General features: G+C 53.7%; 46 protein-coding genes and 1 other RNA gene (1 of these 47 cut by a window edge). 28 read left to right on the forward strand and 19 right to left on the reverse strand.

The window, feature by feature from the left end:
* Positions 1-1,037, reverse strand: partial view of an HRDC domain-containing protein gene (locus CLV58_RS19315; RefSeq protein WP_106139470.1) — the start only. It extends 1,078 nt beyond the left edge of the window; 1,037 of the gene's 2,115 nt are visible here — the first part of the coding sequence; its start codon is at positions 1,035-1,037; its stop codon lies beyond the left edge, outside the window.
* A 167-nt stretch (positions 1,038-1,204) separates the two neighbouring features.
* Positions 1,205-1,627, reverse strand: a complete 423-nt coding sequence (locus CLV58_RS19320; RefSeq protein ID WP_106139471.1) for an EamA family transporter — start codon at positions 1,625-1,627, stop codon at positions 1,205-1,207.
* Between the two features lie 230 nt (positions 1,628-1,857).
* Between CLV58_RS19320 and CLV58_RS19325 the strand changes: the two genes are divergently transcribed.
* Positions 1,858-2,880, forward strand: coding sequence for a Smr/MutS family protein (locus CLV58_RS19325; protein WP_106139472.1), 1,023 nt, complete (start codon positions 1,858-1,860; stop codon positions 2,878-2,880).
* Positions 2,852-4,282 carry a DUF4403 family protein gene (locus tag CLV58_RS19330; RefSeq protein ID WP_245882388.1) on the forward strand — a complete coding sequence of 477 codons (1,431 nt, stop codon included), beginning with the start codon at positions 2,852-2,854 and terminating at the stop codon, positions 4,280-4,282. The genes CLV58_RS19325 and CLV58_RS19330 overlap by 29 nt, the downstream gene beginning before the upstream one ends.
* A gap of 216 nt (positions 4,283-4,498) precedes the next feature.
* Here the strand turns inward: CLV58_RS19330 and CLV58_RS19335 are convergent, their stop codons facing one another.
* Entirely contained in the window at positions 4,499-5,539 is a 1,041-nt protein-coding gene (locus CLV58_RS19335) for a DUF2278 family protein (RefSeq protein ID WP_106139474.1), read from the reverse strand.
* 164 nt (positions 5,540-5,703) lie between these two features.
* On the opposite strand from CLV58_RS19335, the gene rnpB reads away from it, so the two are divergent.
* From rnpB to CLV58_RS19380, 9 genes are all read left to right on the forward strand, one after another.
* An RNA gene (gene rnpB / locus CLV58_RS19340) (RNase P RNA component class A) lies at positions 5,704-6,212 on the forward strand.
* A gap of 177 nt (positions 6,213-6,389) precedes the next feature.
* Positions 6,390-6,992 carry a TetR/AcrR family transcriptional regulator gene (locus CLV58_RS19345; RefSeq protein WP_106139475.1) on the forward strand — a complete coding sequence of 201 codons (603 nt, stop codon included), beginning with the start codon at positions 6,390-6,392 and terminating at the stop codon, positions 6,990-6,992.
* A 77-nt stretch (positions 6,993-7,069) separates the two neighbouring features.
* Positions 7,070-7,777 (forward strand): DsbA family oxidoreductase, encoded by a 708-nt coding sequence (locus tag CLV58_RS19350; RefSeq protein ID WP_106139518.1) that lies wholly within the window; start codon positions 7,070-7,072, stop codon positions 7,775-7,777.
* A 42-nt stretch (positions 7,778-7,819) separates the two neighbouring features.
* The gene (locus CLV58_RS19355; protein WP_106139476.1) at positions 7,820-8,452 is read left to right on the forward strand and encodes an NAD(P)H-dependent oxidoreductase; all 633 of its coding nucleotides are present in this window, start codon (positions 7,820-7,822) and stop codon (positions 8,450-8,452) included.
* 161 nt (positions 8,453-8,613) lie between these two features.
* On the forward strand, positions 8,614-8,919 hold the full coding sequence (locus CLV58_RS19360; RefSeq protein ID WP_106139477.1) for a DUF3817 domain-containing protein: 306 nt from the start codon (positions 8,614-8,616) through the stop codon (positions 8,917-8,919).
* 164 nt (positions 8,920-9,083) lie between these two features.
* On the forward strand, positions 9,084-9,647 hold the full coding sequence (locus tag CLV58_RS19365; protein WP_106139478.1) for a 30S ribosomal protein S16: 564 nt from the start codon (positions 9,084-9,086) through the stop codon (positions 9,645-9,647).
* A gap of 71 nt (positions 9,648-9,718) precedes the next feature.
* A complete protein-coding gene (gene rimM, locus CLV58_RS19370) occupies positions 9,719-10,315 on the forward strand; it encodes a ribosome maturation factor RimM (RefSeq protein WP_106139479.1) in 597 nt (198 codons plus the stop codon).
* Positions 10,305-10,982 (forward strand): tRNA (guanosine(37)-N1)-methyltransferase TrmD, encoded by a 678-nt coding sequence (gene trmD / locus CLV58_RS19375; protein ID WP_106139480.1) that lies wholly within the window; start codon positions 10,305-10,307, stop codon positions 10,980-10,982. The genes rimM and trmD overlap by 11 nt, the downstream gene beginning before the upstream one ends.
* A gap of 202 nt (positions 10,983-11,184) precedes the next feature.
* Positions 11,185-13,101, forward strand: coding sequence for an ATP-binding protein (locus tag CLV58_RS19380; protein WP_106139481.1), 1,917 nt, complete (start codon positions 11,185-11,187; stop codon positions 13,099-13,101).
* Positions 13,102-13,200: 99 nt separating this feature from the next.
* Here the strand turns inward: CLV58_RS19380 and CLV58_RS19385 are convergent, their stop codons facing one another.
* The 5 genes from CLV58_RS19385 to CLV58_RS19405 all read right to left on the reverse strand — a co-directional run bounded on the left by CLV58_RS19385 (position 13,201) and on the right by CLV58_RS19405 (position 18,283).
* Complete coding sequence (locus CLV58_RS19385) at positions 13,201-15,462, reverse strand: transglycosylase domain-containing protein (protein WP_106139482.1); 2,262 nt, start codon at positions 15,460-15,462, stop codon at positions 13,201-13,203.
* 59 nt (positions 15,463-15,521) lie between these two features.
* On the reverse strand, positions 15,522-16,007 hold the full coding sequence (locus CLV58_RS19390) for an RES family NAD+ phosphorylase (protein WP_106139483.1): 486 nt from the start codon (positions 16,005-16,007) through the stop codon (positions 15,522-15,524).
* Positions 16,007-16,420, reverse strand: a complete 414-nt coding sequence (gene parS / locus CLV58_RS19395; RefSeq protein ID WP_106139484.1) for a type II RES/Xre toxin-antitoxin system antitoxin — start codon at positions 16,418-16,420, stop codon at positions 16,007-16,009. The genes CLV58_RS19390 and parS overlap by 1 nt, the downstream gene beginning before the upstream one ends.
* A gap of 164 nt (positions 16,421-16,584) precedes the next feature.
* Positions 16,585-17,037, reverse strand: coding sequence for a GNAT family N-acetyltransferase (locus tag CLV58_RS19400; protein ID WP_106139485.1), 453 nt, complete (start codon positions 17,035-17,037; stop codon positions 16,585-16,587).
* Positions 17,038-17,248: 211 nt separating this feature from the next.
* Positions 17,249-18,283 (reverse strand): RluA family pseudouridine synthase, encoded by a 1,035-nt coding sequence (locus CLV58_RS19405; protein ID WP_106139486.1) that lies wholly within the window; start codon positions 18,281-18,283, stop codon positions 17,249-17,251.
* Positions 18,284-18,314: 31 nt separating this feature from the next.
* Here CLV58_RS19405 and CLV58_RS19410 point away from each other — a divergent pair, with 31 nt between their 5' ends.
* On the forward strand, positions 18,315-19,235 hold the full coding sequence (locus CLV58_RS19410; RefSeq protein ID WP_106139487.1) for a 1-aminocyclopropane-1-carboxylate deaminase/D-cysteine desulfhydrase: 921 nt from the start codon (positions 18,315-18,317) through the stop codon (positions 19,233-19,235).
* A gap of 55 nt (positions 19,236-19,290) precedes the next feature.
* Here the strand turns inward: CLV58_RS19410 and CLV58_RS19415 are convergent, their stop codons facing one another.
* Positions 19,291-21,366, reverse strand: coding sequence for a PAS domain-containing sensor histidine kinase (locus CLV58_RS19415; RefSeq protein ID WP_106139488.1), 2,076 nt, complete (start codon positions 21,364-21,366; stop codon positions 19,291-19,293).
* A gap of 88 nt (positions 21,367-21,454) precedes the next feature.
* Positions 21,455-22,408: an L-threonylcarbamoyladenylate synthase gene (locus CLV58_RS19420; RefSeq protein WP_106139489.1), complete on the reverse strand. Its 954-nt coding sequence runs from the start codon at positions 22,406-22,408 to the stop codon at positions 21,455-21,457.
* 82 nt (positions 22,409-22,490) lie between these two features.
* Between CLV58_RS19420 and CLV58_RS29025 the strand changes: the two genes are divergently transcribed.
* Positions 22,491-22,616: a hypothetical protein gene (locus CLV58_RS29025; RefSeq protein WP_281257938.1), complete on the forward strand. Its 126-nt coding sequence runs from the start codon at positions 22,491-22,493 to the stop codon at positions 22,614-22,616.
* Between the two features lie 181 nt (positions 22,617-22,797).
* Here the strand turns inward: CLV58_RS29025 and CLV58_RS19425 are convergent, their stop codons facing one another.
* The 3 genes from CLV58_RS19425 to CLV58_RS19435 all read right to left on the reverse strand — a co-directional run bounded on the left by CLV58_RS19425 (position 22,798) and on the right by CLV58_RS19435 (position 24,879).
* Positions 22,798-23,265, reverse strand: a complete 468-nt coding sequence (locus tag CLV58_RS19425) for an FKBP-type peptidyl-prolyl cis-trans isomerase (protein ID WP_106139490.1) — start codon at positions 23,263-23,265, stop codon at positions 22,798-22,800.
* A gap of 116 nt (positions 23,266-23,381) precedes the next feature.
* Positions 23,382-24,074: an adenosylcobinamide-GDP ribazoletransferase gene (locus CLV58_RS19430; protein WP_106139491.1), complete on the reverse strand. Its 693-nt coding sequence runs from the start codon at positions 24,072-24,074 to the stop codon at positions 23,382-23,384.
* Between the two features lie 52 nt (positions 24,075-24,126).
* Positions 24,127-24,879 carry a hypothetical protein gene (locus CLV58_RS19435; RefSeq protein WP_106139492.1) on the reverse strand — a complete coding sequence of 251 codons (753 nt, stop codon included), beginning with the start codon at positions 24,877-24,879 and terminating at the stop codon, positions 24,127-24,129.
* 244 nt (positions 24,880-25,123) lie between these two features.
* On the opposite strand from CLV58_RS19435, the gene CLV58_RS19440 reads away from it, so the two are divergent.
* From CLV58_RS19440 to CLV58_RS19455, 4 genes are all read left to right on the forward strand, one after another.
* Positions 25,124-25,426: an autorepressor SdpR family transcription factor gene (locus tag CLV58_RS19440; protein ID WP_106139493.1), complete on the forward strand. Its 303-nt coding sequence runs from the start codon at positions 25,124-25,126 to the stop codon at positions 25,424-25,426.
* Positions 25,427-25,438: 12 nt separating this feature from the next.
* On the forward strand, positions 25,439-26,104 hold the full coding sequence (locus CLV58_RS19445) for an SdpI family protein (protein WP_106139494.1): 666 nt from the start codon (positions 25,439-25,441) through the stop codon (positions 26,102-26,104).
* Between the two features lie 57 nt (positions 26,105-26,161).
* Positions 26,162-27,142, forward strand: a complete 981-nt coding sequence (locus CLV58_RS19450) for an alpha/beta hydrolase family protein (RefSeq protein WP_106139495.1) — start codon at positions 26,162-26,164, stop codon at positions 27,140-27,142.
* Between the two features lie 88 nt (positions 27,143-27,230).
* Complete coding sequence (locus tag CLV58_RS19455) at positions 27,231-27,959, forward strand: hypothetical protein (RefSeq protein ID WP_106139496.1); 729 nt, start codon at positions 27,231-27,233, stop codon at positions 27,957-27,959.
* Between the two features lie 170 nt (positions 27,960-28,129).
* Here the strand turns inward: CLV58_RS19455 and CLV58_RS19460 are convergent, their stop codons facing one another.
* Entirely contained in the window at positions 28,130-28,987 is an 858-nt protein-coding gene (locus CLV58_RS19460; RefSeq protein ID WP_106139497.1) for an Rpn family recombination-promoting nuclease/putative transposase, read from the reverse strand.
* A gap of 219 nt (positions 28,988-29,206) precedes the next feature.
* On the opposite strand from CLV58_RS19460, the gene CLV58_RS19465 reads away from it, so the two are divergent.
* The 5 genes from CLV58_RS19465 to CLV58_RS19485 all read left to right on the forward strand — a co-directional run bounded on the left by CLV58_RS19465 (position 29,207) and on the right by CLV58_RS19485 (position 34,883).
* Positions 29,207-29,449 carry a hypothetical protein gene (locus CLV58_RS19465; protein WP_106139498.1) on the forward strand — a complete coding sequence of 81 codons (243 nt, stop codon included), beginning with the start codon at positions 29,207-29,209 and terminating at the stop codon, positions 29,447-29,449.
* A gap of 83 nt (positions 29,450-29,532) precedes the next feature.
* On the forward strand, positions 29,533-31,488 hold the full coding sequence (locus CLV58_RS19470; protein ID WP_146141482.1) for a hypothetical protein: 1,956 nt from the start codon (positions 29,533-29,535) through the stop codon (positions 31,486-31,488).
* A gap of 165 nt (positions 31,489-31,653) precedes the next feature.
* Positions 31,654-32,691, forward strand: a complete 1,038-nt coding sequence (locus tag CLV58_RS19475; RefSeq protein WP_106139500.1) for an aldo/keto reductase — start codon at positions 31,654-31,656, stop codon at positions 32,689-32,691.
* A gap of 123 nt (positions 32,692-32,814) precedes the next feature.
* Complete coding sequence (locus CLV58_RS19480; RefSeq protein WP_106139501.1) at positions 32,815-34,305, forward strand: glycosyltransferase family protein; 1,491 nt, start codon at positions 32,815-32,817, stop codon at positions 34,303-34,305.
* 137 nt (positions 34,306-34,442) lie between these two features.
* Positions 34,443-34,883 (forward strand): response regulator, encoded by a 441-nt coding sequence (locus CLV58_RS19485; RefSeq protein ID WP_106139502.1) that lies wholly within the window; start codon positions 34,443-34,445, stop codon positions 34,881-34,883.
* 19 nt (positions 34,884-34,902) lie between these two features.
* Here the strand turns inward: CLV58_RS19485 and CLV58_RS19490 are convergent, their stop codons facing one another.
* A complete protein-coding gene (locus CLV58_RS19490) occupies positions 34,903-35,328 on the reverse strand; it encodes a response regulator (protein ID WP_106139503.1) in 426 nt (141 codons plus the stop codon).
* A gap of 238 nt (positions 35,329-35,566) precedes the next feature.
* On the opposite strand from CLV58_RS19490, the gene CLV58_RS19495 reads away from it, so the two are divergent.
* The 4 genes from CLV58_RS19495 to CLV58_RS19510 all read left to right on the forward strand — a co-directional run bounded on the left by CLV58_RS19495 (position 35,567) and on the right by CLV58_RS19510 (position 38,410).
* Entirely contained in the window at positions 35,567-35,968 is a 402-nt protein-coding gene (locus tag CLV58_RS19495; RefSeq protein WP_342748931.1) for a hypothetical protein, read from the forward strand.
* Positions 35,969-36,124: 156 nt separating this feature from the next.
* Complete coding sequence (locus CLV58_RS19500) at positions 36,125-36,607, forward strand: hypothetical protein (protein WP_106139505.1); 483 nt, start codon at positions 36,125-36,127, stop codon at positions 36,605-36,607.
* Positions 36,608-36,662: 55 nt separating this feature from the next.
* Entirely contained in the window at positions 36,663-37,820 is a 1,158-nt protein-coding gene (locus CLV58_RS19505) for a PepSY-associated TM helix domain-containing protein (protein WP_106139506.1), read from the forward strand.
* Between the two features lie 281 nt (positions 37,821-38,101).
* Positions 38,102-38,410, forward strand: coding sequence for a hypothetical protein (locus tag CLV58_RS19510; protein WP_106139507.1), 309 nt, complete (start codon positions 38,102-38,104; stop codon positions 38,408-38,410).
* Between the two features lie 180 nt (positions 38,411-38,590).
* Here CLV58_RS19510 and CLV58_RS19515 read toward each other — a convergent pair whose 3' ends face one another.
* Together CLV58_RS19515 and CLV58_RS19520 are read right to left on the reverse strand one after the other, a co-directional pair.
* Entirely contained in the window at positions 38,591-38,929 is a 339-nt protein-coding gene (locus tag CLV58_RS19515) for a hypothetical protein (protein ID WP_106139508.1), read from the reverse strand.
* A gap of 455 nt (positions 38,930-39,384) precedes the next feature.
* The gene (locus tag CLV58_RS19520) at positions 39,385-39,570 is read right to left on the reverse strand and encodes a hypothetical protein (RefSeq protein WP_106139509.1); all 186 of its coding nucleotides are present in this window, start codon (positions 39,568-39,570) and stop codon (positions 39,385-39,387) included.
* Positions 39,571-39,871: 301 nt separating this feature from the next.
* On the opposite strand from CLV58_RS19520, the gene CLV58_RS19525 reads away from it, so the two are divergent.
* Positions 39,872-40,198, forward strand: a complete 327-nt coding sequence (locus tag CLV58_RS19525) for a hypothetical protein (RefSeq protein WP_106139510.1) — start codon at positions 39,872-39,874, stop codon at positions 40,196-40,198.
* Positions 40,199-40,428: 230 nt separating this feature from the next.
* Here CLV58_RS19525 and CLV58_RS19530 read toward each other — a convergent pair whose 3' ends face one another.
* Positions 40,429-40,740, reverse strand: coding sequence for a hypothetical protein (locus CLV58_RS19530; RefSeq protein WP_106139511.1), 312 nt, complete (start codon positions 40,738-40,740; stop codon positions 40,429-40,431).
* A 174-nt stretch (positions 40,741-40,914) separates the two neighbouring features.
* On the opposite strand from CLV58_RS19530, the gene CLV58_RS29200 reads away from it, so the two are divergent.
* Positions 40,915-41,127 (forward strand): ATP-grasp domain-containing protein, encoded by a 213-nt coding sequence (locus CLV58_RS29200; RefSeq protein WP_106139512.1) that lies wholly within the window; start codon positions 40,915-40,917, stop codon positions 41,125-41,127.
* Between the two features lie 328 nt (positions 41,128-41,455).
* Here the strand turns inward: CLV58_RS29200 and CLV58_RS19540 are convergent.
* Positions 41,456-43,392: tetratricopeptide repeat protein (locus CLV58_RS19540; RefSeq protein ID WP_211300881.1), on the reverse strand; the 1,937-nt coding region annotated here is incomplete at its 5' end.

Here is a 43,392-nt window from a genome sequence, read left to right on the forward strand (position 1 = left end):
ATCTCTTTTGTCGTCGGGTCGAGGGCGTAGCGGACGTTCTCCCACGAAACCCGCTCGACGGTCAGCGGCTCACGATCGCCTTGGCATTCGACATAAATCTGGTCGTCATCAATGGCGGTAACACGCCCGATCTTGCCGTTATAATAGAGCTTGTCGCGCGAAATATCGTTTTTGATAAACATGACCTGCGCCCCGATTTTCAGGTCCAGGTCGGCGTCGGTGGGGAAGGCGTGGGCGGGAAACTCCTTGTCGATTTCGGCTTCGAACGAACGTAGCTTACCCTTCAGCGCCTTCAGCTTTTCACTGTTGATCTGCTGCGCCCGCTGATTGTGCGTCGACAGCGTGATGTAGCCGTCGCGTTCGTCGGGCGCAAAGTCGGGAATGTACCGCTGATTCAGATCCGCCAGCTGATCGCGCGTGATCGTCTTTTCGCGGATGCCATTCAGCATATCGATAAACCGCTGGTCGGCCTGTCGGTAAATGTGCGTCAGCTCGATTGAGACGTAGGGCGTCTGTTGCAGCGCGCGGCTACCGAAAAAATAGCCTGTCTCGTAATACGGGCTCAATAGCTGCCAGTCTTCGTCGCGGATCACGGGCGGCAGCTGCTGCATGTCGCCGATAAGCAGTAGTTGTACGCCACCAAAGGGCTCCGGTCGATGACGGTACCGGCGCAACACTTCATCGATACCATCGAGCACGTCGGCCCGTACCATACTGATCTCGTCGATGACCAGCAGGTCGAGCGTGCGGAAGATCTTGATTTTCTCGCGGTTGATGTTGTTTTCGCGAACGGCGCTGCCCGGCACGAGCGGTCCGAACGGTAACTGAAACAGCGAGTGAATCGTGACACCCCCGGCATTGATGGCCGCGACGCCCGTTGGGGCCACCACAACCATACGTTTGCCGATCGACTGCCGAATCTGCCGCAGAAACGTCGTTTTTCCGGTACCGGCCTTCCCCGTCAGAAAGACGTTTCGGCTGGTGTGCATGACGAAGTTGTAGGCGAGATCGAGTTTTTCGTTTACGGCAGCAGGCATTCGGGAAGTCGTCTGGAGTAGACAAGGATAACGGTTTCTACTGCCCCGCCGGTTCCGAGTTTACTAGACAGGATTTTTTTATTGGACAGGATTACAGGATGGACAGGATGTATTATCAATTTGTCTAAAATCAAATCCTGTCCATCCTGTAATCCTGTCCATGAAAACTACTCGCGGGAGGTGGCGATGATGATGGCGCCGACGACCATGATGGCTGCGCCGGTGAGCACCTGCCAGCTGAGTTTCTCCTTCAGGAATACCCCCGCCAGAATGACCGAGAAAACCAGCGTCAGGTTTGTCAGGGGCGATACCTGCGAGGCATTGCCCAGTTTGAGCGCGCGAAACGACAGCAGCGACGACAGACAAGTAACGACGCCCGCAACGATCAGAAAAATCCAGCTGCGCCGGTCGATCGTACGCAAGTCCGGGAGTTTGCCCTGCCCGAGGATGACACTCCACGAGACCAGTAAAATCATAACGGCCTGTACGGCAAAGGCCAGATTCGAATCGACGTTTTTGACCCCGGCTTTGGTCAGCGTCACAACGATGGCTGAGGCCAAAGCCGCCAGCAGGGCAAAAACAATCCACATGATGCGAAGGGAGAAGGAGCGGAGTAAAGTAGCCGCATAGTCATAACGAAAACTCGGAACGTTCGGTGCATTTTTGGGTTTTGTGTAGAGACGCGATCCTTCGCGTCTCAGCGCGCGTCAGCTGATAGCATCTAGGTATAACCATGTGGTGGCACAACCATCGGTGCGATACCGTCCGGGCGATGAGACGCGAAGGGTCGCGTCTCTACCAGTAAAAACACTGAAAACAAATGAATATTGGTGATAAAGTCCGGCTGTTACGGGCGAAAGGAGAGGGCATCGTGTCGCGGTTTTTGCCGGGCAACATGGTCGAAATTGAGATTGAAGATGGCTTCCGGATTCCGGTGATGCGTTCGGAACTGGTTCCCGTGTCGCCACTGGAAGCGGAAAAACTGCTCCGTAAGTCGACATTCGAGCCGCAGAAACCAACAGCGCCGTCGGCCCCGTCGATTCTGGCCAACCAGGGTATTTACCTGGCGTTTGTCGCGGTCAATGATCGAGAGTATTCGTTGTATCTGGTCAACAATACCGACTGGGATTTTCCGTATGCACTGGGCGAAGAGTCGGCCGCACCCACGGGCGGTGTGCAGTTCCGGGGCTTGTTTGCCGGCATGCTCAAAGCGCGGGCGCATCAGAAAATGAACGACCTCTACACGCACGCGACCTTTGAAAACTGGCCGACGTTCGTGGTGCAGGGGTTGTGGTTCCGCGCGGGCAAGTCGACGTTGCGGGCTCCGCTGGTGAAACGATTCAAAGCACGGGCCGCGACGTTTTTTAAGAATAAAACCACCGTGCCCGTCCTGAATCAGCCCGGTTTTGTCAGTCAGCTCGATGCCGAAGGAACTGAGCCGGCACAACCCGCAGCCCCGTCGAGTAACCGGCCCCGCCCGCATACGATTCGACCCGACGAGTTGAAAGCCGAAATGCTGAAGCCAAAGAATGATCCCGACGCTATCGCGGTCGACCGGCCGTCGTCGGTGGTTGATCTGCATACGGAAGCGCTGCTGCCGAAAGGGACGGGCAACCGTGGTCCCGCCGACCTACTGAAGCTGCAACTGGATACCTTTGAGAAAGCACTCGAAAACGCCGTTGCCAGTGGTATGAGCGAAATCACGTTTATTCACGGCGTCGGCAGTGGTGCGTTGCGGACTGAACTGCACAAGCGGCTGGGGCAACACGCCCACGTCCGGTTTTTCGAAGATGCCCAGAAACAGAAATTTGGCTATGGTGCCACGAAGGTCAGCCTTAAGTAACTACCGGGCTGGGGTATTCAGTCTGTGGCTGCTGCTCGGGCTGGCGAGTTGTCAGTCTGCGAGTCAGCTGGACCCCAAAGCGCCGAAAGAAGCGTATAAATTCACCGAAATGGACATCCGCAGCGAGCGTCATCTATCCACCGTTCACGTACCCGTATCGATTTCGATCAACGATGTGCAGCGTCAGATCAACGCGCAGGTCAACGGGTTGATCTACGAAGACAACGACCCGAACGACAACAACGGCGACAAGTTTCTGACGAAGGTGTGGAAACGCGGAACGATTCTCGTGTCGGCGCAGGATAGTCTGTTTCAGTTTGTCGTGCCGCTGCGCATCTGGGTGCGGGCGGGCGTGTCGGTGCTGGGCTTCACCCAATACAAGGAAACCGAATTTGAACTGGACCTGCGGTTCAAGAGTAAGTTCGACCTCGATCCCGACTGGTCGGTACACACCCAGACGCAACCCGACGGCTACGGCTGGGTGCGTCGCCCGACGATCAGCGTTATCGGCCTGAACATCCCGATCACCAATCTGGTCAGCCGGATGATTGACAAGAACCTGGGGACGATTACGCAGGCGATCGATCAGCAGATTCGGAAAAACGTCGATCTTAAGACACCAGTGCTGCGGGCGTGGAATCTGCTGCGTGAACCGTACCTGATTTCGGAAGCGTACCGCACCTATTTGCAGGTCGTGCCGAAGCGCGTGCTGATAACGCCCCTGCGGTTCGACGGTAGCGTGATTCGCTCGACCATTGGCATCGAAGGCTTTACCCTGACGACCACGGGCAACAAACCCGACGTACGCCCGGCCGTGTCACTGCCTGACCTAACGGTGGTAAATCAGGTAAAAGACGATTTTCGGATAGGTCTGCTCAGCGAAGTCAGTTATCCCGAAGCGGCCCGGCTGGCTGCGGAGAATTTCGTGGGCAAGACGTTTCCGCTGACGGGGGGCTACAGTATCACGCTCACCAGCATCGATCTATACGGCCAAAATGAAAACCTGATTATCAAAGCCGGCTTATCTGGTACGATCAAGGGCGACATCTACCTACGCGGTCGACCGTATTACGACCCGAAGACACAGACAATTTCACTGCAAAATCTGGCGTACGATCTCGATACGCGGAATATTCTACAGCGGTCGGCAAGCTGGCTGTTACAGGGCACCTTCGCCAAAACGCTCCAGGAACAACTGACTTTCCCCGTTGGCTCGCAGATTACGGATGTGCAGAAACAGTTGCAGGCTCGATTACACAACAATGCGATTGCCAAAGGCGTGGTAATCAACGGTCGCATCGACCATATTCAGCCCGATCAGGTGTACCTGACGTCGACCGGCATGTTAGCCGTCGTCAACGCCACCGGCCGAATCGACGTGAAGGTCGACGGGTTGCAGTAAGGTAGATGATCTACAGTTTACAGTATCCGGTTTACGGCAACTTCACAGGGCGAGGGTGTGGTAAATTCGCTGGGTTAAAACCCGGCGCAAGAACCGCTCTTTTACTGTTGCACCGGGTTAAAACCCGGTGCAACAGTAACCATTGAGTGTCGAGACCAGAACGCCAGCCCTAACGCTACCAAACCGTAAACCGAATACTGTAAACCGTAAACCGACTTAAAACCGAACCAGCCGTCCTTCCAGGCTAGCCTGTTGTTTGGTATAGCGGACGCCACTGGTTTTTAGCCCCGTGCTGTTCAGCAGCGTAATCGTTCCACCGTTGTTCGAGAGCTGAAACGAACTGTTGGCCGGAATGCGCAGCTCGACTGTGCCCGCAGCCGGAACCGTCAGGTTGCCGATAGTGAACGCCTGTTGCTGCCGATCGACCAGCTTCCAGCCGTTGAGCGACACCGGCGAATCAGTCGTGTTAAGCAGGATGACTTTCTCGTTGCCCGCTTCGTTGCCTCGGGGGTTGACCAGAGCCGCTGCGATAACAACTTCCCCGTCAACGGGGGTGTTGTCGATGGGATTGGTGCCGGCGATACGATTGCCGGTCTGATCGTCGGTGTGTAGCGTGGGTGGGTTGAGCGTGTTGAACTGCGTCTGGAAAGCCAGCAGAATCGCCGTCCAGCGACCCAGTGCCGGGTAGTAAATCAGCAAACCCCCATCCTGAAAAACACCATTGTCTTTCTCGAACTTACCCGGCGGGTTCCCCTGATTCATGTGAATGTCGTGGATACCCTGATCCTTGATTTCGGGGAAATACTTGTCTTTGCTGGTCGTGCCGGGCCACCGTTCGCCAAACACGAAAATGCGGGCGTTGGGATCGGCTTTCGACTTGTCGAGCGCCTGCGTCAGCTTTTCCTCCAGGTCGTTGTCGAGGCCGGGGGCGTTGTTGGGCAGCGGAATCATCCGACTGAAATCACCAATCATGTTGCGCCGGAGAAAGTCAAGCCCAAACTGACGGCGTTTGTCGGGGTCGTTGATACTGTATGTGCCGTTAGCCGGAAAAGCGGTTAGCAGCCGGTTACAGAGTTCGTGCTGGTAGTCGTCGTTGACGTACGTAAGCAGCATCGACCCGTCCTGCGACCGAACGTTGACGGCTACCCGGAAGAAATCGCCCCCCGTGTCGAGTTTGATTTCAAAGTGATTGGCGTCGGGTGCCATCAGACCGCGATCGTAGCGGCCTACAAACAAGTGATAATTGGTGAGTGCCATAGGGAAATGAAAGTTGGCGGAAGATTACGTGGATTTGCGCTACGGTCTGTCAAGGTATTGTTACTAATCGCCAATCCTGAGCAAACGGTTTGGCCACGAATCGATATTTAGGACATTTTCGGTCGTATCCGCATCGAAAGGCGTACCTTTGTACCCGCCAATGCAATACGAGTTGTCTTATCGCGCCAGCCTTCGGGCCGGTGAGGAAAGTCCGGGCAGCGCAGAGCGCCATACTTCCTAACGGGAAGGCAGCCGACTGGCGACGGTCGGCTGACAGACAGGGCAACAGAAAATATACCGCCGATTTTTAATGGCGAATGAATGAATGAGTGAATGAGTGAATAGCTCCGCGAGAACGTTACTGGACGCGCCAGCTATTCACTCATTCGCTCATTCGCTCATTCACTCATTGATTCTGGTAAGGGCGAACCGGTGGGGTAAGAGCCCACCGCCCGGCGGGTGACCGACGGGGCACGGTAACCCTTATGGGCTGAAAGACCAAATAAGCGTCGGACGCGCGGCTGCTCGTCGCCAGCAGCCTGGTTTCGGCCGGGTGAAAACCGACGCGGGTAGGTCGAACGAGGTGTCCGGGTGACTGGCATCCCAGATAAATGATAAGACGGCTGGCTTTACGGCTGGTCGACAGAACCCGGCTTATAGACTCGTACTGCATTGGTTTTTCAACTCCCCGGCTAACAGATCCGCGCTGTCAGCCGGGGAGTTGTTTGTTTGTGCTTTTTTGGCTGATCAATTGGTTGGTGTACAGGGTGGGAATTGCTAATTCTTACGCGCACGGAACTAGATCGTAGTTAGAAAAGTTAACACTGTTATAAAAGCGAACGAATAGACAATGGGATTGGTAGAACGTCGACAACGACAGAAAGAAGAAGTCAGAAACAGCATTCTGACAGCTGCCTGGGAACAGGTGCTGGCTGAAGGCTGGGCTTCCCTGTCGATTCGAAAAATTGCCGACGCCATCGAATACAGCGTTCCCGTGATTTACAGTCACTTCGCCAGTAAGGATGCGATTCTGCTGGAGTTTACCCGGCAGGGGTTCCAGCGACTGATCGGGCAAATCAAGGAAAGCGCGCTTTGTGAAAAAGAACCGGCCGAACGGCTGGAAGGCATTGCGCAAACGTACTGGCAGTTTGCCTTTGATAACCGGGAGTACTACCAGCTTATGTTTGGACTGGGTATTCCTACCTGCGAAACGGCAAATCACATCGTCGAGATGCGGCAGTTTAGCGAGGTCATTACCCACACAATCAACCAACTGATTGCCAGTGGCCCCAACGCCGATGCCGACGTATATCTTAAGTTCAAAACGTACTGGTCAATTCTGCATGGGCTGGTGTCGATTCAGATGATTGATCCAACAGCAGCCACCAACAAGCAAAACACAGCCGTCCTGCACGATGCTATATCCGGGTTTGTGAAATCACTGACCCACTAATTTTTTGTCTGATACCTAACACTGTTATTTTTCATACTACTGTAAATATGTCAACGATAGCCAGTAACAAACCCACGATGGACGTAGAAATCTGGAGCGACGTGATGTGTCCGTTCTGCTACATCGGCAAACGGAAGTTCGAACAGGCCCTGTCGGAATTTCCGCAGCGCGAGCAGGTGCGGGTTGTCTGGAAAAGCTTTCAGCTGAACCCCGATCAAAAAACTGACCCGACCAAGTCGATCAACACGTATCTGGCGGAAGTGAAAGGCTGGAGTGTCGAGCAGGCCAAAGCCATGAACGACCGGGTGACCGACATGGCCCGCGAGGTAGGCCTGACGTACGATTTCGACCGGGCCGTCGTGGCTAACTCATTCGATGCGCACCGCCTGATTCAACTGGCCAAAACGCAGGGGCTGGGCGACGCAATGGAAGAGCGAATCTTCCGGGCTTACTTCACCGAGGGCCGCAACACCGCCGACCATGCTACGCTGGTAGAACTAGGAACGGACGTAGGCTTGTCTGCCGAGACGGTTACGCAGGTGCTGGCTAGCAACCAGTTTGCCGATGCCGTAGGGCAGGACATCTACGAGTCGCGGCAGGTGGGCGTGCGGGGCGTTCCGTTCTTTGTGCTGAACCAACGCTACGCGGTGTCTGGTGCACAGCAACCCGAGACCTTCCTCGGGGCACTGAATACGGCCTGGTCGGAATGGTCGAAAAGCCAGCCCAGGCTGACCGATCTGTCGGCTGATGCCCCCGCCTGCGACGTCGACGGTACCTGTAACTAATTCGCAATTCATTTTCTATACAACCTGAATTTTTCAACACTCATGGAGCTCATCGATGCCCTGAACTGGCGTTATGCCGCCAAAAAAATGAACGGTCAGCCCGTTCCCGCCGACAAAGTAGACACGATTCTGGAAGCCATTCGGCTATCGGCGTCATCGGTTGGTATTCAACCGTACAATGTGATTGTCATCGAAAGCCATGAGCTACGGGGCAAAATTCACGAACAGGCCTGCCCGCAGCCGCAGATCGTGGAAGGTTCGCACGTGCTGGTATTCGCCAGCTGGACCGACGTTACGGCCGAGCACATCGATCAGTATATGCAACTGATTGCCGACACGCGGCACACGGCGGTCGACTCACTGACTCCGTTTGCTGATTCGATCAAAGGTAATTTGATGAGCCGTACGCCCGAACTACGGGCCGAATGGGCGGCCCGTCAGTCGTACATCGCACTGGGTACCGGTATGATTGCAGCCGCGACGGAAGGCGTCGATGCCACGCCGATGGAAGGGTTCAACGCCGATGCGCTCGACCAACTGCTCGATCTGCCGGCTAAAAATCTGCACAGCACGTCGATACTGGTGCTAGGCTACCGCGATGCCGAGAAAGATTATCTGGCCAACGCACCCAAAGTACGCCGGTCGACGGAAGAACTGTTTATCGAAATGGCGTAGTGTAGAGACGCGATCGCACCGGCGACCCGGCCTTCGCGTCTCAGTTACCGGATGGTAATTTGCTGGATGGTTTGTTTACCAGTAACGCTGTTTTACTGATGGGTACTGAGACGCAAAGGGTTGCGTCGTTACAAATGGGGTATCTTCGTTATGTTTACGCTATGCTTACCTCGCTTAAAACCAATCTGGGCCGCTTGCGGCTCCTCGCCCTGCTCGAAGGGCTATCGCTCATTGCCCTGGTGTTCATCGCGATGCCGATCAAATACGTGGGCAACGACCCCACGCTGGTCAAGGTGATCGGGCCGATTCATGGCGTGCTGTTCATTCTGTTCGTATTGTACACGATCAGCGTCAGCATCGACGAAAACTGGCGATTCGGACGGACGACGTGGAAAGTCCTGCTGGCATCCGTTATCCCCTTCGGTACCTTCTATGTCGATAAAACGATCCTGAGTAGGCAGAAGTAAGTTTACGGTTTTCAGCTCTTAGCTGAGCATGTATCATGATCAACTGTACTGAAAACCGTAAACTGAAAACGGTATACCGTATACCATTCTCGTTTTTTTTTCGTACCTTTGCGGCCACGTTTTACGCAGGGGGTTCGTCCCCCGATCAAAACTAGCAAGCACAAATGGCTGTTAAAATTCGTTTAGCGCGTCGTGGACGCAAAAAGATGGCGATGTACGACATCGTGGTAGCTGAATCAGTAGCACCCCGCGATGGTCGGTTTATCGAGAAAATCGGTTCGTACAACCCCAACACCGACCCATCGACGGTCGTACTGAAATCGGACCGGGCCGTACATTGGCTCATGGTTGGCGCGCAGCCAACCGATACGGCTCGTTCGGTATTGTCGCACGAGGGTATCCTGTACAAAAAACACCTGCAAGTAGGCGTAAACAAAGGCGCTATCACGCAGGAGCAGGCCGACGAGAAATTCTCGACCTGGAAAGACGAGAAAGAAAATCGTAAAGCCGGCGTTGCCGACGCAAAAACGCAAACCAAAGAGCAGGCTCGTGCCGCTCGTCTGGAAGCGGAGCGTAAGGTCAACGAAACCCGCGCTGAAGCGATTGCCAAGAAAAACAAGGTTGAAGAGCCCGTAGCTGAAGCACCTGTTGCCGACGCGGCTGAAGAAGCACCCGCTGCTGAAACCGACGCGGCTGCATCGACCGAAGAAATCACCAGCGCTGAATAATTTTCCGCGCCTGGCGTTACCAAAGAGCCTGTTCGCGACCGGACAGGCTCTTTCCATTCCCAGCCATAGCCATGACTAAAGACGATTGCTATCAGGTAGGCCACATCACCAAGACCCACGGCGTCAATGGTGAACTGGTTCTGTTTCTGGATGTCGACGACCCCACCGAATACGCTGATCTCGATTCAGTGCTGCTGGAAGTCAAAAACGAATTGATTCCGTATTTCATCGAGTCGCTTGCCATTGTAAAAGGCAGCCGGGCTATCGTCGCCTTCGAAGACGTCGATACAATCGAGCAGGCGGAGCGACTGATCAATTGCGGGGCGTATCTACCCCTCGATAACCTCGAACCGATCACCGACGAAACCCGGTTTTATTTCCACGAAATCGTGGGCTATCAGGTTGTCGACGCGAACGAAGGGCCGTTGGGCATCGTGCGGGGCGTCTACGCCATGAACGCGCAGGATCTGATCGCGATGGATTACCAGGGTAAAGAAGTCCTGATTCCCATCAACAGCGACATTGTGCCGACCATTAACCGGGCCGAGCAGAAGCTGAACGTGGTACTGCCCGACGGGCTGCTGGCAATTTATATGGAGGATGGCGCGCCCGACAAAGCGGAGTTCGACGGCGACGCTGACGATAGCGACGATACCAATGCGCATTGACATTATTACCTGCCTGCCCCGGCTGCTCGACAGCTTCTTTGCCCATTCGATTCTGCAACGGGCGCAGACGGGCGGCTACGTCGAAGTCGTTGTGCACGATTTGCGTGACTATACGCTCGACAAGCACCGGCGCGTCGACGATTACGCGTTTGGCGGGGGAGCCGGCATGGTCATGCAGATCGAGCCGATTGCCCGCTGCATCCGTTCCCTGCAGGCTGAACGGCCGTACGACGAGGTGATTTACATGACTCCGGATGGTGAGCGACTCAATCAGCATACAGCTAATACACTATCGTTGCGGCAGAACCTGATTATTCTCTGCGGCCACTACAAAGGCATCGACGAGCGCGCGCGGGAACTGTTCGTTACCAAAGAGATGAGCATTGGTGATTATGTACTGTCGGGGGGCGAACTAGCCGCCTGCGTTCTGTCCGATGCGATCATTCGGTTACTGCCCGGTGTACTGAACGATGAAACCTCGGCCCTGACCGATTCGTTTCAGGACAACCTGCTGGCTCCGCCGGTGTACACCCGCCCGGCTGAGTTCGAAGGGCACCGGGTTCCCGACATCTTACTGTCGGGCCACGAAGCAAAAATTGATGAGTGGCGGCATGAACAGGCGCTCGAACGAACGCGTATCCGTCGACCTGATTTACTCGACTCTTAAGCGGAAAGGCGGTGATTACCTGACAGGGGATCACCGCCTTTTCGCTTGACGACCTGTCGGTCATGATTACGGCCACCACCGATTTAATCGATTGCTGCCTGAATCATCTACCGTCCAGTTCGTTACCTAAAACAGCGTACTGAAATTTGTTTGGCGTTGCGTAGTTTTGAACAAACTGTTTAGCCTACTGTAACACTTGACTATGGAATTTCTAGCGACGCTATTCCACTACGCCCCCACGCCAATGGCTGTATTTCAGGGGGAGGATCGGCGCATTCAGCTGGCGAACCCCGCGTGGTGTCAATACTGGAATGTACGCGTCGCTCCGGTCGAAGGGTTATTGCTGACCGATGTACTGACAGCCGGGCAGGCTGCGCTCTATACGCAACTCCTGGATAGCGTAGGCGTTGCTGGACCGTCTGAAACGACGCGGACGATAACGGTTACCGTCGAGCGCGATGGCGAACTGGAAGAGCGGTACCTTCGGGTGGTGACCACGCTAACGCCCTCTCTGAGTCCGGTCTGCGTCGGAACCATCATCACGGACATTACGGAAACCGTGCAGGCGCAGCAACGAGCCGACAGACTGGCGCGTGAACAGGAAGTGCATCGGTGGATGATGCGCGAAGCACTCGATAACTCGCCCGTTGCCATTGTGGTTGCCGGCAGTGTGCGTGACGAACGAACCGCCGAACTGATTGATTTTGAGTATCGGCTGGCCAATAGGGAAACGAACCGACTCAGTAGCCTGCCCGAGGGTGAGGAACTGGTGGGCAGACGTATGCTCAGTACGTTTCCCGGCGATATCGACTCGGGCGTATTCGACCAATTCAAGGCCGTGGTTGAAACGGGTGAGCCATTAGCCATCGAAACCCATTATCAACACGGTTCGATCGATAAGTGGTTTTACATACGGGTGGTCAAACACAGCGACGGATTCGTACAAACGACGCTCGATATTACGCCAGTGAAAGAAGCGGAAGCGGCTATCGAACAGCAGGCCGATCTACTGCGGTCTATCCTGGATAATTCCCAGACCGCGATTTCGCTGCACAACGCCATCCGCGATCCGGTCACCCGGCAGGTAATCGACTTCAAAACGGTGCTGGCTAACAAACGGGCGCGTGAATCCTGGGGCGATAGAGTCGAGCAGTACATGAACCAGACGCTGCTGACACTGCGCCCCGAAGTCGCCGGAACACCAGAGTTCAATCGGTATGTGCAGGTCGTCGATAGCGGAGAACCGGCTCAGTTCGACCACGGGTTCGGCAGCAGGATGTACTCGATAAACGTAGCCCGGGCGGGCGATGGTATCGTGCTGTCGTCGGTAGATATTACCCGAGATCGACAGTATCAGCGGGAACTCGAACAGATCAACGCTGAATTGCGACGCTCGAACGAGGGTTTGCAGGCTTTTGCCTACATCGCCAGTCACGATTTGCAGGAACCGCTCCGCAAGATTACGGCCTTCAGCTCCATACTGACGAGTCAGTACGCCGATCAGCTGGATGCGAGCGGACAAATGATCATCACGCGGATGCAGTTGGCGGCCGAGCGTATGTCGGCCCTGATTCGTGACCTGTTGGCCTACGCGCGCATTGGTAATCAGCACACGTCGTTCAGCGCGGTTGATCTGACGCAATTAGTGAGAGACCTGCTCGATGATATGGAAATCACCATTCAGACGGCCGGGGCTACGGTCAAGGTTGAGCCGTTACCACAGCTGTGGGGTGATTCGGTTCAACTGCGGCAACTGATGCAGAATCTGCTCAGTAACGCCTTGAAATTCAAGCGGGACGATAGACCACCCGTCGTACAGATCAGCAGTGAACAGATACCCGTTAGTCAACTCCCGGCTACACTGCTTGCGTCGGTCAGGGCGACGCCGGCGTATTGGCTAATCCATGTTGCCGATAACGGAATTGGGGTTTCGCCGGAATACTACGAACGCATCTTTGAGGTCTTCCAACGACTGCACGGACGTAATCAGTACAGCGGTACCGGAATTGGCCTGGCCATTGTCCGGAAAGTGGCCGAACAGCATGGTGGGCTGGTAGTCGTAAAAAGCGAGCCCAACGTCGGCTCCACCTTTTCCATCTACCTACCCGTTATTGAATGATAGAGTGATTGAGTGACAGAATTATTGAGTGATAGAATGATTGAATAAGCTGACGCGAAACACTCAATCATTCAATCATTCCGTCATTCAACCATTCAATCATTCATTCAATTCATTGACCTGCTGGGCTTCGCGTTCGCGTCGTTTACGTTCGCGTCGTTCCTGCCGGAGCTGTTTGCGGGTTTTTACCGTGTCAGCCGGAACGGCTGCGTCGGTGGGCGGGGTTTCGGGCTGAACGGTGGGCTGCTGCGGTTCTTCAGTAGTCCGGTCCCGATTTCCTTTGAACAAGCGCCGGAAGAAGTTGCCGATACCCGTCCCGTCGCCATCTGCGTCGATATCGGGGTCAATCGGATCGACCATCAGACTATCCGACTGCATCAGCGTATCGACAGGTGGCAACTCCCGACGGAGTCCGGCACGGAGTCGAACATCGTAGAATCCGTACGCGCCCGAATCAGGAGCCGTCAGCCCGCGTTTCGCCATAATTCGACCGATGATGCGGAAGTAGCCGCGTACGTTACGCACCTGTAGTCCACCACCCGGTACGAACCAGCTGAGCGCAGCTTTGGGGCGTGGTACGACGAAAGCCAGGAAGATACTTTCGCCCAATGACAGCTCAGACGGGCGTTTGGCAAAGTAATAGCGGGCGGCCTCGCCGATACCGTATATGTTGCGGCCCCACTCGATTATGTTCAGGTACACTTCGTACATCCGTTCTTTAGGTACGATGTGCTCATTCTCGATCAGCCAGACAATCAGAATCTCTTCGACTTTCCGGGACAGGGTTTTGTTGCGGTTCAGAAATACGTTCTTGACCAGCTGCATCGAAACCGTACTGGCCCCGCGCTTGAATGATTTCTCCTTGAAATTGGTCGCGATCGATACCCGGAATGCTTTCTCGTTAAAGCCCTTGTGCGTGAAGAAGTTGTAATCTTCCGACGTCAGTAAGGCGTTGCGCAGATCGGGCGCTATCTCGTTGAGTGGTGTATAATCGGGGTTTTCGGGACCGACGCGGATCGTACGGACAGGTTTATCCTTCTCGTAGGGCGTGTAGTCGAACGGTTTGTTAATGACGCTGAAGTCCGTGCGGCCCATCTTGAGAATGCGGAAGCCGTCGGGAGTCAGGCCGGAGTCGAACTTTACCGAGTCGGGCAGGGCCGTGTCGAACTGAAACGACAGATCGTACTTAAGCTTGCCTTCTACCTGCATGCCTTCGAGCGATTCGAACAGCCCCTGCGGAAACGAGTTGAACAGGGCCTGTGCGTTCAGCGGGTCGGTGTGCAGTTGTACGTTGTACTGTTTGCCGGAACCGGGCTGGCCTTCTGCCGCTGTCCGGTCGGGGAGGGTATACTTGACGAACGGCCGCGCACTGACCTGACCCAGTCGCAGGGTCGACGTACTGTCGATACCAACGTAGTTTTCGCCGACGAACAGCTTGGCCTCCATCGACGCCTGTGGTACCAGAACGTCGGTCCGGGCGATAGCCGGGTGATTGACCCGCAGGTTCCGCACCGAGCCGGCTCCCTCCAGCCGGAACTCACCCCGCGACCGGTCGACGTCGCGCAGCTGACCCCGCAACGTATCGGCCTGAAGCAGCAGGTTGTATTTCTTTTGAATGTAGGCCAGTTCGAGCGGCTTGGGTCGACCGTCGGGCTGATTGGCGAACAGGGCCAGGTCGTACTCCCGGTCGGCGGGGTCGGCCGTCCCGTCGAGGTGCCAGATCGCTTCGTTGCCGTTCAGCAGAATGGTCGATTTAACCTGCTCATTATGAATGGTGGCCGTCTGCGTGAATAGCCGAAGTGTGTCGTCGTTATCGATACCGACTACGTCCAGGTTCTTGACGTCGAGATCGTCGGGGATTTTCGACAGAACATTGTCGATCAGGTTTTCGGCGACGTCAGCCAGGTCAGTTTTGTGCCGGGTCGTTGTTGTCGTAGCCGTGGCCGTTGAATCTTTCCGGGAGCGAAGCAGGAAGTCAACGTTGGTCAGTGAGTCGCGCTTAACAACCTGAATCCGGGCGTTTTCCAGCGACATGGTCGACAGGCCAATCTTGCCGATGAGCAGCGGCCACAACCGGACCGACACTTCAACCTGCTGAATGCGGGCCAGGCTGTCGCGATCCCGTGGAACGACGGAAATATTGCTGAAGGCGACGGAGGTAAGCCCCGTGAAATGAGCATCGCCAATTTTCAGGTCGAGGTTATAGTCCCGTTCAGCCTTGCGGGTAATCTTGGCGAGGGCCGTCTGAAGCAGACTTTCGCGTTTGGAAAAGGCGATGCCGACACCTACGCCCGCAATCAACAGTAGACTCAGAAGAATGCCCCCCGTAATGCGAAGGGCTGTACGTTGACGATCCGTCATGCTTACACTAGTGATACGCGAAGGTAATAAATAATGGTTGGCGACAACCAGTCTGTCGGTTAGCTGTTTGTTGGCAGACGCGGGTCGATAAAATAAGGGTCAATGGACAAAATAGAACACTGACTGCGGAGGGGATGTAGCGGATCGATCAGTACATTGCGCGAAGGCGACAAGGGTACTACCGTCGATGGTATAGCGATGCATAAGGAGTGGAAGTGCCGAAATTGCTGATCCATAAAATGGGCTAGTGCTGTTGGCGCTATGTAGGGACTGTTCCAACCAACCGGCAGCTGCGTTGCGTCCAGTGACTGAACGGCGTTGTCGGGAATACGGATTGTACATAGGATAAGGGGCGGTAAATCGGCCAGTGGTGTACCATCCAGATGAACCATGTATTCCAGAAAACAGAGTTCCGGCGTTGTGGCCGTGTAAACCAGCGGGCGACCCCGTACATTCCAGCGGCCACCCCGCAGTTGGGCACCAATACCATCAAGAATAGTATCCCGATGGCTGTCAGTCTGAATACGATAGACGATGCGTGCCACTAGCTGAAGACACCGTATTCAATGCGCCCCAAAATGTCGTCGACGAGTTGAATGCCAGTTGAACTATCCAGTAAATCCAACGGTGAGTGGTTTTCCAGTAACGGTAACGGACGTCGTAGCCACCGGGTGAATTTTCCCGCATCCTGAAATACCGATGCGCCATAAATCGCCAACTGATCGAGAATCAGAAGCCGTTCGGACGTTACGGGATCGAGCTTTCCCATTTTAGCCTGCCGATGAAAGGTAGCGACTGACTGATTGAGGAGACGAGCCATCTCCTTGTCAGAAACCGCTAATAGTCCAGCAACACGGCCTGCTTCTGTACCGGTTAGGCCCTGGCGGGACTGGTCGATTAATTGCAAGGGTGTGAGGGCGTTTCCCGCTACTGAATACAAACTGGCTGGAGCTGTCATACCTGGTAACACGTTGATCAAATGGTATCATTGAACTCATTTGATAGTACAATAACGCGCTTTTGATCGATGTAGTGCCTGCTTGCGTAAATTATCACTGGTAATCGCTCCGGATGCGGGTTTATTTCGGATTCTTACGGGCAAGAATCGTGCGCAGCGCATTGCTAAAAATCGAGGTGACAGTTGGTCCAGCCATTATCGAAGCGGGTGCCGAACTGCTGGTAGAAACCGATGGCGGGCTCGTTCCAGTCGAGAACCTGCCACATCATACCCGTGCAGTGTGTCTCGCGGGCCGTCTCGACGGTTGCGTCGAGCAGGAGTTTACCGATGCCGTAGCCCCGGTATTCCTCCGTTACGATGATGTCTTCCAGGTACAGTCGTTTGCCTTTCCAGGTCGAGTAGCGGAAGTAGTACAGGGCCATACCGACGATTTTTTTCGACTCCGATTCTTCGGCCACGAGCAGACCATAGAGTGGGTTAGGGCCGAAGCCATCGAGCGCCATCTGTTCGACGGTGTTGGAAACCTGATCGGCAGCGCGTTCGTAAACGGCTAATTCAGTAACAAGCGCAAAAGCATCGGGGACGTCGGTAAGTTCACCGGGGCGGATAGAAATCATGAGAAGGGGAGTTGAATGGTTGTAAAGTTATAGAGTTGTAGAGTTGGTTAGTTGTAAAGTTGTAGAGTTGGTTAGTTGTAGAGTTGGCTAGTTGTAAAGTTATAGAGTTACGGTTCCCCGCCGGGCGTCCATCCGGCCGGTAGCCGCGCTAGGCAGTAACTTTACAACCCTACAACTTTACAACTCTTCAACTCTATAACCATTCAACTTTTCAACTATTTACCAATCCCCGCCATTTATCGAGGGCCGCCTGAAAATCGTCGGGTAGGGGGGAGTCGAACTGAAGCCATTGCTGCGTGCGGGGATGAACGAAGCCGAGTGATTTGGCGTGCAGCGCCTGCCGGGGCATCAGCTTGAACGCATTGTCGACGAATGCTTTGAAGCTGCCAACCGGTTGCCCGCGTAGTACGCGGTCGCCCCCGTACATAGCGTCGTTGAACAGTGGGTGACCGATGTGCTTGAAATGCGCCCGGATCTGATGCGTCCGGCCGGTTTCGAGATTACACTGCATCAGCGCCACGTAACGGAGCGGTTCCAGCGTTTTGTAGTGCGTAACGGCCCATTTACCCTTGCTTTCGTCGTCGTAGATTGCCTGCACCTTGCGGTCTTTGGCGCTCCGGCCAATGTAACCCGTGATCGTCCCGTCGGCGGGGTCGGGGATGCCCCACACCAGCGCGTTGTACGTCCGTTCGATGCTGTGTTCGAAAAACTGTCGTGCCAGGTGCGTCATCGCGTACTCGGTCTTGGCGATCACCATCAGTCCCGACGTGTCTTTGTCGATGCGGTGTACCAGCCCCGGCCGGATGGCTCCGTTACGCGTGGTCGGCAGGTGCTGAAAGTGATACACCAGCGCGTTGACCAGCGTACCATCCCAGTTACCGTGGGCGGGGTGGACGACCATACCGGCAACTTTATTGAGCACCAGCAGTTCGTCGTCTTCGAAAACAATGTCGAGCGGAATGTTTTCCGGCAGAATGTCGGTCTCGCGGGGTGGGTGGGGCAGCGAAACCGTGATGACGTCCAGCGGTTTGATGCGGTAACTGGCTTTGGTGGGCCGGTCGTTGACCCGCACGGATTCGACGTCGATACCGGCCTGAATTTTCGTCCGCGATGCATGGGGCAACCGATCCATCAGGAACCGGTCGACGCGCAGCAGGCCCTGCCCTTTGTCGACCACAATGCGGTGGTGTTCGTATAAATCGTCGTCTTCGGGTAAATCGTCGTCCAGGTCGGCCACCGCAGTCATTTTGGTTGATATTTGCCAAAAATACGGCTTTATGAACGAACTGGAACGGCAACTGCGCGATTTGGTCGGTCAGTCGCCCCTGACGGAGTTGACCGACCCCTTCCCCGAGCCTGTTCCGATCCGGCTACTGCTCAAGCGCGACGATCGGCTGCATCCGTTGGTGTCGGGTAATAAATGGCGGAAGTTAAAATATAACCTGCTCGCTGCCCGGCAGCAGGGGTACACCACGTTGCTGACGTTCGGCGGAGCGTATTCCAACCACCTCTACGCCGTTGCTGCCGCAGGGCAAACGTTTGGTTTTCAGACGATCGGTGTCGTACGGGGGGATGAACTGGCGATGGCTCCGCGTAACCCTACACTGGCCCATTGTGAACAGATGGGTATGAACCTCCACTTCGTAAGCCGGGACGACTACCGCCGAAAAGACGATCCGACGTATCGCGCAGCCCTGCTGAACCAGTTCGGACCGGCTTATATACTACCGGAGGGCGGCACTAATGAATTGGCCATCCGGGGGACGGCTGAGGTCATTCCCGAACTGATCGCTCAGTTCGGCGCAGCTCCCGATTACGTCTGTTGCCCCGTCGGGACGGGGGGCACTGTGGCTGGGCTGGTGCAGGCTGTGAGAGCCGGTGCGCTCGAAACACAGGTGCTGGGCTTCTCGGCGGTCGGTGGCGCAACGGCTATACCGGGACTGCCGGATACTGACCGGTACTGGCAGCTACTGCCGGCGTACACCTTCGGCGGTTACGCCCGTACGACACCGGAACTGCTGACCTTTATTCGCACGGTCGAACGGCGGACAGGCATCCTGTTCGAGCAGGTGTATACCGGAAAAATGCTGTACGGCATCTATGCGCTGGCCCGGCAGGGTTTCTTCCCCGGCGGAGCGACCGTTGTTGCGGTTCACACAGGTGGGTTACAGGGCCGTAGCCCGCTACTGGATGAGTAAGGTGTAGCCTGGACCGGTCCGCGCCACGGTGGCGAGTCTGGGCTACAGACTACGCTCAGCCCGGCAGGTATATGGTAAAAGTCGTGCCCTGATTCGGCTGGCTGGTAACGGTGATTGCTCCGCCGTGATTTTCAACGACTTTCTGGACAATGGCCAAGCCGATACCCGTACCCCCGTACTGGCTACGCCCGTGGAGCCGCTGAAACACCTGAAAAATACGATCGGCGTATTTTTCGTCGAAACCGATGCCGTTGTCGCTTATCGTCAGTCGCTGGTAATAACGTGCCGGTTGAGTCGGCTTGACTGACTTGGGAAGCGTCGACGCCGGTACACGTTCCGATCGGATGGTGATACGCGGAGGTACATTGTCCTGGTGGAACTTGATCGCGTTGGAGATCAGGTTCATGAAAAGCTGATCCAGTTGCGCTTCATCGCCCAGTACGCTGGGTAGTGGCCCGACGTCGAGCGTAGCCGCCGATTCCTGAATGGCCAGTTCCAGGTCCGACTGAACATCCTGTACGACGCGCTGAAGCGGTACCGTCCTGAATGTATCCCGCTGGGTGCGGATGCGCGAAAACGTCAGCAGGTCTTTGATCAGGACCGACATGCGCCCGGCGGCACCCTGCATGCGTTCCAGATAAAGCAGGCCATCGCCCAGTTGGTCGCCATACGTACCTTTCAACATATCGCCGAACGACTGAATCTTGCGTAACGGTTCCTGTAGGTCATGACTGGCTACGTAGGCAAACCGTTCGAGATTCTCGTTGGACCGTTGCAGATCGAAATTCGCCAGCTTCAGCGCACTGGTCCGTTCCTCGACCTGCTGTTCCAGACTGGTAGACAGCGTCTTCTGGTCGTGGATGTCGGTGCAGGTACCGAACCAGCGGATGATTGACATGTCATTGGCTTCGTCGCGCAGCGGCAGCGCCCGAGCCAGCAGCCAGCGGTATTGTCCGTCGTGCCGTTTCATACGGTATTCGATCTCGTACGGCTCACCGGTTTGTAAACTATAGGTCCAGCGCTTCTCCGTTCGTTGTAAGTCGTCGGGGTGGAGGGGGCGTATCCAGCCGTCGTTCAGCGAACTGGCCGGTGTCAGGCCCGTAAAGTCGTACCAGCGCTGGTTGAAAAAATCGTGCCTGCCGTCGGGTAAGGCCGACCAGACCATCTGCGGCATGAAGTCGGTCACGAACGTAAACCGCCGGATCTGGTCGAGCAGGTCTTCGTTTAGTTTTTCCAGCTTCTGTTGCGTCGTTACTTCGGCCGTAATGTCCTGCAGGGTTCCGTTGAAGCGATACGCTACACCATCGTCCCAAAAGTGAGCCTGCCCCCGCGCCCGTACGATACGCCGTTCCTGCGTGACCGGGTTGACAATCGCATAAACGATATTGTATTGCCCACCCGTTGCCGGATTGAGTGCCTGCCAGATACGCTCGGAAACCCGTTGCCGGTCGGTATCAGCAATGGCGTTCAGCGCCGTCGGCAGCGGAATGTCAGCGTCCTTGGGTAAGCCAAGCCACGTTTTCAGACGCGCATTGCCGGTGAGTCGGTTCGCGATTGGGTCGAGGTCCCAGGTGCCCAGTTCGGCTGCATCGATCGCAAACCGAAGCTGCTCTTCCTGCTCTTTCAGTTTGCGCAGCATCCCGACCGATTCCGTCGTTTCGGTAAACGTCAGCATGACGCCCCCAACATCGCCCGATTCATCGCGTATGGGACTGTAGCTGTAGGTCCAGTAGGCGTCGACCCACTGCTGGTTACGAAAGACCGGAATAAGCTGATTGTCGCCGTGTACCGGGGTGCCGGCCAGTGCCCGGTGAAACATAGATGCTACCCTGGGCCACAGCTCGCGCCATGTATCGGCGGCTGGCTGTGCCAGCGCCATCGGGTGTTTGTCACTCAGGGCCAGGTTGGTAAGGGCCGCGTCGTTGTAGAGCTGAATGAACTGTGGTCCCCAGAAAAGTATGGTCGGGAACTGGGAAGGAAGCAGACTGCTCAGCGTGGTCTTCAAACTCTGCGACCACTGGTCGGGTGAGCCGAGTGGTGTCGTTGTCCAGTCGATGCTCTGAATGAGCTTACCCATTTCCCCGCCGTTGGTCAGAAAACTGTAGGGAGCAGGAATTGCGCGGTTTGTCATGATACTACAAGCGGTAGAGAACAACTGTACGACCCGGTCAGCGGAATACGTACAGGATTCGGGTCAGCCGGAAACAGACTGACCGGCGTTACCGAACGCTGGCCCGCCGAAGTCGATCGTTGATGGCCGCACCAAGTCCCTGCCCGGGCAGAGTTTCGGCGTAAATATGGTCAAGATCGAGGGCGTCCAGCTCGCGTAAATACGAAAACAGATTGTGGGCGGCTTCTGTTATGTCACCGGTTTCCGACAGAATGCGCTGCTGCGGCAGGGGAATACCAGCAAACGGTTGGCGGAAAGCCAGCGCGCCAATCCGTGGAGCCGGCTCCGGACTGCTACCGGCGGATAACAGCGTTAGCGGCACGCGTGGGGCGTAATGGCTGCTGAGCATACCCGGCGCTTTGGGGTTCGACGTCGAGTGGCTGCGTACGTCGACGGGGCCGGTGATGGCTTCGATCTGATCGAGCGCCATACCCCCCAGCCGGTAAACGACCGGTTTCCCTGCTTCAAAACCAACGATAGTCGATTCGAGCCCAACCTGGGCGGGACCACCATCCAGAATATAAGGCACCTGATCGCCCAGTTGGTCGGCGACGTGCTGGGCGGTCGTCGGGCTGATGTAGCCGAATGGGTTGGCACTCGGCGCGGCTAGCGGAAAATCGAGCGATGCGAGCAGCGACAGCGTCAGCGAATGATTGGGTACCCGCACGGCTACCATCGGCAAGCCCGACGTGACCAGATCCGGTACGCGTTCGTGTTTGGGAAGCAACAACGTCAGCGGTCCCGGCCAGTACCGTTCGGCTAGAAGGCGAGCGGGTTCCGGTAGTTCCGTAACGTACTCGCTGAGTCGGTCGAGGTTGTTTGTGTGCAGGATAAGCGGGTCGAAGGCCGGGCGATTTTTGACCCGGAAAATGGTCAGCACGGCATCGGGGTTGAGCGCGTTGCCGGCCAGTCCGTAAACGGTTTCGGTTGGTATGCCTACTACATTTCCTGCGGTTAGCCAGTCGGCGGCCTGCGCAATATTTTGCCCGATCTGCGTTTTCATTGTCGGACAAAGATAGGCAGAAACGGCTAGTAGTGGGGAAAGTCACGGTCCCGGCTATCTTTGTTCCAAACGCCAACCAACCATGAATGATCGTATCAAACAATGGCTCAAACGAGTCGGCTGGCTGGGTTTCCTTTTCTTCCTGATTAAAGGCTTACTCTGGCTTATCATCCCCTACCTGATTACGAAAGGGATATTGTCTAAGTGATTGAATTATCGAATGACTGAGTGGTAGAATGATTGAATTCTGTCAGCTGAATTAAGCAAGCCCCCGATCGTTCATCGAACCACAACAGAGATGATTGAATGGTTGAGCGATTGACTGTTTTGCGTAAGCCTATTCAATCACTCAACCATTCAATCACTCAACCATTCAATCACTCAATTCATTAATGCACCCCGCCTGGGCCGTGAACGTGGCCGTGGTCCAGTTCGTCGGGTGTAGCGTCGCGAACGTCCAGGACCTGAACGTCGAAGTGTAGATTCTGGTCGGCTAACGGGTGATTTGCGTCGACAGTGACCGTGTCGGTACCGACGTCGGTGATCGTAATCAGTTCACCTTCGTTGGTTTCGAACTGCATGCCCACAGCGATGCGCTGATTGCCAAAGGCCTGTTTGGGCACTTCTTCGACCAGGGCGGGATTGCGCCGACCGTAGCCCTTCTCGGGTGTTACGTCGATGGTAACCTTATCACCGGCTGAATGGCCTTCGAGTCCTTCTTCCATGCCGGGAATCAGGTTGCCTTCGCCGTGAAGGTAGTACAGCGGCTCGCTGCCAACACTGGAATCGAGCACGTTGCCTGAATCGTCGGTCAGGGTGTAGTGGATAGCAGCCACTTTGTGTTTTGAAATCTGCATAAAAAATCGGCCAGGCCGTTTGTGTATGAATATGGAACAAATGTAGACCGTAAAAGTCTGCTTGTTTGTCGATTTCTCCCCAATCGGTACCGAAACTTGTGGGCCAGGGGCTGTTTTTAGACCGAAACCCAGAGAAGCGACACGAAGGAAAGGTATACAATCAGTTCGCTCAATTGCTGAACCGCGCCCCGGTAACTGCTGCTGTTTCCACCTGCCTGACGGCGAATTTGCCTGAGCAACCACCAGCGGAGAAGTAGGATCGGTATCACGAACAGCGCGTAAATCCAGAGCGTCGTCAGACCAACCAAAGCCAGCATCGGCAGTACCCCAACCGCAATGGCCAGCGCACGCTTGGTTATCGATGGTGTGCTGGCAGTAGGGGATGCATCGCCCGACTGCGTCCAACTGACTGATGCGGCCATTAGCTGGCTAAGGCTATGCGCCATCACGTACTTGAGGGCTACCGACAGGCCGAATGCTTCATTGGCGAACAACGCCTGTACAGCAAAAAAACGGGCCAATAGCAGCAGGACGAGCCACACCGCTCCTGATGAGACCGCACTTGCGTCCGGGCGATCGCCACCCGTGCACGCAGCGAAACCGCTTTCCGGTCGGGCCAGTGTCAGGGTGGCTACGGCGGCCATACTCAGCAATACGGGCAGGTGCGGAGGAGGAAACAGGATTGTTCCCAGCCAGTAAGCGCCCAGCCCGATCAGGCCCGTAAACCAGCCCGCCAGCGGCAACAGAAACGACGATGACGTGTCAGCAGTGGTGGCGTAGGTACTTCGCAGGGTAGAAATGGGAAACATGACAGCTAGTGAAGTGTATCGTATGGCAGCACAAACGTAAGGGCTACTGGGGTTAGCGCAGCTTACTAACGACTACGCTCATCAGGATGTTAACCAGCAGCGCCAGTAAAAACGATAGGCCGATCGATAGCTCAGGCAGCAGGAACGCCTGTAAAAACAAAAAAGTCGTGTAACCCAGAAAGCCCAACAGGCTGCCCCGCAGCAGCAGAACAGTAGCCGAATGCCCCTGCGTATAGTGTGTAAACACCGCCAGAATCGACGTGATGACCGGGAAAGGTGTGAGAATGCCGCTCCAGGTTGGGCCAATTCGATGCGCCAGCTCGGTGATACCCAGTACGAACAAGGTAGCCGCCACCATCCGCAGCAGCAGGTCGTAGGGGAGACGCCGGACCGCGACAGTTGTCAGGGCGGGGGTAGGCCAGGCATACAGACCAAGCAGAATGCTACCCATTGCCATACCATAGCCCGTCCACAACCCGATCTGAATGGGCCGTAACGCTAACGCAACAAGGCAGTAAACAACATACGAGAGCAGTAAGGTAGGTAGCCAGGAGAAACGGCTGGCGAGTCGGGCGTAGCTGTAGCAGAAACCGACCAGCGACACGACACCGGTCAGAATTCCCGGCACCGATTGCAGTCCGAACGCTTTTCCCTGCTCCAGAATGAAAAACAGGAGAATGGGGCCGGCAATCCAGGGCAGACTGGCAATCAGGCCGCCCGTTTTGTGTCCCCATTTCCGACTCGCCAGGGTAACGACCGCCATGACGACCGGCATCAGGGTTACTTTAATCAGTACTATGTTCATGCAGAGAACCGGCGATCTCGAACCGGACGACAGCGGGTTGATCCACAAAAGTAGCCCGACTTGCATTCGTAAGCCGTACTACCGCTTACGAATGCCAATCAACTACCGCTTATCAAGCTGAATAGCCATTGATCAATAATTAGATGATTGTCTAATTGATTAATTAGATACTTGTCTAACTAATGCAGGGCAGGCGGCTGGGAGACCCCGGCAGCTATGTACGCCTACAACCAGACACGCTGTTATGAATCTGCTGTTTAAAGCACTCAACGATCCGACTCGTCGGCAAATCCTCGACCTGTTGCGGGCTGGTGACCTGAACGCAGGGGAGATTGCTGAGCAGTTTGCCATGTCGAAACCCAGCATTTCGCACCACCTCGACCTGTTGCGGCAGGCTGGGCTGGTCGAATCAACGAAACAAGGTCAGTTCATCAATTACTCGCTTAACACAACCGTACTCGATGAACTGCTGGGCTGGCTACTCAGCTTTCAAAAGCCGGATACAGCACCCGTCGACTCTCCATCTAATCACCTGATCAACCACTAATCTCCCTGTACTATGAACACCAAATCTACGTCTACCGAATGGCTTATTCTGACGCCCTATCTGCTGGTCTTCAGCTACATCGCACTAATCTGGCATCGACTACCGCCGGTTATCGTGTCGCATTACAACCTGACAGGGCAGCCTGACGGCTGGATGCCGAAAGAGAAAGCACTGTTGGTCATGGCCGGTCTAGGGCTTTTCATCTACCTGTTACTACGCTTTTTGCCGAAGCTGGATTTCAGCGCCATGGTACAGCCGGCCGTGTTTCAGCGTATGCGCTTTGTGATGAGTCTGCTGATGACCGTTGCGATCGGGAGTCTGTTTTACCTGGCAACGCAGTCAGGCGGATTGCAGTCGTCACAGGGAGCCATGCTGGCGCTGATTAGCCTGGGGATAGCAGCCGTTGGTAATTACATGAGCATTCTAAAGCCGAACTGGTTTATCGGTATCCGCACACCGTGGACACTACAGAACAACCGGGTCTGGACACGTACGCACCGGCTGGGTGGGCGGCTGATGGTAGCAGGTGGCTTGCTGGGCGCTTTGCTGGCGGTGCTGGTGCCAGCGCCCTACACCGTCGGTGCTGCCGTGGCTGTTCTCCTGATCGTTACGTTGGTTCCGGTCGTTTACTCCTACGTGTATTTTCAGCAGGAAACAACAAGCCAGTCAATGCGCTGATACCTTAACGTAGCCCAACAACCTCTTTCATTACAGCGAACTGACCACTTCCGACCTATGCCTTTCCTATTTCTTCTGCTCCTCGGCCTGTCTGGTGCCGCGCTGGCTCAAACCAGCGAACCCATTCGATACACAGCTACGGAACCCGCCGGGCTAAGCCTGACGCTCGACGGAACGCTGACTCTGCCCGCCATGACAAAAGGGGCCGTGCCAGTGGTGTTGCTTATTGCCGGTTCAGGCCCGACCGACCGCGATTGTAATAACCCGACTCCAGTTATGGGAAAAACCGTACAGGGGGCTTCGTTTCGCTTGCTGACTGACAGTCTGGTACAACAAGGCGTAGCCGTCGCACGATACGACAAGCGGTATTCGGGGAAAAATCTGCTGGCTGCTTCAGCCTTGTTAAAAATGATTGATATGCGCTTCGATTATTACGTCAGCGATGCGGTCGGCTTCATCCGGCAGTTGCAGGCCGACAAGCGGTTTTCGCGGGTTGTCGTGGCTGGGCACAGTGAAGGCTCGCTGGTCGGTATGCTGGCGGCTACGAAAACAAAGGCCGATGCGTTCGTTTCGCTGTCGGGGCCGGGCCAAAACATCGCCGATGCGATACGACCACAACTCGCCACCCTGCCCGACGCGCAGCGTGAACTGGCCTACCGTGACCTCGACTCATTACGGGCAGGACAACCGGTTCGGCAACCACCCATGGTGCTTATGTCGCTGATGGGTCCACTGATACAGCCATATGTAATGTCGTGGATGAAATATGATCCGTCGGTCGAGATCAGACAGTTTCGGGGGCCGGTACTGCTTGTAAACGGAGGGCGTGACATACAGGTGGCAGTTACGGAAGCCGAAGCGCTCAAAAAGGCCCGTCCCGACGCCAGGCTAGTGATCTACCCCGACATGACGCACATGCTGAAAAACAGCGTCAGTGCATCAATAGACGATAACCTGAAAACCTACCATGATCCCACCCTGCCGCTGACGCCCGGTCTGGCAAGCGAACTGGCTCGATTTGCCAGGCAGAAGCAGTAATTAATTGACAGTTAATGGATTGTTCGTAGACAGAATTAGCGGAAATGTAGTTATTGCGTTAGTTCTACTCGCAATAGTCCATACCGCCATGCGCCTGACAACTGGGCTTCTGTCAACGATAGTTTTGTTTCTGGCTACCTGTTCGTCGGGATGGGGGCAGGCGCAGTATGGGGGCCGATCGGCTACGATCACGGGGGCAATGAAATACCGGCTACAACAGGCACGCACCGTTGGGCAGGACAGCGCGGGGCGGGTATATACCGTATTCAACGGAACTGGACGCAACCCGTGGATACTGTTCGGAACACCATACTGGACATTTCCGACCTGGCAACCGGGGCGGGTACAGCTGACCGACGATTCACCCATGACGGCCTGCTCCATCGCCTACAACGTCATGACGAACGAGGTGCTATGCCGCTTCAATCAGGATACGACGACTTACACCCTCAAGCCGGTTGCGTTTGCCATCGAGGGCATGCCCTTCGTACGACTCTCGGAAAAGGGGTACCCGTTCTATTATCAGATTCTGTACAAAGGCGACGCGCAACTATTCGAGGGGTACAAGCGGAAGATGACGCTCGTCCGGCCGCAGCCCTACGATAACAGTCGCGCATCGCTGATCGGCTATTTCCTGGGTCTGGAACGCTACTACTACCTTAAACTGCCCAACGCCCCTATGCGGACGTTTCAGCTGAACCGCCGTTCGTTCATGCAGGCAATGGGTGATAACGTGGACACCCGGCTGCTGCCACCGGGCGATGTGCTGACGGTTGCCGACGTAGTGCGGGTGCTGGCCGACTACGACGCGCATTGACTTGTCAATAAGTTAACCGATTGTTTATTAGTATGTTGCGTCGATCGGACGCATGAAATGAAAAAACAATTTGAGAAATTACTCAGCACATGCATTCACTGATGGCATCATCGGAACCTTTACAGACATGAGTTGAGTAGTTGGGCTGTATATATTGACTTTGAGTCAAACTACCTGTCACTTGAGAGTTTACGAACCGATGCTTCACTTACTCCAACGGTTTGGGCGATCTGACTATTCGTTAAAATCCCCAAACTCAAAAGATTTTTAACCGTTTCGCTTTTCACTAAATTCTCTCTGCGTTCCTCTGCTTCTTCAATCCGCTTTTTCTCGGCGTTGACCGCTTCGGCATTAGCTGCTGTCACACGGGCAAAATACGCTCTTTCCTCTGGAGTCATTTTGCGCGTATCTAACTCGTCAATGGCTCGCTTTAGCCATTCCTCATTCCAGAAAGCCGGATACTGAGTAGGTTCAGTTGTATGAAGCGTCTTCATTGTATATACCAGTTTGTCTAAGTCAGTCTCTATCTCAGCGACCGGCTTATTAAATTTAGCCAGTTCTACCATAATAAACGACATTTGACTATCAATGATTTCACCCTGTTCGCTTCGTAGATTAGCTATCGTATGAAAATGAGTTGTTGGCAAGATACTTTTCTCCAGAAACGCAATAGCGTAAATTTTAGGTAAGTTCGCGTAATCAAACTCACCTCGTTCAACGACTGTATTGAACTTATGAAGCGCGTAAAACTTCATCCGCTGAACGAAGTAAGGAGCATAGCCTAATTGCATTTCCACAATGAATTGAGTACCGTTTTCGTCGGTACAGGACAAGTCGAAAATTCCACTGCGACTGTCGATGGTCAGTGCCTCAAACGCATTCTTGTCAAAGTGCACCTCCCGAATGGGTATCTCCGACTTAATCAATGCCTGTAAAGCTGTACGGAGGAATAAATTATCAGCTTCGTTACCAAAAGTGGCCTTGAAACCGTAATCGGAAATAATGGGAATGTAGATGCTGGTTTGCATGTGACAAAGTTATGGGGAACTGGACAGTGTTTAACCTATAAGCTAAAGCATAAAAATATCAAGACTAAACCCACTAAACTGGATCGGTTCTCGCATTAATCGAAGCTGATAAACGAACCTAAACCTTTCCAAACGAATTGTGTGTCCTGCCACCCGAACGCTTTCAGGTAAGAAATTTCTCTGATAATCAGTTGCTTACTCAAAGTCTATAAGCGAAAGATGACGCTCGTCCGGCCGCAGCCCTACGATAACAGTCGCGCATCGCTGATCGGCTATTTCCTGGGTCTGGAACGCTACTACTACCTTAAACTGCCCAACGCCCCTGTGCGGACGTTTCAGCTGAACCGCCGTTCGTTCATGCAGGCAATGGGTGATAACGTGGACACCCGGCTGCTGCCACCGGGCGATATGCTGACGGTTGCCGACGTAGTGCGGGTGCTGGCCGACTACGACGCGCATTGACTTGTCAAAAAATTAACACCCTTTTCGTTGACCAATTATACCTTTTGTTGTTATTGTGCTACAAAAGGCAAAAAAAGGGCTGTATGAAATCCGTGTTACTTTGGTTGGCAAGTATATCGGTCGCGCTGGCACAGACAACCGTACCGCGTACGCTGGTGCAACTATCAGTCGATCGGGAGGAGGTTTATCTCGCCGGTGAGCCGATTGCCGGGCAGGCACGGGTTATTAACGCAATAACCGGTGAAACCGACTCAACCGATGCCGCCCTGTATATCGACTGCATCAATGTCGATCAGGGGAAGCTGCTTCGTCGCGTCGTGGTTCGCCCGCATAATGGCCTGGCTCAGTTTACCGTGTCGCCACCCGATTCTCTGCCGACCTACCACTGTCGGTTACGGGCTTACACTAACTGGATGCGAAACTTCCCGGCCGATGCGTTTGGTCGGCAGACGTTGCTGGTTGTTTCGCCTGCCGATCAGCAGCGCCTACCAGCGCAGTCGTCGGGCGCGCCGGTCAGTACGATTATCATTCGTCCTGAAGGGGGTGAGCTGGTGGCTGGTCTGCGAAACCGACTGGTGATCAATACGCTCGATACGTTTGGCGTCGGTACACCCGCAACGGGGTTTATCCTGGCGGCTACCGGCGATACGTTGACCCGGCTGAAAACGGACGAAAACGGATTGGCCTCGGCAGAACTTGTACCGCAACCGCAGGCTTACTGGGCGGTAATGGATGGGAAGCGTATTGCATTGCCCCCTGTTCAGGCGACGGGTAGTGTGCTACGCTGTAACGATCTGACCTACCCCGACCGGATTCGCGTAACCATCGAAAATCGGGTAGCCCCCACGCTCGACACGCTGACCTTCATTGTGCAGAGTCGGGGACGTATTCTGTCGTATGCCAGCGTGCCTCGGCAAACACCCGTGTCGGTGTTCAACATTGTCCGGTCGAGTTTACCGGCGGGCATCATCAATCTGATACTGGTCGACAAAGCTAAAAGACGGCTGGGCGAACGGATGATCTACAAGCCGAATCCGGTAGGTGCTGCCAGTCAATCGGAACCCGTTGACCTTGAACTCGATCAGCCCTTACCGAGCCTGTCGCCCCAGCAACTGAGCGATGCGCTGGTGTTACGCCGGAATACGCTGTTTAGCTGGGACGAACTGAACGCTGACCGGAAATACACCTACTCGGCGGAGCGGGGAATTAGTCTGTCGGGGCAACTGGCGAAGTGGAACGATAAACCTGTCGGTGCACCCGTGATGGTATCGCTGGTGGCAACACCTACCGGCGACGATACGCTGAGTAAACGCGAACTATTTGTGGCGCAAAGCGACGCAAACGGGCGGTTTATGTTTGAGAACATGGACCTGTACGGAACATATAAAGGGCAGCTGACCGCCAAGATCGGCAACATTGACGCGCGTATCCGGCTCGACTCGACCAGTGTGCCGCCCATTGTCGCGCAACCAGTGCCCGTCGACTGGCGCAGGTTGCCGAACGCTCAGACACTCGTGGCTCGCTATGATACCATGCTGACGACCCGGCAACGTAACGCCATGCGGGCGGGTACAACGTTACAGTCGGTAACGGTGAAGGCCAACAAGTTGACAGGCGTTCAGCAGCGCGCTTTCAATGCGAAGCCGAGTGCGACGATCAGCCGAACGGGCGTGATGAGCAATGGGGTTGGCGGTATCCTGAGTGCTGTCATGCCGCGCTATCTGGAGTACCGGCTGGCGAAATATAAAAATCTGCAAAAGCCAGTTGTCCGCTATTTTATCGATGATGTCCGACAACTGTCCGACTCACTGGATATGAACGATGTTCCAGTAGGCGAGGTGGATCATATTGATATTCATGAGGCCAATGCCGATGCGCTACTGTACAATGCCAACATCGTCGTGGCCATCTACACAACGCGCAATAGTAACCTGAATGGTAAACGACCCGGTGCGTCAGCGTCAGGCAATCAGTTTGTACTGACTGGCTTCCAGCGAGCCGACACCCGGCGTCGGTATGCATTGGAAGGTCATCGGTAGCGGTTCGTCTCAAAAATCGGCTCGTCCCAAACAGCATCTGCTGGTTGCCTGGTTGTGAACCAAACAACAGGACGCTATCCGAGACAAGGCCGTACGGTTCCATTATCGAAACAGCCGGGCGAACGGGGAGTTAGTACAGTCGAGTAACCAAAAAATCACGATTGTATGACAACTGAATCAGCCCCCACGACGCAGGGCAACTGGGCGAAACAGCATTTGCCCGAGATCGGGCTGGGTGGCGTAGCCATCGGCAATGAATTTGAATACGTGTCGGACGAGGCTGCCGAGCAGACACTCGAAGCCGCCTGGAAGGCCGGTGTACGCTACTATGACGTGTCGCCCTGGTACGGACTGGGCCTGGCCGAACGACGGTATGGGTACTTCCTGCACAACCAGAAGCGCGACGAGTATTTTATCTCGTCCAAAGTCGGCAAGCTGCTGCGGGCCAGCAAACACAACAAAGGGGCCGAGTACTACCCACATGCCCACTCGCCCAACGACGTGATCTTCGACTACACTGCCGATGGCGTTCGCCGGTCGATCGAAGACAGTCTGCAACGGCTGGGTATCGATAGCCTCGACATTGTATTCGTCCATGATCTTTCGCCCGACAACAAGCTACTACCCACCGACTGGCAGGAGCAGTTTGCCATCGCCGAAAAAGGCGCGTTTCCCGAACTAAGCAAACTCCGCGACGAAGGCATCATCAAAGGCTGGGGACTGGGCGTCAACTGCCCGGAACCGATTCTGAAAAGCATCGACGTGGCCGATCCCGACGTATTTCTGCTGGCGTCGCAGTATTCACTCATCGACCACGAGTATGCGCTTAAAAACGTGTTTCCCAAGGTGCGGGAACGGAACATCGCCTTGGTGATGGGGTCGAACCTGAACGCCGGTTTCCTGTCGGGTAGCGACCGCTACAACTACGATCAGAAAAAGCCGATTAAGCCGGAGTACCTCGAAAAGCGCGACAAACTACAGGCCATCGCCCGGCAGTTCGACGTCGATCTGCGGACGGCGTCGCTCCAGTTTGCCCTCTTCCCCGACGTGGCCGTGTCGGTGATTCCCGGTGCCCGTACGCCCGAGCAGGTCACGGAAAACGTCGCGTCGTTGACCGTACAGATCCCCGATGGATTCTGGCAGGCGCTGAAAGAGCAGCAGTTGATCGACGCCGAGGCACCGACGACGCGAATGAAGCCATAAGCGAGAATTTGGCTGCAACAGGCTCATCTGAGCGGAAACAGCTATTCTGCTACTACCTTTGCGCGGGTCCGGCTCGGATGAGTCGGGCCCGTTTGTGTGTACCAATGGGTCAGCGCCCGCCTTATGGAGAACCTTTTATCCCTACGTACCGACGATGCCCGGACCAATCGGCTGCTGCTGGTTGCTTTTGTCGTTCAGTTTGTGTTTTGCCTGACGCAGGTCGGCTTCCTGCATCCCGATCAGCATTTTCAACTAATCGAATTTTCGTCCTGGCAACTGGGCGAACCGTCGGGGGCGGGTAACGTCTGGGAGTTGAAAAGCCATATCCGACCCACGGTGCAGGTGTACCTGTTTTCCGGTTTCGTCACGGTCTGTCGGTTCGTCGGCGTAACCGATGCCTACACACAGCTGACGATTCTGCGCGTGCTCTTCGGGCTGCTGGGGTGGGTCGTCTTCAACGCCATGGCGCTGCACTACTTCCGGTCTGACCGGAAGATCCGGTATCTGGTGCTAGTACTGCTCAACTTCTCCTGGTCCTTGCCGTACGTTCGTACCCTGTTCAGCTCGGAACTGGCTTCATCGATTGTGTTTTTCGGCGCCGTGCTGTTGTATGAGCGACGCAAGGACAACGTCGGGTCTGTGTTTCTTGTCGGCCTACTGTTCAGTCTGGCCTTTTACTCCCGCTTTCAGATGGCGTTCGGGCTGGTTGGCTTCGGGCTATGGCTGTTGCTGATCGACAAACGGTACGACCGGCTGCTACCGATGGCGGCTGGTTTTGTGCTGGGCGTACTGGCCAATACTGCGCTCGACTATTATTTCTATCACCAGCTGGTGTTTACGCCCTACGATTATTTCCGGGTGAATATTCTCGAAGGCAAAGCGGCTGAGTTCGGTACGGCCCCGTTCTACTGGTACATCGTGCTGCTGGCGCTGGTCATTGGAGCCCCGCCACTGAGTCTGTATCTGTTTTACTACAGCCTGAAAGGAAGCGTAAGTCAGCTGCGGCAACCGCTGGTCTGGGCGGTGCTGTTTTTCGTGCTGGGGCACTGCTTTGTCGGGCATAAGGAAGAGCGGTTTATGTTTCCGGTCGTCAACGTGCTGCCTATTCTGGCGGGTTGGGGACTACCGGCGTTTGTCGCTTATTTTCAGCGTGCTCGGTCCGTTGCGCGGCTGACGTTGCGTGGGGTGCTGTATTTCAGCGTTGGTCTGAATGTACTGGTGCTGGTACTGTTTCTGGTGCTGAACCCGTACTACCAGCTGGTTGAGTTCGGTCGTAAGCTAAACAGCCGTTTTTCGGGGGAAACCGCCACGATCTATTGCCTCAACCGAACCCCGTTTGAAACGGAGAACCACCTGCCGCTGACGTTCTACCACAAGAGCGTGCCCAACCTGAAACTGGTCACGGTGCAGAACATCGACTCGACCCGCTACCTCCGGCATGCGTGGCTGGCTACGACCTACAACGACGCGAAAGACCGCCTGCCCCTGCTCGACAGTCTGGGCTTCCGGCCACAGCTGTATTCGTCGATACCGCTCTGGCGGGTCAACGAATTGCTGCATGCGAAGCAGGCCAACACGATCAACGAAATCTGGGTATTGTACCGCCGGGAATAAGCCAGATAATGGGTCGATAAGCGTCATTTTTTGCCGAATAGCTCGGCGATCCGATAACTACTCCCGTAAATTCTTTTAGCCAAATCGGGCAAATTGTGGTTGTACCAATGCACCGCATCCATAATTGATAGCTACTCATGCAACAAGAATACCCCTTCGTTGTGCTGGTCATCGACGACGAGCCTCCCATCAGCGAAATACTGGCTCGGGTCGCCAAGACAGCGTTCCCGGAAGCCACGTTCGTCAATGCACGGTCGGCGCAGGAGACGATGGACTACATCAACAACGAGGCAGAGCTGCTTCCGAAACTGATTTTGCTGGACGTCGATCTGCACCAGTATCCCAACGGGCTGGATCTGTTGCCTAAGCTGCACGAGTGTCTGAAAGGAAAAGTGCCCATCATCATGCTTACCGTATCGAACGATACCGAGAATGTCCGGCGGGCAACGGCAGAGGGAGCCGTTGCGTTTACGCGCAAACCCAGCGATCTGGACGGCTGGAAGGCGTACGTGACCATGCTGCGCCAGTACTGGTATGAAACGGCCCGCGTACCGCTGCGGGAGGACGTAGACTGGTAACGCAACGTAGCTGGTAACCTTACTTCTTGCTGGGCAGCAGCGACACACGATACCAATAGTCGCGCAATATCGTCACGTAATCGACCCAGCCGTCGAGATCATACGGCTTGCGGGTATATACCGCTGCGCCCCGCGTGTAGGCGTCCGTAATGGCAGGCTGCGCATCGGAGGTCGAAAACATGATGATCGGGATTAGCTTGCGGGTCAGCGCCCGGATCTGCGGTAACAGTTCGATGCCGTTGATTACGCTATGGAGGTCGATGTCTAGCAGAATCAGATTGGGCTGTGGTTTGCTGGCATCATCCAGGTAGAGCAGCGTCTCCAGGGGAGAATTGGCGCTTATAAACGTAGCCTCCGGAAAGTGCTTCTTGCCCACGTGGCGCAAAATGTCGACCACCGGCGGCTCGTCGTCAACGATCAGAACAAGTAAGGAAGAAGCAGCCATATAGTTGGTTGTCGATGGGGCTAACGAACTACAGGCCCTGCTGTTTGTGGTGCTGTACCCGAATCGCCTGTGCAGCGGTCTGGTTCGGACACCGAGTAGCTAACCAGCGTTTGATCGCGAATGTTGCGATAAGGGCATTTCATCGATGATAAACGGGACAAGCCCCCGCAAACGCTGACCTGAAAAGAAAAACAGAACCCCTTCCGCAACTCCCGTCGTTCTGCCGTAATTTTGGGGCTTGCTTCGTTTCGCCATGCGCTCGCTGGTCAGTTATCTTCTTTTACTAGCCATCCTGCTGCCCACGCTCAGCCCGTGGGGGACGGTTGCTTACTACCACGCGAACAAAGACTACATCGCCCGCGTGCTTTGCGAAAACCGTGCGAAGCCCCAGCTCCACTGCGATGGGCAGTGTTACCTGGCCAAAAAACTCAAAGCCCAGCAGGACCGGCAGGACAAGGAAACGACCGAGCGGGTGCAACAGACCGCATCGATCCAGCTTTTCTGGCAGGATACACATCGGTTCGTTTTTGCCCCCCCCGTTGTCGTGCGTCAGCAGCCTTTGTTTGCCTACCAGCCGAGCCTGTACGCAACACCGGTTCGGGGCTTGCTGAAACCACCCTGCTGTTCGTCTGCCGTCTGAACGGCCGTCGGTGTGGGCCTGCTCGTCCGGTAATGGCTCCATCATAGCCGGCTGGCTTGTAACGCCGATGCCGGGTCGGCTTCTCGTTTGCCAGTTTCTCTGTATTCGCATGCCTGCGCCACCCGGCGACGGGCTATACCGCTATTCGTTATACCGATGACGATCAATCGTATCTATATGTTTCTGCTGGCAGGGTTGACCTTGCTGGCCTGTCAGTCGAAACCGTCGGCTGACCACACCGCCCATACGCACGCGGACGAGTCGGGTACGACCGATCCGCGACCCGCCGTCGGGGCACTGGAGCAGCAAATTCTGGCCCGCCACGACAGTGTGATGGGTGCCATGGACGAGTTGATGAAACTCAAAAAACAGGTGGCACAGCGCCAGACCGAACTCAGCCAGCAACCCGCTTCGGCCCGGCTCGACGGGCAAAAACAGGAAGCCCGGAGGGTTGCCGATGGACTGGAACAGGCCGATCGGGCGATGGCCGACTGGATGAACGGCTACAACGGCGATACGCTGTCGACCCTGACCGAAAAACAGGCGCTGCTGTACCTGACCGATCAGCAACGACGGGTAAACGCCATGACCGGGCAACTGCGCCAAGGCATCATACAAGCCCGCACTTATCTACGATGAACCGATTGAATTACCTCGACAATGGCTGTCGATTACCCGTTCAACACCTCGTTTTATGAACCTATCCCGACGTTTGTTTACCCTGCACAGCTGGTTTGGGCTGCTGACGGGTGTGTTTCTGCTGCTCCTTGGACTCAGCGGATCGGTGCTGGTATTTCGCCACGAACTGGATCATCTGGCCAACCAGCAACTGCTGACCGTCAGCCCGACCGGCCCGTCGGTTCCACCGGGGACGTTGGATCGCTGTTATCGGACCATCGTCCGGCGCTACCCCCGACTCGACGGTATTGCCTGGCTGAACCCCGACGCGGGGCCGACCGACGCCTACAATTTCCGGCTGTACCTGAACGATGAACGGTTGTTTACCTACGATCTGGGGCTGATCTCGTTGGACCCGTACACAGGGGCCATACTTCGGGAAGGAAAATCGGCCGACTTTACGCCCAGTTTCATCGAATGGCTGTTGCAGTTTCATTTCAGCTTTCAGCTTGGCGTGCCTGGTGCTGCCCTGACCGCGCTGTTTGGCCTGACGATGCTGGTATCGCTGCTGACGGGGGCAATTATTTACCGGAAGATGATTGGCAAGGTGTTGCTGTTCAGCGTTCGGATCAACCGGAAGAACTGGCGCACGATCAGCTCGGATCTGCACCGGATCGTGGGTGTCTGGTCGCTGTTGCTCAACGCCGTCATTTTCTTCACGGGCTTCTGGATGAACCTGTTTGCGTTCAAGGACAAAAGCTGGCAGACGGAGACCGTGCCGACCCGCCCCAACACGCTGATGGCGATCTCGGCGGATTCGCTGTACCACAAGGCGCTGCAACAGATGCCCGATCTCCAGCCGACCTACGTCTACCTGCCGACGCAACCCGAGCGGAAATTTCGGGTCAATGGGCCGCTGATCGATCAGTGGGTGTTGTGGGGAACGAGTAACCTGGTCAATCTCGATCAGCAGACGGGGCAGGTTACACTGGTGCGCCGGCTGTCGGAACTACCGATTGGTGAGCAACTGGAAGCCACATTCTTTCCCCTGCACGTCGGTAACTATGGCGGCTGGCCCGTCAAGCTGCTGTACGTGCTGATCGGCCTGACGCCCGGATTGCTCTCCATTACCGGCTTTCTGCTCTGGTGGCGACGCGCGCGTAAGCCAAAGCGCCCGGTGGCGACGGTACGGGTAACCGGCAAACCTGCTCGTCCGATAAGAACGCGAGCCTGACTAATCAGGCTGGTGCTACGGAGTTTTTTAAAAATGGTCTCCTGCGTCAACAGCGGGAGACCATTTTTTTTGTCGAGTTAGTAGACCGATTAAGCTCATATATTCCAAGAATAAGGACGATGCTAGTCATTGACAAGGAATTAATAAATAACAGATAGTCATTAGGTTACGTGAAAAAACTTATTTATTATTTTGTTTAATTTTAGTTGAACAAAATATATCTTTGTTGTGGTTAGTGTAATAAATAGATGTATCGGTAAACATAAACTTAACGACTCCATATGAATGGTTTTCAACTCTACAAAAAATACATCACATCAGGGCAAAATGCCGGACGCGATTCCGAGCAATGGGCGTATGCGCAAACACTAAATGAAGCGTTCAGCCTGGTCGGAACGACGCGGCTGTTTAATCTGCTGGAGCAGGCGGAAGCTACGAATCAGCGTATCGTGCTTCAGTATCCCTCATCGACGGAGGTGATTACCGGTGAAGCCTGTACACTCCAGTTGGCGAGCTGGGAGTCGACTCCCAAGCCGGCGGATCGGATGCCCGTCAGCAGCTGGTTCAGAGCGTACGAGTTCGACTATTGAGTAACGAATTACGGCAGTAGCAGCTCCGATCAAGTATCAGTAAGTGGCTGCTACCGCCGAGATGCAGGTACTGTTATTTTATCGTAACTGGCTGAATTGTAAAGATATAAATACAAAATCTGTTTTATTGTGTACAAAAAAGCGAGACCGCTCACACGGTCTCGCTTTTTTGTAGGTTGCTTAGGCTACCAGTCGTTCGGCGGGTACGGAGACAGCCTGCAGTTTTACGGTGGGCAATGACTTGATCACGCGGGGTTCGACGGACCAGCCCGTCAGAAACGTTTCAATCAGGTGCATCAGCAGGTCCTGATCAACCAGCCGGACCAGCACGACCGACGCAAACCAGCGGACAGGAATAAGCTGAGCCGCTTTGTGGTTTGGGTGCTTTGGGTAACTGACAAACGCCTGCTGACCGTCGGGAGTCAGGAAGTGAACGGTGATGTATTGTGGTCGATCAACGAAGCTGGGGTACGTGTACTGATAGCGGCCGGGCGTAAGACTGGTTGAGGAAGCTTGCATAGGTGATAGCTAAGTGTGTTCGTTAGTATCGCCGTATCAAAAAATGTGCCCTGTTTAAAGAACCATAAACAAAATAGCACTAAGAAGTAAATAAATAAACCCAACAAGCGATTTCTTGTTGCCTGATCGCCCGGCTAACTTGGTCCGTCGGTGGTAGATTTCGCGGTTGGACAACTGCCCGAAACGGACAGAATGCCCGGTACCAGCCGGTAGTATCGGTGGCGAAAACGCTGCACAGAAAAACGTATTGTACTGTCTACCAGCATGAGCCATCCGTCCGCAGTGAACCAGCCTGAAGGTAGGATTACCGGTCAGCGTAGGCGGGAAGAGGAAGCAGAAGGAAACCAGTGCTACGTATAGCACGCTACGTTGCAGCCGATGCGGACGCAGCCGATGTGGAGCAGCCGATGCAGAGCAGCGGGAAGGAAGCGAATGACGGATTAACGGCCCGTCGCCTACAGTAATTGCGCCAATACGCAGGCGCGGTCCTGTTCGACCAGAATACCCTCGGCAATTAGCGATAATACGGGCACGGGAATGCTCAGCGTACGAAAGCCACTGCCGATGTGTACAACGACCCGGTACGTACTGTCGGAACGGATTGCATGACCAACGTATCGGGCGGCTCGGGGACTGGCCATGTTCAGTAATAGTTGCAGTAAGCCCCGCTCATTGTCTGTTGCTAAAACGGGTTGGCTGTTCGCTAAAACGAATGGTGTAGTATTCAATTTAGTTGTATGGATAACGAGTTGTTGTCTAAATGTATAAATAAGATAATATAAAGCAAAAGGCGGTATATATGTATTTATTAAAAGGTAACTTATTAAATTACAGAGAGTTATTCGTAGGCAAAGAGTGTTTACTTACGAACAATAATTTGTATTTCGTGTCATTATAGTTGGTCGTTATTTATGATTTAGCTTTTTATACTACGTATCAATCATGGATGGTTATCAGCTTTATAAGAAGTATACGATGGCTGGTCAGCTGGCTAATTGGGATAGCGACGCGTGGCACTACGGGCAACTGGTGCATCAGGCTTTTTACCTGGTTGGTATCACCCGACTGTTTGATCTGCTGGAGCAGGCCGAAGCCGATGGCAAGCGACTGGAACTGCTGTATGCAGCCCCTGGGAGCGGTTGCCCGCCGGTAGCCTACGACGTGCAGGTAGCTGATACCGCACCACCGACGCTGATAACCCTGCCCGACGCCGGCTCGCTAAACCGACCAGCCCCGTTTCGAGGACTTTATCCGTGGGTATTCGTCTAGGAAGCGTAACCAGCCGCGCCTAACTGCTGGCAAACCACGTCTGACCCGGTAAGGCCGGGTGTATCACAAACAGCGAGCCAGGAGAGACCCCGCCGGGCGAGAGCGTAGCCCAATGCTGAACTAGGGCCTGTCGTCACTAGCACATCACGACCAATAGCAGACGGAAAGCCGGGGCGTAGCCGCGTGCCTGAGTGCGTGGTGACCGCGCGTACAGGTACGACAGGTAGCGATCAGGCTGGCCGGCCGGGTTTCACGGCCAGTACGGCGTCCCACTCGCGTTCGAGTTGCCAGAGGGCTTGGGTAAAGAGCAGCCCATCGAAGCTGTCGACGGGTAGGCGAAGTTGACCGTAGCGATCCGACAGCGTTACGGCGTGTAGCTCGTACCCCTGCCAGATCAGATTCGTGACGGCATCGAGACAATCGGCCAGATCGATGGATTCGTATTCGATTTCGCGGAACTCACCCAGGAAAGCCCCGTCGGTATTTCTGATAATGGTGGTTACGGTAAAGAGTTGCGTTGACGAGTGGGCAGAAGGCCACATAGCTAAGCAGTAAGTCGGTGGGGTAACACTAAGTCAACGTATACACATCCATTTCTGTGCCAGACTTTCTGTGCCAGATTTGGGGGACGCGTGTCTATTTCATCTTCTATACTGGTTGCGTACTAATCGAACCCTTACCCATATACGAGTCAACCTAACGGGTGATCGTGTGGTGTGCGCGATGAAACGGACGGCCAGCGAGACTTTAGGATTAACTTATCCAAAGGTGGCAACGGACGTTCGATCAACCTAAGCGGTGTAGAGACTGAAATGTGTATTAAAGCCGCTAAAGCGGCCAGGCTGGAGTTTGCCGGAGTTGACCTAATTAGGGAGAAAATGGGTCAGACTTATGTTACAGAAGTCGATGGGGATCTTGGAACGGTATAATTGATAACGCCAAAAAAAATCGCTTTCTTGAACTAATAAAATTCGTTCAAGAAAAGTCTAAAAAGAGAGTACCGTTACGGCCCAAGTACAGCTACCAAATGAAGATAAGACTGAAAAGCAAGCGGAATAGAAAGAAGAAGAAATATATGTGAAACGGTATAAATAGTTATTAGTTAAGGAAAATAAAGAAAAATTGAATTATAATGAACATGCTATTTAGGCTTCTCAAACGAAAGTTTGGATAGATAAATAACGGCATATGAGTTTATATGTTTTTTTGTTCTATTAAAGTTATTGCGTAACTAGCACAAGCTTTACTAATCGAATTCTATCCTTGTTCAATTAGTAAAGCTTGTGCTGCATTTAAAGTTGGGTGATTTGGGTCATAAAGTTTTTGCATTATATCAATCGCAGAAAGTAACGTTTCTTTGATTTTTTCCTTACTGTCAAAACCCTGTTCAATCATTACTCTTGCTAAATTGTAAAAGCTGTTACCAATATCGGGGTGATTATCTGGTAATATTTTAACTCTGATCTGTAATCCTTTCTCTATATATTCTCTCGCTTCATCTAGTTGTCCACCCCTAAGAAAAGTGAGTCCATTGTTATTAAAAGATCTTGCAGTTAATGGGTACTCTTCTCCGAAGTAATCTAATAAAAGATTTAACGATTTTTTATCGTATTCAATACTCATTTTTTCATAAGAAAAATTATTATATCTACGAAATAGATCGTCATAAATCATTGCAACGTTATTATAGCCTATAGCTAAGTTATGAGCATCTCGCTTCTCACCATTATTTGTTAAACGTTTCTCCTGTATTGATAACGCGTTACTATAAAGATCAAGGCTCGCTTGATAGTATCTCATTGCAACTTCAGGATTTTGAGAACTTCTAGCAGCTCCTTGATAAACGCCACCTAAATTACTATAAGTAGAAGCTATGTCATGATGTGTTTCAGGTAAGATCTCTCTCTGTATTTCCAGTGCTTTAAGTAGTGATATTTCGGCTTTTTCAAATTCTCTATTAATGTTGTGTATAACACCTAAATTTCCATAAGCTTGTGCTAAGATTTCGCTAATGTTTCCGTACAATTCAAATATTTTAATTGCTCTCTCACAATACATAATGGATCTTGGCATATCATGCAATCCCATATATATTAAACTGATACGATTACATACTAAGCCAAGTTCATACCTGTCATCACTGAAAAAATTGACTATAGACTCTCCATATGATAAATATATGCCATTCTCTATATAGCTAGTTGAGTTTCGTAAATAATACTCAGAGTTAAGTATTAATGGAGTGAAAAAATCAATAGAAAAACTAATTTTATTCTTTATAACTAGGCGCACAATAGGATGAATACTGTAGAAAGTACCATTCTTTTCAATCCAGCCTTTCTGAGTTAGTTTATTGATAGTATTGATAAAATACCCTTGTTTAGTATCCTTCTCGAAAAGTTTTACAAGAATCTCGACTGGAATTTCTTGGTTAGGTAGAACAGTGAAGTACCTTAAGTATAATTTTTGCTCATCACTAAGTTCATTTGGTTCAAACAGCAGTAGGATAAATTGGAAAACAGAGTTTTCTTCATTATCAACAGTGATGTCTATATTAACATTTTCATCCTTATAATCTTCATTGTAAACTTTGTTAGCTAATTCTTCAAGCTGTAGAAGTGGATTGTTTTGTGCAGCTTTCGCTAAAAGAATAATTAATTTAGTGTGAAAATTTATTTTCAGCAATATTCTTTTTACTGCGTTCTCGTCTACTTCATCTTCTCTACCATAATTTGCTCTGAACAAGTCTAACGCCTGTACTTCCGGAAGGTGGTTTACTGTAATGTTATTTTCTTTGTACGAATCTGGTATAGTTCGGCTTGTTATTAGTACATTCCAATTAAGTCCTTCTAATATCACTTTATACTTTCTCAACTCATTATCGTCGTTAACGCCGTCTAGTATTAATAATGAGTTTGATATTTGCTTTATATTTTGGAATAAAATGATTAAATTTTCTTCAGGACTGATTGTGGAGTTATACTCAAAGTTAGGGTTTATGTATTTTAAAGAATTTATTATAGATTCAGTAAACGAGCTATCAATTTGAACGTACGCAAAATGATTGTATTTACTTCTACTTGCATTTATGAAAGCTTTAGAACGTGTTGGGGAATTAAGTTTGGTAATGATCTTCGATACGCTGTAACATGATCTGGCTGTTGGCCAGATATAGCCAACTGGCCGAAGAAGAT

Origin of the sequence: Spirosoma oryzae (genome assembly GCF_003002825.1) — a bacterium.
GTDB classification, from domain to species: domain Bacteria; phylum Bacteroidota; class Bacteroidia; order Cytophagales; family Spirosomataceae; genus Spirosoma; species Spirosoma oryzae.

Excerpts from the sequence above, each read along its gene's own strand:
- CLV58_RS19530 (WP_106139511.1), bottom strand. The coding sequence starts at position 40,740 with ATGTGGCCTTCTGCCCACTCGTCAACGCAACTCTTTACCGTAACCACC.
- CLV58_RS19425 (WP_106139490.1), bottom strand. The coding sequence starts at position 23,265 with ATGCAGATTTCAAAACACAAAGTGGCTGCTATCCACTACACCCTGACC.
- CLV58_RS19455 (WP_106139496.1), top strand. The coding sequence starts at position 27,231 with ATGCGCCTGACAACTGGGCTTCTGTCAACGATAGTTTTGTTTCTGGCT.
- CLV58_RS19485 (WP_106139502.1), top strand. The coding sequence starts at position 34,443 with ATGCAACAAGAATACCCCTTCGTTGTGCTGGTCATCGACGACGAGCCT.
- CLV58_RS19460 (WP_106139497.1), bottom strand. The coding sequence starts at position 28,987 with ATGCAAACCAGCATCTACATTCCCATTATTTCCGATTACGGTTTCAAG.
- CLV58_RS19360 (WP_106139477.1), top strand. The coding sequence starts at position 8,614 with ATGCTTACCTCGCTTAAAACCAATCTGGGCCGCTTGCGGCTCCTCGCC.
- CLV58_RS19525 (WP_106139510.1), top strand. The coding sequence starts at position 39,872 with ATGGATGGTTATCAGCTTTATAAGAAGTATACGATGGCTGGTCAGCTG.
- CLV58_RS19475 (WP_106139500.1), top strand. The coding sequence starts at position 31,654 with ATGACAACTGAATCAGCCCCCACGACGCAGGGCAACTGGGCGAAACAG.
- CLV58_RS19380 (WP_106139481.1), top strand. The coding sequence starts at position 11,185 with ATGGAATTTCTAGCGACGCTATTCCACTACGCCCCCACGCCAATGGCT.
- CLV58_RS29025 (WP_281257938.1), top strand. The coding sequence starts at position 22,491 with ATGAATGATCGTATCAAACAATGGCTCAAACGAGTCGGCTGGCTGGGT.
- CLV58_RS19435 (WP_106139492.1), bottom strand. The coding sequence starts at position 24,879 with ATGAACATAGTACTGATTAAAGTAACCCTGATGCCGGTCGTCATGGCG.
- CLV58_RS19385 (WP_106139482.1), bottom strand. The coding sequence starts at position 15,462 with ATGACGGATCGTCAACGTACAGCCCTTCGCATTACGGGGGGCATTCTT.
- CLV58_RS19345 (WP_106139475.1), top strand. The coding sequence starts at position 6,390 with ATGGGATTGGTAGAACGTCGACAACGACAGAAAGAAGAAGTCAGAAAC.
- CLV58_RS19320 (WP_106139471.1), bottom strand. The coding sequence starts at position 1,627 with ATGTGGATTGTTTTTGCCCTGCTGGCGGCTTTGGCCTCAGCCATCGTT.
- CLV58_RS19505 (WP_106139506.1), top strand. The coding sequence starts at position 36,663 with ATGAACCTATCCCGACGTTTGTTTACCCTGCACAGCTGGTTTGGGCTG.
- CLV58_RS19325 (WP_106139472.1), top strand. The coding sequence starts at position 1,858 with ATGAATATTGGTGATAAAGTCCGGCTGTTACGGGCGAAAGGAGAGGGC.
- CLV58_RS19440 (WP_106139493.1), top strand. The coding sequence starts at position 25,124 with ATGAATCTGCTGTTTAAAGCACTCAACGATCCGACTCGTCGGCAAATC.
- CLV58_RS19400 (WP_106139485.1), bottom strand. The coding sequence starts at position 17,037 with ATGATTTCTATCCGCCCCGGTGAACTTACCGACGTCCCCGATGCTTTT.
- parS (WP_106139484.1), bottom strand. The coding sequence starts at position 16,420 with ATGACAGCTCCAGCCAGTTTGTATTCAGTAGCGGGAAACGCCCTCACA.
- CLV58_RS19410 (WP_106139487.1), top strand. The coding sequence starts at position 18,315 with ATGAACGAACTGGAACGGCAACTGCGCGATTTGGTCGGTCAGTCGCCC.
- CLV58_RS19420 (WP_106139489.1), bottom strand. The coding sequence starts at position 22,408 with ATGAAAACGCAGATCGGGCAAAATATTGCGCAGGCCGCCGACTGGCTA.
- CLV58_RS19480 (WP_106139501.1), top strand. The coding sequence starts at position 32,815 with ATGGAGAACCTTTTATCCCTACGTACCGACGATGCCCGGACCAATCGG.
- CLV58_RS19415 (WP_106139488.1), bottom strand. The coding sequence starts at position 21,366 with ATGACAAACCGCGCAATTCCTGCTCCCTACAGTTTTCTGACCAACGGC.
- CLV58_RS19335 (WP_106139474.1), bottom strand. The coding sequence starts at position 5,539 with ATGGCACTCACCAATTATCACTTGTTTGTAGGCCGCTACGATCGCGGT.
- CLV58_RS19510 (WP_106139507.1), top strand. The coding sequence starts at position 38,102 with ATGAATGGTTTTCAACTCTACAAAAAATACATCACATCAGGGCAAAAT.
- CLV58_RS19515 (WP_106139508.1), bottom strand. The coding sequence starts at position 38,929 with ATGCAAGCTTCCTCAACCAGTCTTACGCCCGGCCGCTATCAGTACACG.
- CLV58_RS19430 (WP_106139491.1), bottom strand. The coding sequence starts at position 24,074 with ATGTTTCCCATTTCTACCCTGCGAAGTACCTACGCCACCACTGCTGAC.
- rimM (WP_106139479.1), top strand. The coding sequence starts at position 9,719 with ATGACTAAAGACGATTGCTATCAGGTAGGCCACATCACCAAGACCCAC.
- CLV58_RS19350 (WP_106139518.1), top strand. The coding sequence starts at position 7,070 with ATGGACGTAGAAATCTGGAGCGACGTGATGTGTCCGTTCTGCTACATC.
- CLV58_RS19330 (WP_245882388.1), top strand. The coding sequence starts at position 2,852 with ATGGTGCCACGAAGGTCAGCCTTAAGTAACTACCGGGCTGGGGTATTC.
- CLV58_RS19490 (WP_106139503.1), bottom strand. The coding sequence starts at position 35,328 with ATGGCTGCTTCTTCCTTACTTGTTCTGATCGTTGACGACGAGCCGCCG.
- CLV58_RS19450 (WP_106139495.1), top strand. The coding sequence starts at position 26,162 with ATGCCTTTCCTATTTCTTCTGCTCCTCGGCCTGTCTGGTGCCGCGCTG.
- CLV58_RS19465 (WP_106139498.1), top strand. The coding sequence starts at position 29,207 with ATGACGCTCGTCCGGCCGCAGCCCTACGATAACAGTCGCGCATCGCTG.
- CLV58_RS19470 (WP_146141482.1), top strand. The coding sequence starts at position 29,533 with ATGAAATCCGTGTTACTTTGGTTGGCAAGTATATCGGTCGCGCTGGCA.
- CLV58_RS19355 (WP_106139476.1), top strand. The coding sequence starts at position 7,820 with ATGGAGCTCATCGATGCCCTGAACTGGCGTTATGCCGCCAAAAAAATG.
- CLV58_RS19500 (WP_106139505.1), top strand. The coding sequence starts at position 36,125 with ATGACGATCAATCGTATCTATATGTTTCTGCTGGCAGGGTTGACCTTG.
- CLV58_RS19520 (WP_106139509.1), bottom strand. The coding sequence starts at position 39,570 with ATGGCCAGTCCCCGAGCCGCCCGATACGTTGGTCATGCAATCCGTTCC.
- CLV58_RS19405 (WP_106139486.1), bottom strand. The coding sequence starts at position 18,283 with ATGACTGCGGTGGCCGACCTGGACGACGATTTACCCGAAGACGACGAT.
- CLV58_RS19445 (WP_106139494.1), top strand. The coding sequence starts at position 25,439 with ATGAACACCAAATCTACGTCTACCGAATGGCTTATTCTGACGCCCTAT.
- trmD (WP_106139480.1), top strand. The coding sequence starts at position 10,305 with ATGCGCATTGACATTATTACCTGCCTGCCCCGGCTGCTCGACAGCTTC.
- CLV58_RS19365 (WP_106139478.1), top strand. The coding sequence starts at position 9,084 with ATGGCTGTTAAAATTCGTTTAGCGCGTCGTGGACGCAAAAAGATGGCG.